This is a genomic window from Hamadaea flava (assembly GCF_024172085.1).
Lineage (GTDB): Bacteria > Actinomycetota > Actinomycetes > Mycobacteriales > Micromonosporaceae > Hamadaea > Hamadaea flava.
In genome coordinates, this window is record NZ_JAMZDZ010000001.1 from 5,254,651 (window position 1) to 5,311,737 (window position 57,087).

Annotated in this window: 53 protein-coding genes, 3 pseudogenes and 1 riboswitch (2 of these 57 cut by a window edge); of the genes and pseudogenes, 36 read left to right on the forward strand and 20 right to left on the reverse strand. The window is 70.4% G+C overall.

Features of this window, described 5'->3' with window-relative positions:
• Positions 1–809 carry the end of a cellulose binding domain-containing protein gene (locus HDA40_RS24790; RefSeq protein WP_253759888.1) on the forward strand. The gene continues 1,516 nt to the left of window position 1, outside the view, so only the last 809 of its 2,325 coding nucleotides appear in the window; its start codon lies beyond the left edge, outside the window; it ends in the stop codon at positions 807–809.
• On the opposite strand, the gene HDA40_RS24795 is transcribed toward HDA40_RS24790, so the two are convergent.
• From HDA40_RS24795 to HDA40_RS24805, 3 genes are read right to left on the reverse strand one after another with little or no spacing between them, the layout of a single operon-like run.
• The gene (locus tag HDA40_RS24795; RefSeq protein WP_253759890.1) at positions 806–2,329 is read right to left on the reverse strand and encodes a glycosyltransferase family 39 protein; all 1,524 of its coding nucleotides are present in this window, start codon (positions 2,327–2,329) and stop codon (positions 806–808) included. The two genes, HDA40_RS24790 and HDA40_RS24795, sit on opposite strands and share 4 nt — an antisense overlap.
• 25 nt (positions 2,330–2,354) lie before the next feature.
• Positions 2,355–3,038: a response regulator gene (locus HDA40_RS24800; RefSeq protein WP_253759892.1), complete on the reverse strand. Its 684-nt coding sequence runs from the start codon at positions 3,036–3,038 to the stop codon at positions 2,355–2,357.
• A 38-nt stretch (positions 3,039–3,076) separates the two neighbouring features.
• On the reverse strand, positions 3,077–4,183 hold the full coding sequence (locus HDA40_RS24805; RefSeq protein ID WP_253759894.1) for a sensor histidine kinase: 1,107 nt from the start codon (positions 4,181–4,183) through the stop codon (positions 3,077–3,079).
• A gap of 178 nt (positions 4,184–4,361) precedes the next feature.
• On the opposite strand from HDA40_RS24805, the gene phoU reads away from it, so the two are divergent.
• The gene (gene phoU, locus HDA40_RS24810) at positions 4,362–5,048 is read left to right on the forward strand and encodes a phosphate signaling complex protein PhoU (protein ID WP_253759896.1); all 687 of its coding nucleotides are present in this window, start codon (positions 4,362–4,364) and stop codon (positions 5,046–5,048) included.
• A gap of 25 nt (positions 5,049–5,073) precedes the next feature.
• Here the strand turns inward: phoU and HDA40_RS24815 are convergent, their stop codons facing one another.
• Positions 5,074–5,994, reverse strand: a complete 921-nt coding sequence (locus HDA40_RS24815; protein ID WP_253759898.1) for a proline dehydrogenase family protein — start codon at positions 5,992–5,994, stop codon at positions 5,074–5,076.
• Between the two features lie 120 nt (positions 5,995–6,114).
• Between HDA40_RS24815 and HDA40_RS24820 the strand changes: the two genes are divergently transcribed.
• The 10 genes from HDA40_RS24820 (at position 6,115) to HDA40_RS24865 (ending at position 15,805) form a co-directional block, all read left to right on the forward strand.
• On the forward strand, positions 6,115–6,702 hold the full coding sequence (locus tag HDA40_RS24820) for a CGNR zinc finger domain-containing protein (protein ID WP_253759899.1): 588 nt from the start codon (positions 6,115–6,117) through the stop codon (positions 6,700–6,702).
• 178 nt (positions 6,703–6,880) lie between these two features.
• Positions 6,881–8,665, forward strand: a complete 1,785-nt coding sequence (locus tag HDA40_RS24825) for a gluzincin family metallopeptidase (protein ID WP_253759901.1) — start codon at positions 6,881–6,883, stop codon at positions 8,663–8,665.
• 51 nt (positions 8,666–8,716) lie between these two features.
• Positions 8,717–10,039: an efflux RND transporter periplasmic adaptor subunit gene (locus tag HDA40_RS24830; RefSeq protein WP_253759904.1), complete on the forward strand. Its 1,323-nt coding sequence runs from the start codon at positions 8,717–8,719 to the stop codon at positions 10,037–10,039.
• Positions 10,036–10,743: an ABC transporter ATP-binding protein gene (locus HDA40_RS24835; protein WP_372502945.1), complete on the forward strand. Its 708-nt coding sequence runs from the start codon at positions 10,036–10,038 to the stop codon at positions 10,741–10,743. Before HDA40_RS24830 ends, HDA40_RS24835 begins: the two co-directional genes overlap by 4 nt.
• Entirely contained in the window at positions 10,740–11,924 is a 1,185-nt protein-coding gene (locus tag HDA40_RS24840; protein WP_253759906.1) for an ABC transporter permease, read from the forward strand. Before HDA40_RS24835 ends, HDA40_RS24840 begins: the two co-directional genes overlap by 4 nt.
• A gap of 249 nt (positions 11,925–12,173) precedes the next feature.
• Entirely contained in the window at positions 12,174–12,389 is a 216-nt protein-coding gene (locus HDA40_RS24845; protein ID WP_253759908.1) for a helix-turn-helix domain-containing protein, read from the forward strand.
• Positions 12,390–12,556: 167 nt separating this feature from the next.
• Positions 12,557–12,658, forward strand: coding sequence for a 30S ribosomal protein bS22 (locus HDA40_RS24850; RefSeq protein ID WP_007465623.1), 102 nt, complete (start codon positions 12,557–12,559; stop codon positions 12,656–12,658).
• Positions 12,659–12,749: 91 nt separating this feature from the next.
• Positions 12,750–13,802 carry an NAD-dependent epimerase/dehydratase family protein gene (locus tag HDA40_RS24855; RefSeq protein ID WP_253759910.1) on the forward strand — a complete coding sequence of 351 codons (1,053 nt, stop codon included), beginning with the start codon at positions 12,750–12,752 and terminating at the stop codon, positions 13,800–13,802.
• Positions 13,803–14,675 (forward strand): lysophospholipid acyltransferase family protein, encoded by an 873-nt coding sequence (locus HDA40_RS24860; protein WP_253759912.1) that lies wholly within the window; start codon positions 13,803–13,805, stop codon positions 14,673–14,675.
• Between the two features lie 17 nt (positions 14,676–14,692).
• Positions 14,693–15,805, forward strand: a complete 1,113-nt coding sequence (locus HDA40_RS24865; protein ID WP_253759913.1) for a hypothetical protein — start codon at positions 14,693–14,695, stop codon at positions 15,803–15,805.
• A gap of 9 nt (positions 15,806–15,814) precedes the next feature.
• Here HDA40_RS24865 and HDA40_RS24870 read toward each other — a convergent pair whose 3' ends face one another.
• The 3 genes and pseudogenes from HDA40_RS24870 to HDA40_RS24880 form a co-directional block, all read right to left on the reverse strand.
• A complete protein-coding gene (locus HDA40_RS24870; RefSeq protein ID WP_372502946.1) occupies positions 15,815–16,633 on the reverse strand; it encodes an HAD family hydrolase in 819 nt (272 codons plus the stop codon).
• A 316-nt stretch (positions 16,634–16,949) separates the two neighbouring features.
• Positions 16,950–17,768: pseudogene (locus tag HDA40_RS24875) on the reverse strand (DUF5667 domain-containing protein); the annotation flags it as partial.
• A 145-nt stretch (positions 17,769–17,913) separates the two neighbouring features.
• Positions 17,914–18,882 carry an ECF subfamily RNA polymerase sigma factor, BldN family gene (locus HDA40_RS24880; protein WP_253759915.1) on the reverse strand — a complete coding sequence of 323 codons (969 nt, stop codon included), beginning with the start codon at positions 18,880–18,882 and terminating at the stop codon, positions 17,914–17,916.
• Between the two features lie 516 nt (positions 18,883–19,398).
• Between HDA40_RS24880 and HDA40_RS24885 the strand changes: the two genes are divergently transcribed.
• On the forward strand, positions 19,399–21,015 hold the full coding sequence (locus HDA40_RS24885; RefSeq protein WP_253759917.1) for an AMP-binding protein: 1,617 nt from the start codon (positions 19,399–19,401) through the stop codon (positions 21,013–21,015).
• On the forward strand, positions 21,008–21,247 hold the full coding sequence (locus tag HDA40_RS24890; RefSeq protein ID WP_253759919.1) for a glutaredoxin family protein: 240 nt from the start codon (positions 21,008–21,010) through the stop codon (positions 21,245–21,247). The genes HDA40_RS24885 and HDA40_RS24890 overlap by 8 nt, the downstream gene beginning before the upstream one ends.
• A gap of 138 nt (positions 21,248–21,385) precedes the next feature.
• Here the strand turns inward: HDA40_RS24890 and HDA40_RS24895 are convergent, their stop codons facing one another.
• Positions 21,386–22,018: an HAD family hydrolase gene (locus HDA40_RS24895; protein ID WP_372502947.1), complete on the reverse strand. Its 633-nt coding sequence runs from the start codon at positions 22,016–22,018 to the stop codon at positions 21,386–21,388.
• A gap of 438 nt (positions 22,019–22,456) precedes the next feature.
• Here HDA40_RS24895 and HDA40_RS24900 point away from each other — a divergent pair, with 438 nt between their 5' ends.
• The 5 genes and pseudogenes from HDA40_RS24900 to hemB all read left to right on the forward strand — a co-directional run bounded on the left by HDA40_RS24900 (position 22,457) and on the right by hemB (position 28,178).
• Complete coding sequence (locus HDA40_RS24900; protein ID WP_253759921.1) at positions 22,457–23,209, forward strand: redox-sensing transcriptional repressor Rex; 753 nt, start codon at positions 22,457–22,459, stop codon at positions 23,207–23,209.
• A pseudogene (locus HDA40_RS24905) lies at positions 23,206–24,447 on the forward strand (glutamyl-tRNA reductase); the annotation flags it as partial. The gene HDA40_RS24900 and the pseudogene HDA40_RS24905, both read left to right, overlap by 4 nt.
• Before the next feature lie 194 nt (positions 24,448–24,641).
• Complete coding sequence (hemC, locus tag HDA40_RS24910) at positions 24,642–25,607, forward strand: hydroxymethylbilane synthase (RefSeq protein ID WP_308197757.1); 966 nt, start codon at positions 24,642–24,644, stop codon at positions 25,605–25,607.
• On the forward strand, positions 25,604–27,184 hold the full coding sequence (locus HDA40_RS24915; protein WP_253759925.1) for a bifunctional uroporphyrinogen-III C-methyltransferase/uroporphyrinogen-III synthase: 1,581 nt from the start codon (positions 25,604–25,606) through the stop codon (positions 27,182–27,184). The genes hemC and HDA40_RS24915 overlap by 4 nt, the downstream gene beginning before the upstream one ends.
• Before the next feature lie 19 nt (positions 27,185–27,203).
• Complete coding sequence (gene hemB, locus HDA40_RS24920) at positions 27,204–28,178, forward strand: porphobilinogen synthase (RefSeq protein WP_253759927.1); 975 nt, start codon at positions 27,204–27,206, stop codon at positions 28,176–28,178.
• A 243-nt stretch (positions 28,179–28,421) separates the two neighbouring features.
• Here hemB and HDA40_RS24925 read toward each other — a convergent pair whose 3' ends face one another.
• Positions 28,422–29,444 (reverse strand): GNAT family N-acetyltransferase, encoded by a 1,023-nt coding sequence (locus tag HDA40_RS24925; protein WP_253759929.1) that lies wholly within the window; start codon positions 29,442–29,444, stop codon positions 28,422–28,424.
• Between the two features lie 76 nt (positions 29,445–29,520).
• Entirely contained in the window at positions 29,521–30,522 is a 1,002-nt protein-coding gene (locus HDA40_RS42200) for a lytic murein transglycosylase (protein WP_253759931.1), read from the reverse strand.
• Between the two features lie 235 nt (positions 30,523–30,757).
• Here HDA40_RS42200 and HDA40_RS24935 point away from each other — a divergent pair, with 235 nt between their 5' ends.
• A complete protein-coding gene (locus HDA40_RS24935; RefSeq protein ID WP_253759933.1) occupies positions 30,758–33,466 on the forward strand; it encodes an ATP-binding protein in 2,709 nt (902 codons plus the stop codon).
• Positions 33,467–33,484: 18 nt separating this feature from the next.
• Here HDA40_RS24935 and HDA40_RS24940 read toward each other — a convergent pair whose 3' ends face one another.
• Positions 33,485–34,033, reverse strand: a complete 549-nt coding sequence (locus HDA40_RS24940) for a phospholipase (RefSeq protein ID WP_253759935.1) — start codon at positions 34,031–34,033, stop codon at positions 33,485–33,487.
• Positions 34,034–34,296: 263 nt separating this feature from the next.
• Between HDA40_RS24940 and HDA40_RS24945 the strand changes: the two genes are divergently transcribed.
• Positions 34,297–35,220: a GNAT family N-acetyltransferase gene (locus HDA40_RS24945; RefSeq protein ID WP_253759937.1), complete on the forward strand. Its 924-nt coding sequence runs from the start codon at positions 34,297–34,299 to the stop codon at positions 35,218–35,220.
• An 81-nt stretch (positions 35,221–35,301) separates the two neighbouring features.
• On the opposite strand, the gene HDA40_RS24950 is transcribed toward HDA40_RS24945, so the two are convergent.
• Together HDA40_RS24950 and HDA40_RS24955 are read right to left on the reverse strand one after the other, a co-directional pair.
• Positions 35,302–36,330: a 2-oxoacid:ferredoxin oxidoreductase subunit beta gene (locus tag HDA40_RS24950; RefSeq protein WP_253759939.1), complete on the reverse strand. Its 1,029-nt coding sequence runs from the start codon at positions 36,328–36,330 to the stop codon at positions 35,302–35,304.
• The gene (locus HDA40_RS24955) at positions 36,323–38,167 is read right to left on the reverse strand and encodes a 2-oxoacid:acceptor oxidoreductase subunit alpha (protein WP_253759941.1); all 1,845 of its coding nucleotides are present in this window, start codon (positions 38,165–38,167) and stop codon (positions 36,323–36,325) included. The genes HDA40_RS24950 and HDA40_RS24955 overlap by 8 nt, the downstream gene beginning before the upstream one ends.
• 122 nt (positions 38,168–38,289) lie before the next feature.
• Here HDA40_RS24955 and HDA40_RS24960 point away from each other — a divergent pair, with 122 nt between their 5' ends.
• The 4 genes from HDA40_RS24960 (at position 38,290) to HDA40_RS24975 (ending at position 41,215) form a co-directional block, all read left to right on the forward strand.
• Positions 38,290–38,661: an NADH-quinone oxidoreductase subunit A gene (locus HDA40_RS24960; protein ID WP_253759943.1), complete on the forward strand. Its 372-nt coding sequence runs from the start codon at positions 38,290–38,292 to the stop codon at positions 38,659–38,661.
• A 61-nt stretch (positions 38,662–38,722) separates the two neighbouring features.
• Entirely contained in the window at positions 38,723–39,517 is a 795-nt protein-coding gene (locus HDA40_RS42580; RefSeq protein ID WP_372502949.1) for a DivIVA domain-containing protein, read from the forward strand.
• Complete coding sequence (locus HDA40_RS24970; protein ID WP_253759945.1) at positions 39,514–40,002, forward strand: SRPBCC family protein; 489 nt, start codon at positions 39,514–39,516, stop codon at positions 40,000–40,002. The genes HDA40_RS42580 and HDA40_RS24970 overlap by 4 nt, the downstream gene beginning before the upstream one ends.
• A gap of 70 nt (positions 40,003–40,072) precedes the next feature.
• A complete protein-coding gene (locus HDA40_RS24975) occupies positions 40,073–41,215 on the forward strand; it encodes an Mrp/NBP35 family ATP-binding protein (protein WP_253759948.1) in 1,143 nt (380 codons plus the stop codon).
• A gap of 309 nt (positions 41,216–41,524) precedes the next feature.
• Here HDA40_RS24975 and HDA40_RS24980 read toward each other — a convergent pair whose 3' ends face one another.
• A complete protein-coding gene (locus tag HDA40_RS24980; RefSeq protein ID WP_253759950.1) occupies positions 41,525–41,980 on the reverse strand; it encodes a twin-arginine translocase TatA/TatE family subunit in 456 nt (151 codons plus the stop codon).
• Positions 41,981–42,068: 88 nt separating this feature from the next.
• A complete protein-coding gene (locus HDA40_RS24985; protein ID WP_253759952.1) occupies positions 42,069–43,433 on the reverse strand; it encodes a S1C family serine protease in 1,365 nt (454 codons plus the stop codon).
• A 202-nt stretch (positions 43,434–43,635) separates the two neighbouring features.
• Here HDA40_RS24985 and HDA40_RS24990 point away from each other — a divergent pair, with 202 nt between their 5' ends.
• Positions 43,636–44,202, forward strand: a complete 567-nt coding sequence (locus HDA40_RS24990) for an O-methyltransferase (protein WP_253763796.1) — start codon at positions 43,636–43,638, stop codon at positions 44,200–44,202.
• 143 nt (positions 44,203–44,345) lie between these two features.
• Here the strand turns inward: HDA40_RS24990 and HDA40_RS24995 are convergent, their stop codons facing one another.
• The gene (locus tag HDA40_RS24995; protein WP_253759954.1) at positions 44,346–45,758 is read right to left on the reverse strand and encodes a leucyl aminopeptidase family protein; all 1,413 of its coding nucleotides are present in this window, start codon (positions 45,756–45,758) and stop codon (positions 44,346–44,348) included.
• Positions 45,759–45,894: 136 nt separating this feature from the next.
• Complete coding sequence (locus tag HDA40_RS25000) at positions 45,895–46,062, reverse strand: DUF3117 domain-containing protein (protein ID WP_084556858.1); 168 nt, start codon at positions 46,060–46,062, stop codon at positions 45,895–45,897.
• Positions 46,063–46,265: 203 nt separating this feature from the next.
• Between HDA40_RS25000 and HDA40_RS25005 the strand changes: the two genes are divergently transcribed.
• From HDA40_RS25005 to HDA40_RS25015, 3 genes and pseudogenes are all read left to right on the forward strand, one after another.
• Entirely contained in the window at positions 46,266–47,063 is a 798-nt protein-coding gene (locus tag HDA40_RS25005) for a PaaX family transcriptional regulator (RefSeq protein WP_253759956.1), read from the forward strand.
• The gene (locus tag HDA40_RS25010) at positions 47,060–47,854 is read left to right on the forward strand and encodes an enoyl-CoA hydratase/isomerase family protein (RefSeq protein ID WP_253763797.1); all 795 of its coding nucleotides are present in this window, start codon (positions 47,060–47,062) and stop codon (positions 47,852–47,854) included. Before HDA40_RS25005 ends, HDA40_RS25010 begins: the two co-directional genes overlap by 4 nt.
• A 17-nt stretch (positions 47,855–47,871) precedes the next feature.
• Positions 47,872–48,057 (forward strand): annotated as a pseudogene (locus tag HDA40_RS25015) (hypothetical protein); the annotation flags it as partial.
• A gap of 128 nt (positions 48,058–48,185) precedes the next feature.
• Here HDA40_RS25015 and HDA40_RS25020 read toward each other — a convergent pair.
• Entirely contained in the window at positions 48,186–48,752 is a 567-nt protein-coding gene (locus tag HDA40_RS25020) for a DUF1003 domain-containing protein (RefSeq protein WP_253759958.1), read from the reverse strand.
• Positions 48,745–49,977, reverse strand: coding sequence for a magnesium transporter MgtE N-terminal domain-containing protein (locus HDA40_RS25025; RefSeq protein WP_253759967.1), 1,233 nt, complete (start codon positions 49,975–49,977; stop codon positions 48,745–48,747). The genes HDA40_RS25020 and HDA40_RS25025 overlap by 8 nt, the downstream gene beginning before the upstream one ends.
• Positions 49,978–50,086: 109 nt before the next feature.
• Between HDA40_RS25025 and HDA40_RS25030 the strand changes: the two genes are divergently transcribed.
• On the forward strand, positions 50,087–51,787 hold the full coding sequence (locus HDA40_RS25030) for an ABC-F family ATP-binding cassette domain-containing protein (RefSeq protein ID WP_253759969.1): 1,701 nt from the start codon (positions 50,087–50,089) through the stop codon (positions 51,785–51,787).
• A gap of 80 nt (positions 51,788–51,867) precedes the next feature.
• Here HDA40_RS25030 and HDA40_RS25035 read toward each other — a convergent pair whose 3' ends face one another.
• On the reverse strand, positions 51,868–53,178 hold the full coding sequence (locus HDA40_RS25035; protein WP_253759971.1) for a glycoside hydrolase family 18 protein: 1,311 nt from the start codon (positions 53,176–53,178) through the stop codon (positions 51,868–51,870).
• 137 nt (positions 53,179–53,315) lie between these two features.
• A riboswitch (TPP riboswitch) is annotated at positions 53,316–53,424 on the forward strand.
• Here HDA40_RS25035 and HDA40_RS25040 point away from each other — a divergent pair.
• The 6 genes from HDA40_RS25040 to thiC all read left to right on the forward strand — a co-directional run.
• A complete protein-coding gene (locus HDA40_RS25040; protein WP_253759973.1) occupies positions 53,416–54,117 on the forward strand; it encodes a thiamine phosphate synthase in 702 nt (233 codons plus the stop codon). (Overlaps the previous riboswitch by 9 nt.)
• Positions 54,114–55,091 carry a glycine oxidase ThiO gene (gene thiO, locus HDA40_RS25045; protein ID WP_253759975.1) on the forward strand — a complete coding sequence of 326 codons (978 nt, stop codon included), beginning with the start codon at positions 54,114–54,116 and terminating at the stop codon, positions 55,089–55,091. The genes HDA40_RS25040 and thiO overlap by 4 nt, the downstream gene beginning before the upstream one ends.
• The gene (gene thiS / locus HDA40_RS25050) at positions 55,088–55,279 is read left to right on the forward strand and encodes a sulfur carrier protein ThiS (RefSeq protein WP_253759977.1); all 192 of its coding nucleotides are present in this window, start codon (positions 55,088–55,090) and stop codon (positions 55,277–55,279) included. Before thiO ends, thiS begins: the two co-directional genes overlap by 4 nt.
• Positions 55,276–56,049, forward strand: a complete 774-nt coding sequence (locus HDA40_RS25055) for a thiazole synthase (protein WP_275978302.1) — start codon at positions 55,276–55,278, stop codon at positions 56,047–56,049. The genes thiS and HDA40_RS25055 overlap by 4 nt, the downstream gene beginning before the upstream one ends.
• A gap of 49 nt (positions 56,050–56,098) precedes the next feature.
• Complete coding sequence (thiD, locus tag HDA40_RS25060) at positions 56,099–56,890, forward strand: bifunctional hydroxymethylpyrimidine kinase/phosphomethylpyrimidine kinase (RefSeq protein WP_253759982.1); 792 nt, start codon at positions 56,099–56,101, stop codon at positions 56,888–56,890.
• A gap of 36 nt (positions 56,891–56,926) precedes the next feature.
• Positions 56,927–57,087, forward strand: partial view of a phosphomethylpyrimidine synthase ThiC gene (gene thiC, locus HDA40_RS25065; RefSeq protein WP_253759984.1) — the beginning only. The gene runs 1,420 nt beyond the window's last position; the window shows 161 of its 1,581 coding nt (coding positions 1–161); the start codon lies at positions 56,927–56,929; its stop codon lies off the right edge, out of view.

The following is a 57,087-nucleotide window of genomic DNA, read 5'->3' on the forward strand; positions in this document are numbered from 1 at the left end:
GGGAACGCAACAACCTGATCGAGCTGAACACCGTGACCGTCCCCTACGCCCACCGATCGGCCAACTGCCGGGCGAACTGCGGCGAGGAAGGCGGCGGCGGTCCCGACGACTCGAACTGGTTCCCGATCTGGTGGGCGGCCGGGCAGAAGGCGGTCAAGTGGTCGGGTTCGTCCGGACCGCGCAACGTCTTCTTCAACAACACCATGACCAAGCAGCTCGGCTCGGACACCGCGCCCTACACGGCGTACTACGCCGATCACACCCGGATCTACCAATTCGGGTGGTCCGGATCCGCGTGGCAGCACCTGGACGTGGGTGGCACGCCGATCACCGACTGGGCCGGCCACGAGCAGGCCGACTACACCAACGGCCACGGCGTCGACGCATCGCGTACCGATGCGGGCCCGTCGTTGTTCCTGCTCTCCCTCACTGGTACGCCCAGCGCATCACCGTCGCCGTCCAGTGCGTCCCCGTCTGCGTCGTCCGCCTCGCCGTCGCCGTCGCCGTCCGGGGTGGTGGGGCTGCGCTGCACGTTCGCCCAGACCTCGGTCTGGAGCAGCGGTTACGGCGGGCAGGTGACGGTCTACAACGACGGGACGGCGACCGTGCCGGCGTGGACGGCCGAGTTCGACCTGCCGACCGGGACGAGCATCAGTTCGATGTGGCGCGCGACGTACGCCAAGACCGGAAACCACTACGTCGTGACACCGTTGTCCTACGCGGCGGACATCGCACCCGGCGGCTCGGAGTACTTCGGCTTCAACGTCGGCGGCCTCGGTACGCCGACCGGCCTGACCTGCCGCACCTAGCGGCGATTCGGCAGTCCCCCGGCCGGCAGGTAGAGGTGGTAGTTGGCCGCCGTCTCCACCGGCCGGTCGGGGAAGGCCGCGGCCAGCGTCGTGTCCAGCGGCGACCCGATCGGGGCGAGGTAGGTGACCACCCGTGCCGCGCCGACCTCGTCCCAGAACGGGTGGTAGCGGTTGAGCCCCTCGGTCAGGTCGTCCCCGACGACGGCGCAGATCCGCTCCTCACCGGTCTGGTAGGAGATCCAGTTGCAGGTCCAGTAGTCGGCGTACACGCGGGTCTGGTCGTGCGCGGCGAGCGCGGCGATCACCTTCGGCTGGTTCGCCGCCGCGTCTGCGTACACCGGCACGTGGACGGCCAGCGTGACCGTGGCGTACAGGGCCATCGCCACTCCGGCGGCCAGCGGGACGCCGGCGGCGAGCCGTTGCCAGTTCGGCCGGGCGATAGCGGCGATGCCCCGCCAGAGCGGCTCCAGCCAGGCCGGCGTCGAGATCAGCAGGCAGCTCAGGTAGCGCGCGCTCTCGATCGGGGAGTCGCCGGCCGACGAGTTCCGGGCGTAGGAGACGACGGTGATCAGCGCCGCGACCGCCAGGGCCAGCCGCATCCCGCTTTCCGGCGTACGCGGAGACCGGTAGGCGAGCACGGCGGCGATGACGAGGAGGGCGGCGTACGCCGGACCCCACCACAGCTGCCAGCCGGCGCAGTGGCTCGGCGCGCACAGCCCGGTGCCCAGCGGTACGCCGATCAGTCCGCCGCCGTACAGCCGTTCACTCGCCGACGGATCGGTGCCGGTGGTCTGGAGGTGCCAGAACACGGCCAGGAAGCTCTTCGAGAACGTGTTGTGCAGGTCGTGCCAGATCAACGGGAACGCGCCGAGCAGCAGCCCGCCGGCCAGCGTCCAGCCCGCCCGGGTGGCCAGGTGCCGCCGGGCGAAGACGAGCAGCAGCACGGCCGCCGCGGCGAGGTAGGGCAACGGCAGCAGGTGGTTCCAGACGATCAGCCCGGCGAGGAGGCCGATGCCGCCGGTCAGCCAAGGCCGCGGCTTCTCGCTCCGGCTCACCGCCAGCACGCCCAGCAGCAGCGCGACCAGCATGGGCGAGGTCTCGGGATAGCCGCCCCCGGCGATGAGCTGGTTCTTCACGATCCGGTCGGAGCCCAGCGCCAGCAGGCCGACCGTCGCCGTCGCCAGCCACGGCGAGTAGACGCGGCGCACCAAGGCGTACATGAGGGGGAGGAAGAGCGCGAACAGCGCGAGCGTGGGCAGTCTCAGCGCGAGCGTGGTCGGGCCGAGCAGGCCGACGAACGGCGCCGCCAGGTACGCCTCGATCGTGCCCATGTAGTGCTGGCCGTAGAAGTAGACCGGGAAGTCCTCGCCACGCCAGATGTGCAGAGCGGCGAGGCCGATGGTGGCCTCGTCGCTGTTGGTGAGGGGTGCGTCACGCGCGGTCAGCCAAACCCGGAAGCCGACGCCGAGCAGGCCGAGCACGAACGCCACGAGGGCGGGACGTCTCCAGACCGGGGGCACCGAGGGAGCTTACCGGGCGGCCGGATCACGGCTCGAACTTGTAGCCCAGCCCGCGGACGGTGACGAGGTACCGGGGTGTCGACGGCTCCGGCTCGATCTTGGAGCGCAGCCGCTTGACGTGCACGTCCAGGGTCTTGGTGTCGCCGACGTAGTCCGCGCCCCAGACGCGGTCGATGAGCTGGCCCCGGGTCAGCACCCGGCCCGCGTTGCGCAGCAGCAGTTCGAGCAGCTCGAATTCCTTCAGCGGCAGCGGGACGGTGTCCCCGCCGACGGTGACGACGTGCCGTTCGACGTCCATGCGGACGGGCCCGGCGCTCAACGTCGCGCCGACCGCGTCGACCGGCTCCTGCGAGCGGCGACGCAGCACCGCACGGATGCGGGCGACCAGCTCCCGCGGGGAGTACGGCTTGGTCACGTAGTCGTCCGCGCCCAGTTCCAGCCCGACGACCTTGTCGATCTCGCTGTCGCGCGCGGTGACCATGATGATCGGAACGCCCGAGCGGGCCCGCAGCTGGCGGCAGACCTCGGTCCCGGACATCTCCGGGAGCATCAGGTCGAGCAGGACGATGTCGGCGCCGGAGCGGTCGAACTCGGTGAGCGCCGCGGTGCCGGTGGCCGCCACCGACACCTCGAAGCCCTCCTTGCGAAGCATGTAGGAGATGGCGTCCGAGAACGCCTCCTCATCCTCCACCACGAGTACTCGTGCCACGTGTTTCTCTCTTTCTCGGTGCTCAGTGAGTCTCATGCTCAGAACGGTTCGGACAGGCTGAGGCCGAACTCGTCCTCGGGCGGCCGGACCGGCAGCCGCAAGGTGAACGTCGAACCGCCGCCGACGCGGCTGGAGACGTCGACGCGACCGCCGTGATTGGTCGCGATGTGCTTGACGATCGCGAGGCCCAGGCCGGTGCCGCCGGCCTCCCGGGACCGCGCCTTGTCGGAGCGGTAGAACCGTTCGAAGACCCGGTCGACCTCGTCGGGGGCGATGCCGATGCCCTCGTCGGCGACCTCGATCTCGATCTTCTCCTCGTCGCCCTGCACCGTCACGGACACGGTCTTGCCCTCGTCGGAGTACGCGACGGCGTTCTCGATCAGGTTGCCCAGCGCGGTCGCGAGCTGGCTGTCGCTGCCGTACGCCTTCAGATCGAGCCGGCCGCGTACGGCGATGTCGATCGACTTGGCCTGGGCGGCCGTCCGCGACCGGTCGACCGCCTCGGCGACGACCCAGTCGATCTGGACCGGCTCGGGGTCCGGCAGCGGTTCGGCGCCCTGCAGCCGGGTCAGTTCGAGCAGCTCGGTGACGAGGGTGCCGAGGCGGACCGACTCCCGCTGCATCCGCAGGGCGAAGCGCCGGGTGGAGTCGACGTCGAGCTCGCCGTCGGTGGCGTCCAGGATCGCCTCGGCGAGCAGCTGCAACGCCCCGATCGGAGTCTTCAGCTCGTGGCTGACGTTGGCCACGAAGTCCCGGCGTACGCGGGCGACCCGGTGCGCATCGGTGACGTCGAACGCCTCGACCGCGACGAGCCCGCCGCCGAGGGCGACCGCGCGGAGGCTGACCCCCATCGGTTCGACGTCGCTGCCCTCGGCTCCCCGGGGCAGGTCCAGCTCCACCTCACGGCGTACGCCGGTCCGCCGCACCTGGCCGGCGAGCGTACGGACGATGGGGTGGGCTACCGGGGTGCCCGGCTGGGCGCCCGCACGGAGCAGGCCCATCGCTCGGGCGGCCGGATTGGCCAAGGCGATCTGGTCGGAGTTGTCGAGGACGACGACGCCGACGCGCAGCGAGTCCAGGCTCTTGCGACCGAGCCCGGCGAGCGCGTCCACCTCTGGGGCGGCTGGCGAGCGGCGGAGGAACACGCTGGAACGATAGCCGGTTGTTTACCAGACTGAACAGAAAAAGCCGGGCAAAACGACCAGGTCAGGAGTCAAAGTTCACCTATGCGCGGTTCGGCGTTCACCGTTGTTCATCTGACGGTCGCCCGGCGCACCTAGCGTGGCCCCCGACCGACCAACAACCGACCCACAGGGACCTTAAATGCGAGAGTCGTTCGGCGCCGCCCTGCACGAGGTGGGCAACCTGCTCGTCTCCATGGCCGAGGCGGCCCGCACCCAGATGCGCCAGGCGACGTACGCGCTGCTCACCGCGGACAAGGAGGCGGCCGATCGCGTCGTCGCCCGGGACGCGGAGATCAACGAGCTGTACCGCCAGGTCGAGGAGCGGGTCCTGCGCCTGCTCGCCCAGCAGCAGCCGGTCGCCCGCGACCTGCGCATGGTGATCACCGCCCAGCACGTCGCGACCGACCTGGAGCGCATGGGCGACCTCGCCGACCACGTCGCGAAGACCGCGCTGCGTCGGCACCCGGCCGCCGCCGTCCCGGCCGAACTGGCCACCGTGATCGCCGAGATGGCCGAGGTCGCCGACCGCATCGCCGGCAAGATCACGCTGGTGCTGGCCCGCTACGACACCAAGCGCGCGGCCGAGCTGGAGAACGACGACGACGTGATGGACGCGCTGGAGCGCGACCTGTTCGCCGTCATCCTCGGCTCGTCCTGGCAGCACGGGGTGGAGGCGGCGATCGACGCGGCGCTGCTCGGCCGGTTCTACGAGCGGTACGCCGACCACGCGGTGAACGCGGGGCGCCACGTGATCTACCTGGTGACCGGCGAGATCGCCGACGGGCAGGCCTCGGACGAGGACCCGGAGCTGCCCGAGTCGCTCTGAGGCTCGGCTGCTTCGTGAAGCTCGGCTACTTCTTGCTGGCGAGCGCCCGCGCGAAGAACATCATGTTCGCCGGGCGCTCGGCCAGCCGCCGCATGAGGTAGCCGTACCACTCGGTGCCGTAGGGAACGTAAACGCGTACGTGGTAACCCTCCCGGACGAGCCGGCGCTGTTCTTCCGGGCGTACGCCGTAAAGAAGCTGGAACTCGAACTCGTCCGGACCCCGGTCGAACCACCGGGCCCGGTCCTCGCCGATGGCGATCAGCCGCGGGTCGTGGGTGGCCAGCATCGGGTAACCCTGCCCGGCCATGAGCACGTTCATGCAGCGTACGTAGGACTTGTCGACGTCCAGCGCGGACTGATAGGCCACGTGCTCCGGCTCGGAGTACGCACCCTTGCAGAGCCGGACGCGGGAGCCCGCGGTGGCCAGCTCACGGCAGTCCTGCTCGGTACGCCGCAGGTACGACTGGAGCACCGCGCCGGTGCTCGGATAGTCCTTGCGCAGGCTGTTCAGGATGGTCAGCGTCGAGTCGGCGGTGGTGTGGTCCTCCATATCCAGGGTGACCGTCGTGCCCGCCTCGGCCGCGGCCGCGCAGATCGCGCGCGCGTTCGTCTCGGCGAGATCCTCGTCGAACGCCTGCCCGAGGGCGGAGAGCTTCACGCTGACCTCGGCGACTCCGGTCAGCTCCGCCTCGCGCAGCGCGGCGAGCAGCGTCAGGTATTCGTCCCGGGTAACGCTCGCCTGCTCCGGCGTCAGCGTGTCCTCGCCGAGGTAGTCCAGCGTGGTCCGGAGCCCGGAGCCGGCCAGCTCCCCGGTCACCCGCAGGGCGTCGGGCGTACCGGTGCCGGCGACGAACCGCCTGACCACGTCCCGGCTCACCGGGGCGGAGCCGACGAACTTTTCGACCTTGCCGGATCGCGACGCTGCGAGAATGACCGACCTGAGCATGTCAGCAGCGTATCTCCGATTCGGCGATGAGGTCGGATGTGAGGTACGTCCCGTCCGTCGGAAACGGTTCCGGTAAACCTCGGCACACCACTTCCGTCAAGATTGCTCTACCTTTGTCGGGTGGACTTCGATGCGTACGCCAAGACCGCCGTTGACCTGGTCAATGTCCGGCTTGACACCCTCGACGACCTTCGTGCCCTTTTTGCGGACGACCGGGAGTGGATGCGGGAGTCGGTCGCCGATAAGGAGATGGCGGTCTTCCGGCGGGCTCAACGGAAGCTCCGCGACGTCTTCGAGGCCGGCGCGGCCGGCCGCGACGGCGACGCCGTGGCCGAGCTGAACGTGCTCCTGGAGACCTTCCCGGTCCAGCCGCGGATCTCGGGTCACGACGCCGGGGACTGGCACATGCACGTCACCAGCCGCGGCGCCTCCGCCTCCGCCGAGTACCTGGCCGGTGCGGCCTGGGGGCTGGGCGTCTGGCTCTGCGAGTTCGGCAGCGCCCGGTTCGGGGTCTGCGCCGACGAGCGGTGCGGCAACGTCTACCTCGACACCTCTTCCAACAACTGTCGCCGGTTCTGCTCGGAGCGCTGCGCGACGCGGTCGCACGTGGCCGCGCATCGGGCGCGGAAGAAGGCCGCCGTCGACGAGGTGGCGGCGCTGCCGAGCGCCGCCGTCGCGCCGAAGGCTCCCGTCCCGGTCGGACGCTAAGCCGCTCGCTCTCGCTCGCGCGCTGACCTTCCTGATCATTGCGTCGGCCATGCTGTTTCCGGGGACATTTCGCCTCGTGAAACCGCGTGGCCGGCGCAACGATCAGGCTTGAGTGGTCGCCTGGATCGGCCGAAAGGACGATCCGCGCTCGGCTGGTCGTCCAGTAGCGTTGCGGCCCGTGCACCCCGGGGACCCCTCGCAGCCTGATCCGCGGCCCGCCGACTCGCAGCCCGCCGACTCGCAGCCGCCGACGCAACCGATCCCGCCGCAGCAGCCCTACCCCGGGGTGAATCAGTCCTATCCGGGCACGCCCGGCCCAGCCCCGTCCGGCCCGGTCCCGCCAGTGTGGAATCCGCAGATTCCCCAACAGCGGCAGGCCGGACAGCTCGGGGCGCCGGTGTACCCGCCGTCGGGTTACCCGACGTATCCGCCCGCGCCCGGGAATCCCGCTGCGCCCGCGTATCCGCCGGCGCCTGGGTATCCGCCCGCGCCGGGATATCAGCCCGTACCGGGGTATCCGCCAACGCCGCCGCACGGTGCACCGCCGGGCCTGCCACCGGCCTACCCGCCGGGGTACTCGACGCCGCCGGGCTATCCGACGCAGCCCTGGCCGGGTGCGTACGCCCCGCCGCCGCCTCCGCCCAAGCGGCCGTGGTTCGGCCGGGTGGCCGTCCTGGCCGTCATCGTGGTGCTGATCGCCTGCGCCATCCCGGTCGTCGGCGTGGTGGCGTACGTCGCGACGCGATCGACGGCGGATCCGCTGGTGCAGCCGACCGCGTCCACCGGGGTCACCTCGAAGGCCTCGCCGAAGGTGTCCCGGTCGCCGGCGCGCCGCCCGAATCCCGGCGACTCCCAGGCCGTCTTCCAGAACTGGGCGCAGGACCGTGTGCAGGCGGCGCTGGACCAGCAGTCGGACGCGCTGTTGCGGGGCGACCTCACCGGTTACGTGAAGGTGGTCGACCCGGCTAAGTCGACTCTCGTCGCCCGGCTCCGCAAGCAGTACGCCTCGCTGCGCAACATGAAGATCGGCGCCTGGGGCAACGACCTGCTGACCATCACCGCCAGCGGTGGCAAGGAGTTCGAGACCACCTGGCGCGTACGCGTCGACGGGCATCCCTGCTTCGGAGCCGTCACCTGCGACAACGACGACTTCTCGATGCTCACCACGTGGCGGCTGGCCGATCCGGACACGGCGCTGATGACTTCGCTGGAGCCGGAGGACAGCGCGAACTCGCCCCGTCCGTGGGAGGCCAGCGATCTCATCGCGAAGGTCGGCGACCGGACCGTGGTGGCCACCACGAAGGCGTACGCGTCGCTGCTGGACAACGTCTGGACGCAGGCCGAGGCGGCGGCGAAGGTCGCCGACCGGCTGGCGTACCAGGGCAAGCCGCCGACCAAGTACGTGATCTTCTACGCCGGTCCGAGCGAGTGGAAGACCTGGTACGACTGGGATCCGCCGGAGTGGTCCGGCGGCGTGACCATCGAGGTCGGCGACGCCTCCAACATCGTGCTGAACGGCAAGGACCTCCAGGGCTGGTTCATCGACAACCTGCTCCGGCACGAGATGACCCACGCCGCGACGCTGCCCGGCGGCAGCCGTTCCCGGGCCTGGTGGCTGATCGAGGGCATCGCCGAGTACGCCGACATGGACGGTGCGTCGGTCAGCCGCTACAGCGCGATCGAGGAGACGAAGAAGTTCGTCGAGGGCTCCTGGGACGGCAAGGTGGCGGTGAGCGCACCGGGCGACAGCGACGGGGACGCGAAAGCGGCCGCCGCTTACGGGGTCGCCTTCCTGGCCGTGCGCCACCTCGCCGAAAAGTATGGCGAACAGCGGATGCGCGAGTTCTTCGACGCCGTGGTGCACGACCACAAGACGGAAGCCGAGGCAGCTCCGGCGATCTTCGGCGAGTCCTGGACCACAGTGGAGGCCGGCTGCGTGGAGTTCATCCGTTCCTCGGTGTGACCACCGTTCGCCCTGCTGTGAAACATGCTCGAGTTGACTACCATCACGCGAGTGCGGCGACCGATGGTGTTGGCAGGAGCGGTGACCGTCCTCGTGGCGTTGAGTGCCGCGTCCTGCGGCAACGACGACGAGGGCATCGCGACGGCGGAGGTGGGCCGGGCCGACGTCGTCGAGATCGTCGACGCGCCCGCCTCGGTGGTGGCGCGGGCGGCCGCGACGCTGACCTCGCCAGCCGAGGGCACGCTGGCCCGGCTCGCGGTCACGGCCGGTGATCAGGTCGCCAAGGGTCAGGTCGTGGCGGTCGTCGACTCGCCGACGGCCCAGCAACGGCTGCGGGACGCGAAGAAGGCGCTGGATCTGGCGAAGCGGTCGACGGGCGGCGGCGGGGTCCGGGTGGACCTCAGCGGTTCGGCCAAGCACCTCGACGAGGCCGCCGCCAAGGCGTTCGACCAGGCGCGGGCGGCGGTGGCGTACATCGCCGACCCGGCGCTGAAGAAGGCGCTGCTCGCTCAGGTCGACGCGGCCGAGCAGCAGTACGCCGCCGCGTCGAAGGCGGTGACCTCGGCGGTACGCGGTGTGCAGCGCGGTCTCCAGTCGATCGGCAGCGCCATGAGCGCCCTGGGCGCCGCCCAGAAACTTCAGGCGCAGCAGGCGTACGACCTGGCCAAGGCCACCGTGGACGCGCTGACCCTGCGGGCGCCGATCGCGGGTGTCGTCCAGCTCGGCGGCGCGAGCGCCCCGGCGACGAGCGGAATCGACCTGTCCTCCCTGTTGGGGGCGGCGGGCGGCGGTCAGACTCCGTCGACCGGCGGCGCCGCATCGATCCCGGGCGTGTCGCAGACCGTCCCCGAGGGCGGCCTGGTGACGGCGGGCACTGCGATCCTCACCGTCGTCGACGTCAGTGAACTCGGTCTGGTGGCCGAGGTGGACGAGACCGACATCCTGCTCGTCAAACCTGGGCTGGACGCCGAGGTCGAACTCGACGCCGCGACCGACGTCCGCTACCCGTCCCGGGTGGCCAGCATCGACGTGCTGCCGACGGCCAACGCGCGCGGTGGCGTGGCGTACCGGGTGCGGTTGACGCTCACCCCGCCGTCCGGCGCCCCGACGCCGCGGCCGGGCATGAACGCGGTCGCCCACCTGCGCGTACGCCAGGCGAACTCGGCCGTCGCGGTGCCGGCGGCCGCTGTCTTCACCGCCGAGGGCCAAGTCCTGACCTGGGTACGCGGCCCGGACGGCAAAGCCGAGCGGCGACCGGTGAGCGTCGGCGTCTCCGGCGAGGACCTGGTGCAGATCACCGACGGACTCCAGCCCGGCGACCGCGTGGTCGTCCGGGGTACGGACAAGGTTCATCCCGGAGACGAACTGCCGTGACAGCCGCCGACGTGACCCCGGCCGTCGCGGCGGTGAACATCGAGCGGACCTACGACCTGGGTGGAGTCACCGTTCCGGCGTTGCGGGGCGTCTCCTTCACCGTCGAGCGCGCCGCGTATGTGGCCATCGTCGGCCCCTCCGGCTCCGGCAAGTCGACACTGATGCATCTGCTCGGCGGGCTGGATCGGCCCACGGCGGGCACCTTGCGGATCGACGGCCGCGACGTCGCCGCACTGACGCCCGCGGAGCTCGCTCAGCTCCGCAACGAGACCATCGGCTTCGTCTTCCAGTCGTTCCACCTCCTTGCGCGTACCACCGCTTTGGACAATGTCGCGTTGCCGCTCGTCTATCGCGGCCTGAACGCCCGCGAGCGCCGGGCGCGGGCCCGCGAGATGCTGGCGCGCGTCGGCCTGGAGCACCGCGTGGATCATCGCCCGAACCAGCTGTCGGGCGGCGAGCAGCAGCGGGTGGCGATCGCGCGGGCACTCGTGACCGAGCCGACCGTGCTGCTGGCCGACGAACCGACCGGCAACCTCGACACCACGACCGGACTGGCCGTGATGGAGCTGCTGGAGCGGCTGAACGCCGAGTCGAGCGCGGCCCTGGTCCTGGTCACCCACGACCGGGAGGTGGCCGCGCGGGCCAAGCGCCGGATCCACATGCGGGACGGCGTCATCGAGGCGGACGAGGGCGGGGCGGCGTGAGGCTGGCGGAGGCGTGGCGGGTCGCGCTGGACGCGTTGCGGGCCAACCGGCTGCGCAGCGGCCTGACCATGCTGGGCATGGTGATCGGGGTCGCCGCGGTCGTGGTGCTGGTCGCGCTCGGCACCGGAACGAAGAACGAGGTCGAGTCGCAGGTCGAAGGGCTCGGCGCGAACCTGATGTTCGTGGTGCCCGGCAAAGTGGACTTCAACTCCGCGCCGACCGCGTCGCCGCTGGACACGGGCGATCTCAACGCGGTCATCCGGACGGTCGGCGACCGGGATCGGGTGACGGTGTCGCTCACCTCCGGCGAAACCGTGCGAGCCGGGCGCAACTCCACCTTCACCTCGGTGCTCGGCGTCATGGAGACCACTCCGAAGGTGTTCGTACGCACCCTGCACAGCGGGACGTACCTGGCGCGTACCGATGTCGACACCGGGCGGCGGGTCGCCGTGCTGGGCGCGAAGACGGCCCGTCTGCTGTTCGGCGACCGGGACGCGGTCGGCCGGCAGATCACGATCGCGGGCGTACGCTTCCGCGTCATCGGGGTCTTCGCACCGCTCGGGCAGAGCCTCGGTGTCGACCGGGACACCGAGGTGCACATCCCGATCAGCACGGCGCAGCGGCTGTTCGGGACGAACCGGATCGACGCCTTCGCGATCAAGGCGCCGGACGCGGAGTCGGTCGGCCCACTCGGCGACCGGGTCCTCGCCGAACTGCGCAAACGTCACCCGGACACCGAGTTCAGCGCCGTCACCCAGGATCAGATCCTCGGCGTACTGGCCGACATCCTCGGGGTGCTGACGACCGTGCTCGCCGCGATCGCCGGGATCTCTCTACTCGTCGGCGGGGTCGGCGTCTCCAACATCATGCTGGTGTCGGTCCGGGAACGGACCAAGGAGATCGGGCTGCGGAAGGCGGTCGGTGCGAAACCTCGTGACATCGGCGTGCAGTTCCTGCTGGAAGCGGTGCTGCTGACCACCATCGGCGGCGTACTCGGGATGGCGCTGGGCGTCGGCGCCTCGCTGATCACGGCGGCTCTCTCGCCGGTGCCCGCGACGGTCACGTGGTGGTCACTCGCGCTCGCGTTCGGCGTATCGGCCGGCGTCGGGATCATCTTCGGCGTCGTGCCCGCGCAGCGGGCCGGGCGGCTCGACCCGGTGGTCGCTCTACGCACTGAATAAGCTTTCGCGCACGGAATAAGCCTTCGCGCGCCGGATGACCGTTTCGCGCTGTCTGGTTTAAGCCCCCGGATCACGGATCTGCGTCGAATCTTGGCCCAAGATTCGACCGGGATACCTGATCCAATGCCTAGCAGTGGCCTAGCGGCGCCGTGGTGGCGACAGGGGGTGTTCGGGCGATTACTGAAAGCTGTCGCGTTAGCCACATGAGCCCCGCTAACGTTCTACTTACACGCTGGATGGGGGAAAGGCATGAATTCGCGCGGGACGCCACACGACAACGAGCTGGCGGAGGTGCGCTTCCTCACGGTCGCCGAGGTCGCGACGCTGATGCGGGTGTCGAAGATGACCGTCTATCGGCTGGTCCACTCCGGTGACCTGACCGCGGTCCGGGTCGGGCGCTCCTTCCGGGTGCCCGAGCACGCGGTCCACGAATACTTGAGGGGCGCGTTCTCCCAAGCCGCATGAGGATGAGACCGCCCGGTTTCACGAACACACATGCGTGCGGTTACCCTGGACAGCGGCTCCGGCCCCGTTCGCGCATTCGCGGACCGAGGGCGGAGCGAGATGTCCAACTTCCGCCGTGGCGCATACGCGCCGGGCGAAACCGAAGCGTGTGATGAGAGGGCTGCCGTATGGGCTCCGTGGTCAAGAAGCGCCGCAAGCGCATGGCTAAGAAGAAGCACCGCAAGCTGCTGCGCAAGACCCGCGTCCAGCGTCGCCGTCTCGGCAAGTGACCCGCGCCGGTTCGCCGGCGTCTTGAAGCGGGTGCCTGAGCCCGGTGCGTTGCCGACCAGCAGCGGCCGGGCTCGGCTTAGGTGGGGGAGCATGGCGACGAGACCCACGAGACCCGAGGTGGTCCTGGTCACCGGCGTGAGCCGGTTCCTCGGCGCGCGAATCGCGGCTACCCTCGCCACGCGTACCGGGGTCGGCCGGGTGATCGGGCTCGACTCGTTCGCGCCTCAGGGCGAAGTCGAACATCTGCTCGCGGACAGCTCCGTCGAGGTCGTCCAGGCGGATCTGCGTGCCTCCGGCGAGGTCATCGCCGACCAGGGCGTCGAAGCCGTGGTGCACCTCGCCGTCATCTCCTCGCCCGACCAGGCGCGGGGCGGTCGCGCAGCGATGAAAGAGCAGAACGTCATCGGCACGATGCAGCTGCTCGCCGCCTGCCAGCAGGCCGAATCGCTGCGCCGGTTGGTCGTGCGGTCGTCGACCGCCGCGTACGGCGCGTCCTTCCGCGACCCCGCGGTCTTCACCGAGGACACCGAGCCACGCGAGGTGCCGCGTGGCGGCTACGCCCGCGACATCCTCGACATCGAGAGCTACGTACGCGGGTTCCGTCGCCGTCGGCCCGACGTCACCGCGACGGTCCTGCGCTTCGCTCCGTTCATCGGGGCCACCGCCGAGACCGCGCTGCTGCGCTACCTCGCCCGGCCCACCGTGCCGACCGTGCTCGGGCGCGATCCCCGGATGCAGTTCGTCCACGTCGACGACGCCCTGGAGATCATCGAGCGCTCGGTGCTGGAAAGCCACCCGGGCACCTTCAACGTGGCCGGTCCCGGCGTCATCACGCTGTCGCAGGCCATCCGCCGGGCAGGCCGGATCGCGCTGCCGATCGTCGAGCAGGCCCTCGCGGTCAGCGCCGCGACCGGCCGCGGGCTCATCAGCAACGACCAGATCGACCTGTTCGTGCACGGCCGCGTCGTCGACACCACGCGCCTGGTCCGCGAGTTCGGGTTCACGCCGCGTTCCACTCCCGACGCCTTCGCGGACTTCGTCCGCACGCACCGGGCCGGCGCGCTGGTCACCCCCGAACGGCTGGCGGCGGCCGAGGAATCCTTCCTCGACATGATCCAACGGGTACGCCAGGAGGTGCGGTGAATGACCTCTCCTGAGAATCTGCCCGAGCAGGAAGACGTCTGGGATCGGCGGGTCGCCTCCGGGCTGTCCTTCCTGCGCCGCCGGCTGTCCGGGGCGTACGAGGTCGACGAGTTCGGCTTCGACGCGGAGCTGACCGAGGGTGTCTTCCACCCGATGCTGCGCCTGTTGCAGCGGGACTGGTTCCGGACCGAGATCATCGGCGCGAAGCACATCCCGGTCGACAGCGGCGCGCTGCTCGTCGGCAACCACTCCGGCACCGTGGCGATGGACGCGCTGATGCTGTCGATCGCCTGCCACGACGAGTCGGAGGGCAACCGCCACCTGCGGCTGCTCGGCGCGGACTTCGTCTTCAAGCTGCCCGGCCTGAGCGAGCTGGCCCGCAAGTCGGGCGCGACGCTGGCCTGTACGCCGGACGCCGAGCGCCTGCTCTCGGGCGGCGAACTCGTCGGCGTCTTCCCCGAGGGGTTCAAGGGCGTCGGCAAGCCCTTCCGCGACCGTTACAAGCTGCAGCGGTTCGGCCGGGGCGGCTTCGTGTCCGCCGCGCTGCGTACCGGGGTGCCGATCATTCCCGTCGCGATCGTGGGCGCGGAGGAGATCTACCCCCTGATCGGCAACATCAAGCCGCTGGCCCGGGTGCTGGGCGCGCCCTACTTCCCGGTGACGCCGACGTTCCCATGGCTCGGTCCGCTGGGTCTCGTGCCGCTGCCGAGCAAGTGGCTGATCGAGTTCGGCCAGCCGATCCCGACCGAGGATCTCGTCGACCAGGCCGACGATCCCATGGTCGTCTTCAACCTGGCCGACCAGGTTCGGGAGACCATCCAGGAGATGATCCACGGGCTGCTGGAGCGGCGGCCGGATCCGTTCGCCCAGTAAGCAGTAGCTTGTCTCAAGTGCCCCATGGTCAGCACCGCCGGCGGTCGACGCTGCGGATCGGCGGAGCGGCGGGTCTCGTCGTCGCTCTGGTCGCCGCCGTCCGTCTACTCACCCTCCCAGCACCACACGCGCCGGGTACGGACTGGACGCTGACCGAGTCCTTCCCGTCGGCCGCCGTGGTGGACGTGCCCGGCTACGTCGACGGCGACTGGGCGTACGAGCCGATGTTGTTCCTCGACGAGCAGACCTCCCTGGGCACGGCCACCCCGTCCGACGACCGGCAGAGCGCCCTGGTGATCCTCGGGCCGGACGGCCGGATCAGCACGGTACGCACGCTCGGCGCGGACGAGGCGCCGCAGTTCGGCGGCTTCGCTTCGGGCGACGACCGGGTCGCCTGGCTGGAGCAGACCGCCGGGGACGACGGGCAGGGCGACGCCGCGATCTGGATCGCGGGCCGGGACGGCTCGAACGCCCGCGTCCTCACGCGCGACCTGGGCGACTTCGCCTTCTTCAACTCGCAGTACGATCTGCACATCCGGGACGGCCGGGTCCACTGGGTGGCGGCAGTGCCCGGCGATGTCCTGGCCTCGGAGATCCGCTCGATTCCGGTGTCCGGCGGCGACGTCTCGGTACGCCGCATCGACGGTGGCTGGCAGTCGGTCGGCGGCGACTGGCTGGTCAGCGCGATGACCGCCGGTGGGGGAGCGACCGCTCTGGTCAACTGGAAGACGGGGCGCCGCACCGCCATCCCGAACCAGCCGTCGGAGCTGGTCAGCTGCAGTTCGGTGCTGTGTCGCGTACTGGTGCTCGGCGGGGACGGCGGCGCGACCCGGATCGACGTCATGCGTACCGACGGCGGTGATCGGCAGCGGGCGGCGTCAGGCTCGGTGACCGCCGCGCTCGTCGACGTCGGCCTGCTCGACCGCTGGGAGGTCTACTCGCGACAGGGCTCCGGCACGTCCGTGCTGGCTCGCCAACAGGTCCTGCTGTACGACGTCCACGAACGCAGGACGATCAACCTTGCCGACGGGGTGGGTCAGATCATGGGCCGCGGCGGCTTCGTCTGGTGGGGCAGCGGCACTGGCGACGACGTGACCTGGCACGTCCTGGATCTCCACTCGCTCCGCTGACCTGTCGGGTCAGTCGCGGCGGGCGCGGATCGCCAAGCCGGCCGCGACCGCACCGGCGAGGACGCCGGCCGCCAGCGTCGCCGGAACCGCTACCTTCGCCGCCTTGCGGCCGGTGCGGAAGTCGCGGATCTGCCACGAGCGCGCCCGGGCGTGCCGGCGCAACGCGCCATCCGGGTTGACCGCGGTGGGGTGCCCGACCGAGCTGAGCATCGGCAGGTCGTTCACCGAGTCCGAGTACGCGTAGCAGTCGGCGAGGTCGAAGCCCTCGGCGGCGGCCATCGCCCGGACGGCGGTCTCCTTCGCCGGCCCGTGCAGCATCTCGCCGACCAGCCGTCCGGTGTAGACGCCGTCGCGGATCTCCGCCACCGTGCCGAGCGCCCCGGTCAGCCCGAGGCGCCGGGAGATCACCTCACCCAGCTCGACCGGGGCGGCGGTGACCAGCCAGACCCGGTCGCCGTCGGCGATGTGCTGCTCGGCGATGGCTCGGGTGCCTGCCCAGATCCGCTCCGCCATCAGCTCGTCGAAGATCTCCTCGCTGAGCCGCCGGACGTCCTCGACCCGCCAGCCCTCGATGAAGGCCAGCGCCGCCTGCCGCGCCTCGGCGATGTCTCCGGCGTGCTCGGCCGCCAGCAGCCGGAACTTCACCTGGCTCCAGCCGAACCTGAGCAGATCGGTGGTGGTGAAGTACTTCCGGGCGGCGAGACCGCGCGCGAAGTAGTACAGCGATGCGCCCTGCATGAGGGTGTTGTCCAGATCGAAGAAGGCAGCCGCCTTGACGTGCTCGCGTGGCTCCGTCACGACCGCTTCGCCTCCTGTTTCCGGCAACACGCTTCCGAGCGTAGCGGGTGGATGCGATCGGGGGCGCCACCCTGCGGTGACGCCCCCGAATCTCGAAGGTGAATCCCGAACGGCCGTTCGGTGATCAGTTCCCGAGTAGATCGCCCAGGATTCGGCCGAGTTCGCCGAGCAATCCCTCGTCGCCCTCGGTGCTCGCCGACGGCTGCGGCGTCGCCGAGGCGGACGGAGCGATCTGTGCCGGCGTCGTCGCCTCACCGCTCGTCCCCACGGTCGGCGTCGTCGCCGGTCGCGGGGTGACGGTCGTGGTGCTCCGCGGCAGGCTTGTCTCGGGCTGCTGACCGGCGGGGGCCGGGCACGGCGACGTTGCCGGACCCAGCGCGTCCGCTGTCGACGCCTTCGCCCCACAGGCAAGCGCGGCGCGCAGCGAGTGCGAGCGATCCGAGATGGCGTCCAGCAGAGTCGTCGACGCGTCGGCCCGCTGCCGGGACGGCCCGTCGACCAGCGCCGTGAGCTGGCCCATCAAGGATTTCTGGTCGGCCGCGAACCGGTCGACGGTGTCGAGGGCGGCGGTGCCACCCTGCCCCATCGCCGACGTGGTCAGCAGGCGTACGCCCTCGATCGTGTCCTTGTCCATGTCGCCCAGGGCGGCGGCGAAGCCGTCCCCGTTGGACCGGACGGCACTGGCCTCGGTCAGTCGCGTACGGGCGAACTCCAGGTAGAGCTGCCCCCGGGACAGATCGGAGCTGGCCAGCGCCAGCTGCGCCCGCTCGGTCGATCGCTTGACCTGGTAGAGCGCGTCGCCGGGATTGGCGTCGCCGCTGGCCATGGAGATGCCGGAGACGGCGAGCGTGCCGGTCGCCACGCCCGCGACGATCGCGATGCGCGTACGCGACCGGGCCGGCTTCACCAGAATGGGTTCCGGCTCGGTCGCGGTGACCCCGATGCCCTCGCGTTCGGCGGTCGCCATCAGCTGGGCACGCAGGTCGCTCCGGAAGTCCGGCGACGGGCCGGGCACATGCGTGCCCCGTAGCTGGTCGCCGAGCGTCACGAACTCCGCGAGCTGCGCGTCTAGACGGGAGTGGGAATGGTGACGTCGGCCGCCGTTGGCCTCGTCCAGGAGTCGGGCGAAGCGCTCGGCGCGCCGCCGGTCGAAGACTGCGTTCATAGCGGGCACCCCCCTTCGCTGGTCGCGGCGGACTGCCGGAGTGTGTCCACGAGCTCCGGTCGTACTCGGTCAAACGGCCGCGGGGGGTCTTCGGTTACGGAGAGCCGGGGCGTGACTCGGCTCACTACGGGGGTGGTGAGCGGGGTCACGGCTGGAAGCCCTCCGGAAGCAGTCGGGCGAGCGCGCGGACGGCTCGGTACTGGAGTGCTTTGATGGCGCCTTCGTTCTTGCCCATCGCCTGAGCGGTCTCCGCGACGGAGAACCCCTGGAGGAAGCGGAGCACGATGCACTCCTGCTGTTCCGGGTTGAGCTGTTTGACCGCGGTCAGCAATGCGACATTGGTGATGTGGTCGACGACGGCCGCTTCCGGGCTGCCCTCCGGGCCCCGGTCCTCGCGGTCGGCGTCCAGGACGTCGCCGGTGGTGACCTCGAGGCGGTAGCGGCCGGACTTGAAGTGGTCGGCGACCAGGTTGCGGGCGATGGTGACCAGCCAGGCGCCGAGATCACGGCCCTGCCAGGTGAAGCTGCCGATGCGCTTGAGCGCCCGCAGGAAGGTGTCGCTCGTCAGGTCCTCGGCCAGCGGCCGGTTGCCCACCCGGAAGTAGATGAACCGGAAGACGGTGTCGACGTACCGGTCGTAGATCAGGCCGAACGCCGCAGCCTCGCCCGCCTGCGCCCGCTCGACGAGCGCCCACACCTCGGCGGCGGCGTCGCTCGGATCGGGCCGGCTCGGGTAGACGGGCGGCTGCCCGGTCCCCGGCGGGTCCACGCGCTGGGTGTCCTGGTCCGGGAGCACCGGAAGCAGCGTCGTCTCCGATTCGGGCACGGTGACCGCGCCGCCCTGGGCGGGTGCCACCGGGCGCCCGTTGACCCGGCCGCCGATCGGTTTCGTGGCGGGGGTCTTGGCGGCCGGATTGTGGTGGCCGCTGTCGTTGCCGGTCTTGGTCCGGGTACGCGGACGGACGGTAGCGCCTTCGCCGCGCGAGGTGACGCTCAGTAGCGGATTCAGAAGTAGTTCGTTGAGTGAAGTGCGAAGGGCGTCCAGACCCTCGGTAAGTGCCTGCCGCGCGGCGGACACTTCGTGGCTTACGCCGTAGTACGCACTGCTTGTCATGCCGTCACCTCCGAGCGCCCGTGTGCGGAGCCGCAGGGGCAGGCGGCGGCAGACGGGGCATCTCTCACCATAAGCCGACAAACACCCATTAAGCACGGGTGCGGCGCAATAACGGGCACAGCGGCCTCCTCTGGTTGAGGGGTGTCGGATCATGCCAAAACGGGTGAGCCGACCCTCGGAATGATAGGGCCAAACCCACCCTGGTGTGCGTGTTCACGAAAACTGTCCGGCCATCGGGGGGAGTATTTCCGCTGCTTTCGCACGGACGTCGCACATCGTGTGCGGTTTTTACTTCGTCGATTACACGGCGTGTCCCGCGAGACACGCCGTGGTCACGTTCCCAGATACTTAGAGCTGCAAGAAGATTCAGATAAATCGCAGATCGGGGGCGATCGTCGGGCTCGGCGTTTCACCCCGCCGGGTGACCGTGCGGTGACTAGACGGGGATCTGATCTCTACAACGAACGAGATTCGCGGGGGTGCCGCGAAATTTCGTCGTGTGGAAGACTCCCGAACGTGCAGGATGCGATCGCCGCCGATGTCGCCGAGTACGCCACCCTCGCGGGCTATGTCCAGCGCGCCGCTCGCCGGAGCCCGGAGCAGCCGGCGTTGCGGCACAACGGGCGTACGCTGACCTGGTCCGAATTGGACTCGCAAGTGGACTCGGTCGCGGGCGGACTGCGCAATCTCGGCGCGCCGGACAGCGGCGGGCACCCGGCCCGGGTCGCGATCGCGCTGCCGAACATTCCCGAGTTCGCGGTGTCCTTCTTCGGCGCGCTGCGGGCCGGTCTCGTCGCCGTCCCGGTCAACCCCGGCTACACGCCCCGGGAACTCCGTCATGTGCTGGCCGACTCCGGTGCCAGTGTGCTCATCGCGACCGACACGGTCGCGGCGGCCGTCGCCGGCATCGGCAGCGAACTCGAGTCGCTGCGCTGGGCGTACACGTGCAGTGGAAATGAGGACGCGGGCCGGGCGCTGGCCCGCGCGCTCGCCCGGGACTCGGCCCCGAACCCGCGCCAACCCGCGGCGAGTGACCTGGCGGTGCTGCTCTACACCTCGGGCACCGAGGGCGCGCCGAAGGGCGCGATGCTGACCCACCGGGCGCTGATCGCCAACCACGTGCAGCTCGCCGCGGTCGAGCCGCCGGTGCTGGACAGTTCGGACGTGGCCCTGCTCGGGCTGCCGATGTTCCACGCCTACGGGCTGAACTCCGGTCTCGGCGCGGTGGCTTACCACGGCGCGTGCGGCGTGCTCACCGACCGCTTCGACGCCGAGGAGTCGCTGCGGCTGATCGCCGAGGAGGGCGTCAGCGTGGTGGTCGGCGTGCCGTCGATGTACACGCTGTGGGCGGCGAGCCTGACCTCGGCCGCACCGATGTCCTCGGTCCGTGTCGCGGTGTGCGGTGCGGCACCGCTGGAAGCCGTCACCGCGCGCAAGTTCGCGGCGATCACCGGAGTCGACGTGCACATCGGATACGGGCTGACCGAGACCGCGCCGGTGGTCTCCTCGACCTTGGCCGCCCCGGCGCTGAAAGTCGGCTCGATCGGCCGGCCGCTGCCCGGCGTCGAACTGCGTCTCGTCTCCTCCACCGGCGATGACGTCTGGCGGGCGGGCAGCGCTTCGCTGGAGGACGACGGCGACGGTCAGGGCCTCGAACACGAGTCGCCGGACAGCCCTGGCAGTGACCCCGGCGAGATCGTGGTCCGCGGGGACAACCTCTTCTCCGGCTACTGGCCCGACGGACGCGGTGGCCCCGACGCCGACGGCTGGTGGGCGACCGGCGACGTCGCGTACGCCGACGGGGACGGCGACCTGTTCCTCGTGGACCGCATCGGCGAGCTGATCATCGTCAACGGCTTCAACGTCTACCCGTACGAGGTCGAGCTGGTGCTCGGCATGCACCCAGGCGTTGCCGAGGCAGCCGTCCTCGGCGCGCACGATCCGGTCCGTGGCCAGACCGTGCGGGCGTTCGTCGTACGCGCGGCGGGCAGCACGGTCACCGACGAGGAACTGGTCCGCCACTGCGAACGCAACCTGGCCCGGTTCAAGTGCCCCACGCAGATCTCGTTCGTCCCGGAACTGCCGCACTCGGCGATCGGCAAGGTCCGCAAAGTAGTCTTGCGGGATGCCTGAGCAGCCCCGCGTCACCCTGTACACCCGGCCCGGCTGTCACCTCTGCGCCGACGCCGTCGCCGCGCTGGGCGAGCTGGGCGTACCGTTCACCGAAGTGGACATCACCGGCGATCGGGAGCTGGAAGCCGAGTACGGAGACCGGATTCCGGTGGTCATGCTGGACGGCAAGGAACACGGGTACTGGCGGGTCGAAGGCGCTCGCCTGCTCCGCGACCTCGCCACCCCCGCCTGACCGTTTCCGCGCCTGGCTTTCCGCGTGATCATGAACTAGTGGTCGTGATCGACCGGTGTGTCGTGTCCGCGCCGCCCTGATCGACTCCGCAAGCGCCTGATCAACTCGGCACCCGTGCGGGGCTGCGGGCACAAGACGTCAGCGGGACGCGAGGGAGATCGCCTCGGTCAGCGACCTCGCCACGGGTACGCCGACCTCCCGCAGCTTCGCCGGATCGGTGAAGCCGCCGCCGTAGAGAACACAGTGGGCTCCGACCGAGGCGGCCGCGTGTGCGTCGTCCACCGAGTCGCCGATGAGCACCGTCTCGGCGTCTTCGATGCCGAGCGCCTCCAGGTGGGCCGCGAGGTGGCCGGACTTGAACCCGCCGCCGATCGGATCGCGCAGGCCGTCGACCCGGGCGAAGTGCGGCGTCAGGCCGAAGCGGTCGACGGTCGGCACGAGTTCGTGGTGGAACCACATGCTCAGCAGGGACTGCGTACCGGCCCATGTCGCGATCGCGTCACGGGCGTCGGCGGCCAGCTCCACCGTCAGGAGCCCGATCCGGTACTCGTCGTGGAAGATCGTGTCCATCCGGGCGAACTCCTCCGCCGCGACGGTCCGGCCCAGCAGGGAGCCGTAGTAGTCGATGATCGGGCGGCGGAAGTCGCGCCGGTGTTCGTCCTCGGTGACCGGCTGCCCGCCGGAGGAGGTCAGTGCCACGTTGGTGGCCGCGACGACCAGGCCCAAGTCGTTGAGGAGGGTGCCGTTCCAGTCCCAGACGAGGTGCTTCACGTCGCACAGCGTAGTGGCGACGGGAGGCGCGGGGCGCTCGGCGTAACGCTCGTCACGGTGGGCGTATGGGGCTTCCGGGACGCGACTTTCGTCACTGCGCGTGACATCGAGAGGATGCGGCACCGCAGGATGGAGGGGCGGCGCGGCGCGGGCTGAAATATCCCTGCTTGCGAAATAATCGCACTCGCAGCGCCCACCTGCCGCATGCGCGATCTCGAGAATGGAGGGCATGTGTGCCGCGGGGGCATCTCTCGGGATCATCCATGTCGCGGGTGGGCGCTGGCTGCGTCGCCTCACCCGGGCGATCTATCAAGATCGCGATTTGTGCACGTCTTCACAAGCGCCTACTCTGTTACCGCGACGGCCCCCGATAGCACAGCCGATCGGCGTGCGTGTGGTGGGGTCCTGGGAAAGCAAGCCGAGTCGGCACGGAGTCACATGAGCCAGCAGCGTTCCGGCGGAGAAGCCGGACTGAGTACCCGTAACGGTGCGGGTCCGGACTTTCCGGATCTACCGGACGCTACGGTCGCTCGGCTGCCGGAGTACCTGCGGTCTTTGCACCAAATGCTCGAGGCCGGCCAGGACACCACCTCCAGTGAGGGACTGGCCGCGGCGGCCGGCGTGAACTCGGCCAAGCTGCGCAAGGACCTCTCCCACCTGGGTTCTTACGGCACCCGCGGCGTCGGCTACGACATCACCCGCCTCGTCGAGCAGATCGAGCACGTCCTGGGGCTCACGATCCACCGGGGCGTCGCGCTGGTCGGTCTGGGTAACCTCGGGCACGCGCTCGCCGGGTACGCCGGATTCGCCAGCCGGGGCTTCGAGATAGTCGCCCTCTTCGACGCCGATCCCGCCCGCGTCGGTGAGATGGTCCACGGACTCGCCGTGCGGCACATCGACCAACTTGCCGTTACGGTGACTCAGGAGCGGATCGCGATCGGAGTCATCGCCACCCCGGCGCGGGCCGCTCAGAGCGTCGCGGACCAGCTTGTGGCGGCCGGAGTCACCAGCATCCTGAACTTCGCCCCGTGTGTGCTCTCGGTGCCGGAGGGCGTCGACGTGCGCAAGGTCGACCTCGCGGTCGAGCTGCAGATCCTGTCGTTCCACGAGCATCGCAAGGCCAACGGCAACGGACAGGCCAATGGCGTTGCGCGCGGATCCGCGGCCCGGCCTGGGGAGGTGGCAGCGTGAACCTGATCGTCGTCGGCGCGTCCCATCGCAGTGCGAGCGTGCCGCTGCTGGAGCGGCTGAGCGTACCGCCCGCCGAGCAGCACCGGCTGTTGCGCGGGCTCGTCGCCGGACCGCACGTCGCCGAGGTCGCCCTCGTCTCGACGTGCAACCGCGTCGAGGTGTACGCGGCCGTCCCCGCCTTCCACCCCGGACTCAGCCAGGTCGTCGCCGCCCTGGCCGAGCAGTCCGGCGTGAGCGCGGACGAACTCGCCGGAAGTCTCTACGTCCACCACGGTGCGGACGCGGTCTCGCATGTCTATCGCGTCGCCGCCGGACTGGACTCCATGGTCGTCGGCGAGGCCCAGATCCTCGGTCAGCTGCGCGATTCATACGCCACCGCCACCGAAGCCGAGGCGGTCGGCAGGCTGTTGCACGAACTGCTTCAGCAGGCGCTGCGCGTCGGCAAGCGGGCGCACGCCGAGACCGGCATCGACCAGGCTCCGCGCAGCATGGTGACCGCGGCGCTGGCTCAGGCCGGCACGCTCACCGGCGCCCGGGCGCTCGTCATCGGGGCGGGCGCGATGGGTTCGCTCGCCGTTTCGGCGCTGACGCGGGCCTCGGTCGACAAGGTGACCGTGGTCAATCGCGGCCAGGAGCGCGCCGAGCGCCTCGCCGAGCTGTACGCCGTGGAGGCGGCCCCGTTCGATCAGCTGCCGCGGCTGCTGGCCGAGGCCGACATCGTGGTGACCGCGACCGCCTCGATCGGGCACGTCCTGACGGCGTCCATGGTCGCCGAGGCGGACGCCACGCCGATCATCGTCGACCTGGCCGTGCCGCGCGACGTCGAACCGGCCGTGAAGCAGCTGCCCGGGGTGACCGTGATCGACATCGAGCACCTCGCCGAAGCCGGTGGGGCGCACGGGCACGCGGCGCACATCGTCGAAGAGGCCGAGGCGATCGTCGCCGCCGAGGTCGAGGCGTTCCTCACCTGGCTGCGCGGTTCGCAGGTGGCCCCGACGGTGGCCGCTCTCCGGGCGCGCGCCGACGAACTCGTCGAGGCCGAGATGAGCCGCCTGGCGCGGCGCTCCGACCTGACCGCCGAGCAGCGCGCCGAGGTCGCCCACGCGATGCACCGCATCGTCCAGCGGCTGCTGCACGAGCCGACCGTACGCGTCCGCCAGCTCGCTGCCGGTCCGGGCGGAGAGGCGTACCCGAAGCTGTTGCGGGACCTGTTCGGTCTGTCGGTGCCGGCGGGAAGCCTGGGCGAGCCGTCGGGCGCGCAGTTCGGCGAGGCCGCGCCGACCGGCACCGCGATGCCCAAGGGGGAGAACGTCGCGGTGATCTTCGAGGCCGTACCGCCCGCGGACCCGCAGGAAGCGGGTCTGCCCGAGGCCGTCGAGCAAGAAGCCGGGCGGTGGCTGGGAGCCACGAGCCGGCAAGAGGATGGTGCGAAGTGAAGCTTCGTCTGGGGACCCGGGGTTCCGCCCTGGCGAAGGCCCAGTCGCAGATGATCGCCGACGCGGTGACCGCGGCGACCGGCCGGACCGTGGAACTCGTGGAGATCGTCACGCCGGGCGACCGGTCGGCGGCGCCGGTGCAGCGCCTCGGCGTCGGGGTGTTCGTCTCCGCGCTGCGGGACGCCTTGCAGGCCAAGGAGATCGACTTCGCCGTCCACTCCTACAAGGACCTGCCGACCGCGCCGGTGGACGACCTGATCATCGCGGCTGTACCGGAGCGGGCGGACCCACGGGACGTCCTGGTCGCCCGGGACGGGCTGACCCTGGCCGAGCTGCCGCCCAGCTCGGTCGTCGGCACCGGCGCCCTGCGGCGGATCGCCCAGCTCCAGGCGCTCGGACTGGGCTTGCGGACGACCCCGATCCGGGGCAACGTGGATTCTCGGTTGCGACGTGTCGCGAGCGGTGAACTGGACGCGATCGTGCTGGCCAAGGCTGGTCTCGATCGCCTCGGCCGGTCCGCCGAGGCGACCGAGGCGCTCGACCCGATGCTGATGCTGCCCGCTCCCGCTCAGGGCGCGCTGGCGGTGGAGTGCCGGGCCGACGACAACGACCTGGTGGAGGCGCTGAGCGCGCTCGACCACCCGGCCACGCGGGCGGCCGTCGCCGCCGAGCGTGGTCTGCTCGCCCAGCTCGAGGCCGGCTGCTCCGCGCCGATCGCGGGCTTGGCGGAAATAAGTGAAGACGAGATCTACCTGCGCGGCGCGGTCTTCAGCGAAGACGGCCGTCACGCCATCCGGCTGTCGCGCACGGGCACCATCGCCGACGCCGATCAGATCGGCCGGCTTCTCGCCGCGGACCTGCTCGCGGCGGGCGCAGATCGCCTCTTCTCCGTCGGCGGCGGCGTGCCGTCGGGGGATGGGGAGACGGATGAGAATGATGCTGTACCTGGGAGTGCACAATGACCCGCACCCGTAAACCGGCCGGCCACATCGCCTTCGTCGGAGCCGGACCGGGCGATCCCGGCCTGGTCACCCGCCGGGCCTACGACGCCTTGGCCGACGCCGACCACGTCGTCTACGACCGGGGCGTGCCCGACACGCTCCTCACCGCGCTGCGGGAGGTGGTCCCGGCCGAGGCCGAGTGGTCGCCTGCCGAGGGCGCGCCCGGCGACGTCGCGAAGGTGCTCCTCAACGAGGCCAAATCCGGCCGCAACGCGGTCCACCTCGTCTCCGGCGACCCGTTCGGCCACGAGTCCGTGGTCCGCGAAGTCCAGGCGGTCGCCCGGACCGCCGTCCGCTTCGCCGTCGTCCCGGGGGTGAGCCAGGCCGCGGGCGTCGCGACCTACTCCGGGGTCCCGCTCGCCGGGGTGCGCACGACCGCGGACATCGAAGACATCGCCGAGGTCGACTTCCCGGCCCTCGCGGCGGGCCTGCGCCGTGGGTCGATCGCGCTCAGCGTCGACGCCGGCGATCTCGCGTCGGTACGCGACGGGCTGCTGGCGAGTGGCGTCGAAGGGTCGACGCCGGTCGCGATCACCGGCGACGGAACCGGCGAGACGCAGTACACGACGGTATCGACCGTCGACAGCTTCGTCGCCGCCGCGCTCGGCTTCAGCGGCCGGGCGGTGCTCTCCGTCGGCTCCGGCGTCCAGCTGCGGGACAAGCTCGGCTGGTGGGAGAACCGTCCGCTCTACGGCTGGCGTGTCCTCGTACCGCGGACCAAGGAGCAGGCCGGCGCGATGAGCGAGCGGCTGCGGGCGTACGGGGCGATCCCGTGCGAGGTGCCGACCATCGCGGTCGAGCCGCCGCGTACGCCGGCGCAGATGGAACGCGCCATCAAGGGCCTGGTCGACGGCCGGTACGCCTGGACGATCTTCACCAGTGTGAACGCCGTCAAGGCGGTCTGGGAGAAGTTCGCCGAGCACGGGCTGGACGCGCGCCACTTCGGCGGCGTGAAGATCGCCTGCATCGGCGAGGCCACCGCGGAAGCCGTCCGGTCCTTCGGCATCCAGCCGGAGCTGATCCCTGGCACCGAGCAGACCTCGGAAGGCCTGCTCGCCGAGTTCGCCCCGCACGACGAGATGCTCGACCCGGTGGGCCGCATCCTGCTGCCGCGGGCCGACATCGCGACGGAGACCCTGGTCGCCGGGCTGACCGAGATGGGCTGGGAGGTCGACGACGTGACGGCGTACCGGACCGTCCGGGCCGCGCCGCCGCCGGAGGAGATCCGCAACGCCATCAAGCAGGGCGGGTTCGACGCGGTCCTGTTCACCTCGTCGTCGACCGTCCGGAACCTGGTCGGCATCGCGGGCAAGCCGCATCAGCGGACCGTCGTCGCGGTGATCGGGCCGAAGACGCACGACACGGCGATCGAGTTCGGTCTCCGGGTCGACGTCCAGCCCGAGCACGCCTCGGTGCCGGACCTCGTCGAGGCGCTCGCCTCGTACGCGGTCGAGCTGCGCGAGAAGCTCGCCACCATGCCGGCCAAGAGCCGTCGCGGTTCCAAGGTCCAGGGGCCGACGGCACTGCGCTTCCGCTGATCCTCGCGAGGAGGAGATCATGGGTTTTCCGGAGATCCGGCCGCGCCGGCTGCGGACCACTCCCGCCATGCGGCGGCTGGTCAGTGAGACGCGGCTGCATCCGGCCGAGTTGATCCTGCCGATGTTCGTCAAGGAGGGCTTGACCGAACCTCGGCCGATCGCCTCGATGCCCGGGGTCGTGCAGCACTCCCGGGAGTCCCTGCGGAAGGCCGCCGCCGAGGCGGTCGAGGCGGGCGTCGGCGGCATCATGCTGTTCGGCATCCCGCTGGCCAAGGACCCTACCGGGTCGGGTGGGATCGACCCGGGCGGCATCCTCAACGTCGCCGTCCGCGACGTCGTCTCCGAGGTCGGCTCGTCGACGGTGGTCATGAGCGACCTGTGCCTCGACGAGTTCACCTCGCACGGGCACTGCGGCGTGCTGGCGGCGGACGGATCGGTCGACAACGACGCCACCCTGGACGCGTACGCGCAGATGGCGGTCGCGCAGGCGGCGGCCGGCGTACACGTGGTGGGGCCGTCGGGGATGATGGACGGCCAGGTCGGCGTGGTACGCCGGGCGCTGGACGAGGCCGGGTACGCCGACGTCGCGATCCTCGCGTACGCCGTCAAGTACGCGTCCGCGTTCTTCGGCCCGTTCCGCGACGCGGTGGAGTCGTCGCTGGAGGGCGATCGGCGTACCTATCAGCAGGACCCGGCGAACCTGCGGGAGTCGCTGCGCGAGGTGGAGCTGGACGTCGCCGAGGGTGCCGACATGGTGATGGTGAAGCCGGCGTTGCCCTACCTCGACGTCGTGTCCGCTGTCCGGCAGCGCGTCGACGTGCCCGTGGCGGCCTACCAGGTCAGCGGCGAGTACGCCATGGTCGAGGCGGCCGCGGCGAACGGCTGGCTGGACCGGGACCGGGTCATGCTGGAGACGCTGCACTCGATCAAACGAGCCGGTGCCTCCATGATCCTGACCTATTGGGCCGTGGACGCGGCCCGCCGCCTGCACTGATCCACCGCGGCGTGCGCCTCGCACCGGTCCGCCTCGCATCGCGGCGTCCGCCTCGCGAGATGAGCACTGGATCAGGGTTCTGTGTCGAATCTTGGGTCAAGATTCGACCGGGAACCCTGATCCGCCGCAGATTCCGGCGGCCGCAGATTCCGGCGGCGGCGGTCGGCGACGGGGTCGGGCGGTGCGGGCCCGGCGGCGAGGTCCGTGGCGGGGTCCGGTGGCGGGGATCGGGCGGGTGATCGGTCAGGCGATGCCGAGGGCGCGAGCCAGGTCGGGCACGTCGGCCTCGAATTCGAGCCAGTCGCGGTCCGCGCCGAAGCCTAGCTCGGCGTTGACCTTGAGCAGCGGTTCGTTGACCGCCGCGTTCCAGGTCTGCACCTGCCGCAGCGACGGCACCGCCGAGCGGAGCTCGAACAGCATCCGGGCCTTGATCGCGCGGCCGACGCCGTAGCCCCGGTGCTCCGGCACCACCACGGTGTCGTATTGATCGGCCCGCGTCGGACGCTGCTCGGGCACCACGACCTCGGTGAGCCCGGCGACCACGCCGGTGCTCTCGTGCACGGCCACGACGATGTAGGGGCGCAGCCCGCGCGCGTGGAGGCAGGACAGGCTCGCCCGCAACCGGTCCGGCTCGTAGGAGCTGGGCCGCAGGTCGAGATCGCCGAGATCGACGTCCTGCACCTCGGCCTTGGCCGTCGCGTACGCCTCGATCAGCTCGTCGGGCGGCGAGTCCGGGTAGAACCGGATGGAGTAGCCGGTGGCGACGCCGTTGGCCAGCTCGCCCAGGGCGTACCAGTCGACGGTGTCGAGGTCGAGCACGCTGCGCTGCTCGGTGAAGGCCCTGCGGAAGCCTAGGCCGGCGTAGAACTCGACGCCTGGCGTGCCCCCCGGCACCTCGACGCCGATCGCCTGGAAGCCCTCGGAATGGGCGCGGCTGACCACCGCGTGCAGAAGTGTCCGGCCGAGTCCCCGCTTGCGCATTTCGGGGTGCACGATGCACTCGACCACGCCGATGTCGCCGAGCAGCAGAATGCTCGCGAAGCCCAGCAGCGGGACGCCCCGGGCGAGATCGCCTTCCTCTTTCTCGGCGATCCAGGTGATCTTGCGCTCGCCCGGCATGGTGACCGAGAGATATTCGCGCATCAGTACATCGCGCCACGGCGGATCATCGGGGAGGTCGACGCTCATCACGGCATTGAGCGTCTCTACCACGGTGGATATCTCGGTGGCCGTCGCGACTCGGGGATCCCACTCGCGAAGCTTCACCTGTTCAGCTTGCACGCTGCAAGGTGCCTTGGGAAGGCCCAAGTTTTCTCCACAGTGCATGCTCGACTACTCAATGTCATGCCCGGCTCTTCTGGCCGTACGTGTTCGCAGCGTCGAAAACCTGCTGCGCCTTGGCCGAGAGATCGGGGAACGTCTTTATCGCGGCGTTCCAATTCGCTGCTTGCGAGAGGTCCTTATTGGCCTCGCAAAGTTTCGTGGCGGCCGCCAATGCCGCATCGTCGATGTCGTTCGGATCGACGAGCCCATCACTGTCCGCATCCACGGCATACGCGCGCCACGCGGTCGGCACGAATTGCAGGGGTCCGACGGCGTGATCCCAAGCGCGGTCGTTGTCCAGCGCGCCAGCGTCGGTGTCGGCGACCTTCGCCCGGCCCGCCTTGCCGTCCAGCGCCGGACCGACGATCGGGGGCAGTACGCGCCCGTCCGGACCCAGCGTGGAGGCGCCCACCCGGCCGTGGTTCGTCTCGATCTTCCCGATCGCGGCGATCGTCGACCATCGCAGGTTGCAGCTCGGCTTCCGGCTCGTCAGCACGTACTCGGCGTACGCGTACGCGCGCAGTGCCACCGGCGGGATCTCCACCTTGACGGCCAGCTTGTCCGCCCACTCGGTGAGCCCGGAGTTCGGCGGCAGCGGCGAGGTCGTGGTGGTCGGGAAGGGGCTGAAGCTGGCCTCGCCGGTGCCGCTCGGCGCGGCCGAGGTGGGCGTGGTGGACGCCGAGCTGTCCTGCGCCACCGGTACGCCGCCGGTGGGGGCGAGCCAGACGGCCACCAGCACGACTCCGGTGACGATGGCGGTGACGAACAGGCCGCCCGCGACGAGCCGGCCCTGCGGCCGCCGGGCTGCCCCGATCGCCGTACGCCCGCCGGCGGCGACCTTGCGCCCGGCCGCCGTGACCGCCGGCCGGAGCTTCGGCACGGACTGCTGGGCGGACTGCTGGGTGGACTCGTCGGCGACGTGCTTCCCGGCGTGCTTCCCGACCTGGTCCCCGGCCGGTTCCCCGGAGACGGGCGCGGCCGGAGGGGTCTCGGGTTCGCGGGTGGGTTCAGGGGTCGTCACGCCGTCGAGTATGGCCTATGCGGCCAGATCTGGCCGTTCGGCCCACATCCGGCCGCCCTGGTCCTCGTTTTGTGAGATGCACGCCGCCGCCATCCCACCGACGCGTCGCCTTCGCCTCCACCGCACTCGAACTGGGTAGGACCTTGGATGGATCAGTTGCCGTCCGTTCCGGCGATGGCGCGATGACCTCGGCGTCGGACAGCATGAACCGACTTCCAGGGGGGCGGAGGTTTTCGTGTCGGCAGATCGGCGTCTGCCCAGCGGTTTGGTGACCTTCCTGTTCACGGACATCGAAGGTTCCACCCGACTGGCTCAGATGCTCGGAAACGGCTATCGTCCGGTGCTCGCCGAGCACCGGCGATTGCTGCGGTCCGCTCTCCGGCAGGCCGACGGCGTCGAGCTGTTCACCGAGGGCGACTCCTACTTCTTCGTGTTCACCGATCCCGCGGCGGCCGTGCTGGCCTGTGCCGAGGGTCAGCGAGCGCTGGCGGCGTACGCCTGGCCGAGCGAGCAGGCCATGCCGCGTGTCCGGATGGGACTGCACACCGGCTTCGCCCAAGCTCATGCCGGCGAGTACGCGAGCGCCGAGGTGCACCGGGCGGCCCGCGTCGCCAATGCCGCCCACGGCGGGCAGATCCTGTTGTCGGAGGCGACCGCCACGCGTACGCGGCAGCTGCCCGACCAGACCTGGCTGCTCGACCTCGGCCTGCACAAGCTGCGTGGCTTCGACGGCCAGGAACGGCTGTTCCAGTTGGTGGCACCGGGATTGGCCCGGCATTTCCCGCGACTGCGGACTTCTGAGGCGCCCGCGCACAACCTGCCGTCGGCGATCACGCCGTTCGTCGGGCGAGCCGGCGAACGGGCCGAACTGTCCGATCTCGCCGCTCGCCAGCGGCTCGTGACCGTCGTCGGATCGGGTGGCGCCGGCAAGACGCGGCTCGCCGTCGAGGTCGCCGGTGAGCTGGTCGGACAGTTCCCCGACGGGGTGTGGCTGCTCGACCTGGCCACCATCAGCGACCCGGGTCTGGTCGCCTTCACCCTGATGAACACGCTCGGGCTGCGCCCCGAACCGGGCAAGCCGGTGCTGGACACCCTCGTCGAATACGCCGCCGGCCGCCGCATGCTGCTGGTGCTCGACACGTGCGAGGCGCAGCTCGCCGGCGTACGCGCGGTCCTGGCTCAGCTGCTGACGGCGGGCCGGGGCGTGCACGTCCTCGCGACCAGCCGGGAGCCGCTGAGCGTACCGGGCGAGGTGGTGTGGCGGATTCCGCCGCTCGGCCTCGAACCCGGACCGGGTGCCGAACGTGCCGACTCCGTCGCGCTGCTCATCGAGCGCACGACCGCGGCACGCGGCGGACGCGTACCGGCCGAGCCGGAGATCCGGTCGCTGGGCCGGGTCGCCACTCGCCTCGACGGGCTGCCGCTGGCGCTCGAACTGGCGGCGGCGCGGTTGCGTGTGCTGTCGGCGGGCGAGCTGGCCGACCGGCTGGAGAACGAACTGGACGGCAAAGCGCCCGACCCGCTGGGCGCGATCGACGGCACCGCGCTGGCGCTGGGCGAGCCGAGCGGCCGGCACGCGACGTTGCAGGCCACTGTGGAGTGGTCCTACCGCACGCTGCCGCCCGCCGCCGCCTCGCTGCTCCGGGGCTTGTCCGTCTTCGCCGGCCCGGTCGATCTCCAGACCGTGGAGTGGTGGGTGGACGGTGATCCGCTGGACACCTTGGCCACGTTGGTCGACAAGTCTTTGCTGCAGGTCGGCCGGGACACCGGCCGGTCGGAGTACCGGATGCTCGATCCGATCCGGGCGTTCGCGGCGCGCTGCCTGACCGCGGAGGGCGAGGAGCGGGCCGTTCGCGACCGCCACCTCCGCTGGGCGCTGCACCGGCTGGAGCGGGCCCAACAGGGCGCCGACGGTCGTCCCGTGACGCTGTCGATGTACTCCCTCGATCCGCTGGCCGGCGAACTGCGGGCAGCCCTGCGCTGGTGCGTCACCGGTGGCAGCGCCCGGCTCGGGCTGCGTATCGCGAGTGGACTGGACCAGTGGTGGCGCGAACGCGGACTGGCGCGGGAAGGCCGGCTCTGGCATTTCCGGCTGTACTCCCGGCTCGCCGAGACGGGTGAGCACGTGCCCGACCGCGAACTGGCCCTCGTGTACTACTCGCATTCGATGCACGCCTGCGCCGACGGCGAGACCAGCGAGGAGATCCGGTTCGCCCAGCGCGCCGAGGTCGCCGCCCGCCGCAGCGGGGACGCCGGGACGGTCGCCCGGGTGCTGGCCGGTCAGCCCGGCCCGCTGGTCTCCCTGGGCAAGGCGACCGAGGCGGAGCAGCTCTGCCGCGACCTGCTGGCCTGGGCCGGGCCGCGCGAGGTCACCGCCGACGCCCTGTTCGCCATCTACAACCTCGCCGAACTGCTGTGGCTGCGCGAGGCGTACGCCGAAGCCGCGGAACTGCTCGCGACGGCCCGCCCGGTCGAGGCGCTGCGTCCGGCCGAACGCGGACGCCGCACTGTGGACCTGCTCCTGGGTATGGCGGCGTTGGGCCGCCGGGACCTGGTCGCGGCGCACGATCACCTGTCCATCGCACTGCGATCCCGGATGTCCTACGGCTTCCATTCGCGGGCCTGCGTGGCGGTGAGCGCGATGGCGGCGCGATGCGTACTCGGTGGTGAGAATGAGATCGCCGCGACCCTCTTCGGAGCCGCAGCGGCCGCGAAGGCCCGGTTGTGTCGAGGACCGGGGATCTTCGGCGCCTATTGGACCACGCAGCAGGCGGCCTGCCGGGCGGCCCTGGGCGATGCGGCGTTCGACGCGGCTTGGGCGCGCGGTTTCACGATGAGCCTGGAGGACGCGTCCTCGCTGGCGCTGGACATCGAAGCGCCGCGCCGCGTCGATCACGAGCTGACGGTTCTGCTCGACGGGGTGTCGCAGCCCGAAAGCTCCTGATCGACGCGGCGCGCCGGGTTACGCCTGAGCGCGCGACGAGGCCTTCGCGAGGGCGTCGGCCTTCATCTTGGCCGCCTTGTTCAGGTCGGACTGGGACACCGCGGCGAGCGAGCCGAAGTTCTTCACGGCCTCGTAGTACGTCCAGGCCAGGCTGTAGCAGGCCGGGCGGACCACCCAGTTGTAGGTGGCGCACTTGCGCTTGAGGTCGTTGTAGAAGGCGAGGTCCACCCGGTCCTTGACGGTCGAGGTGAAGATGCCCAGCCGCTTGTGGTTGCGGTAGCCGAAGTCGTGCCGGGCGCACGACAGCTTGAAGTCGAACCCGAGCGGGTTGTCCGGGGAGCTGGAGCAGAGGTCGGTCGACCAGTCGAGGTCGTAGTCCGTCCAGGCGGCCTGGTTGTTCCGCGCGGACAGCCACGAGCTGTAGCTGGACGCCGAGTTCTGGGTGAAGTTGGTGACGACGGCGACCTTCTGCTCGAAGGTGGCCGCCGCCGCAGGCGCGGCGACGCTGAGGACGAACAGGACGCTGAGCAGGGGAGTGGCCCACCGGGCCAGGCGGGAACGGGACATCACGGCACCTCGGGGGTATTAGGTGGGTGGTGCGCATTGGTGCTTAGCAATGTAAGCCCGGCCGGGGGTCCGGTCTAGATCCCTTGACGGTGACGCCATGGTCATTTAATCTCGGCAGCCGTAGCCCGTCGCGGGTCGTTCACCCAGCGACGCAGAGCACAGAGAGGAGGTCGCGATGCGTACCGTCATCTTGGCGCGTCGGGCCCCGAAGGGCACCGCATTCTGATCGCGGTCTCCGGCGCGCCTCCCATAGTGGAGGAAACTTGCTCATCCGTACCTCGGTCGAGGCCGACCTCGACCAGCTCCTCACCCTGCTCGCCGACCAGTCCGTCAACACGGCACACCCCGAGCGCTACACCCAGTTCCTGACCGACGGCCAGTACCGTCACGAGTTCACCTGGGTCGCGGAATCCGGCGACCGCCTGATCGCGGCCGCCGTCTGGTGGGGCCCCGGCGCGTCCCGCCCGATCGCTCTCGACGGCTTGTACGCGCTGCCAGACCGGACGGATTCCGTCGCCCTGTGGACGGAGTTGATCCGGCAGGTCACCTCGACCGCGTCCGCCGCTGAGGAGCCACCGTCCTATCACGTCTTCCTGCCCCCGGGCTGGCGTGCCGACGCTGAGATCCAGGCGGCGCTCGAACCCCGGATCGCGGCGGCGAAGGCAGCGGGCATGAAGGACGAACTGGAGCGCCTGCGGTTCGAGTGGCTGTCCGACACCCCGGTGCCGGAGCGGTCGACCCGGCTGACCTTCCGCACCGAGCCCGACGACCAGGCATTCCTGGACGTCTTCGAGCGGGTCGCGGCGGGCAGCCTCGACGGCGCCACCCATGACTCGATCGCGCGCGCCGGACTCGCCGGGTACGCCCAGGAGACCCTGGACACGTACCAGGGGATGCCGGGCGAACGGTCGTGGTGGAAGCTCGCCTACGACAGCGACGGTGACCTGGTGGGATTCGCCATTCCGTCGCGCAACAACGCCGGACCGGTCGTCGGGTACCTCGGCGTCGTGCCGGAGCACCGCGGCCACGGGTACGCCGCGGACGTGCTCGCCGAGATCACCGCCGACCTGGCCGACCTCGGCGCGGAGCGGATCGCGGCCGACACCGACTTCGGCAACGTGCCGATGGCGAACACCTTCCGGCGGTTGGGCTACTCGAACTTCGCCGTACGCCTCGTCCTGTCCTGACGGGCGTTTTGCTGCAGATCACGGTTACGCAGGCTTCCCGAGGCGGGTTTGGCCTGCGTAACCGTGATCTGCAGCTAACGGTCAGATGGTCCAGGTGTCGCCGGCGTTGAGCAGCGCCGAGAGTTGGTCCTCGGGCGTACCCTCGGCCTTCGCCTGCGCGGCCGCGACCTGCCCGACGACGACCTCGTCGTAGGTCGGGCGGTCGACCGAGCGGAAGACGCCGATCGGGGTGTGCCGCAGGTCCAACCCGGGCAGCCGGGACAGCGCGAACGCGTACGCCGGCTCGGCCACCGTGGCGTCGTGCACCACGATCTCCGTCTCGTCCACTTCGGACGTACGCCGGACTTCGAGGCCGAAGGCGCCGGGCGGGTGCACAACGCACCACTCCCGATCCTTGCCGAACGTGATCGGCTGACCGTGCACCAGCGGCATCACGAAGTCGTCGCGCGTATCCGGCGACTTGAGCACGTCGAAAGCGCCATCGTTGAAGATGTTGCAGTTCTGGTAGATCTCGACGAACGCGGACCCGTTGTGCTCGGCCGCGGCGCGCAACACCGACTGCAGGTGCTTCCGGTCGGAGTCGATCGTCCGCGCGACGAACGTCGCCTCCGCCCCGAGCGCGAGCGAGATCGGGTTGAACGGCGCGTCGGCCGAACCGAACGGCGTCGACTTCGTGATCTTGCCGACCTCGGAGGTGGGCGAGTACTGCCCCTTCGTCAGGCCGTAGATCCGGTTGTTGAACAGCAGGATCTTCAGGTTGACGTTGCGGCGCAACGCGTGGATCAGGTGGTTGCCGCCGATCGAGAGCGCGTCGCCGTCACCCGTCACGACCCAGACGCTCAGGTCCGGGCGCGACACCGACAGGCCGGTCGCGATCGCCGGGGCCCGCCCGTGGATCGAGTGCATGCCATAGGTGTTCAGGTAGTACGGGAAGCGCGACGAGCAGCCGATGCCGGAGACGAACACGGTCCGCTCCCGCGGGATGCCCAGCTCCGGCAGGAAGCCCTGCATGGCCGCGAGGATGGCGTAGTCACCGCACCCCGGGCACCAGCGCACCTCCTGGTCGGACTTGAAGTCCTTGGCGGTCAACTGCACCGGGACGCTAGACATTCTTGACGACCTCCTCCAGCATCGAGGCCAGCTCGGCGGACGTGAACGGCAGCCCGCGGACCTGGTTGTACGCGACCACGTCGATCAGGTAACGACCCCGGATCACCTGAGCCAGCTGGCCCAGGTTCATCTCGGGGATGACGACCCGGTCGTACGCCTTGAGCACCTCGCCGAGGTTGCCCGGCATCGGGTTGAGGTGCCGCAGGTGCGCCTGCGCGACGGCCAGCCCGCGTTGCCGGAGATCCCGGCAGGCGGCGCCGATCGGGCCGAACGTCGAACCCCAGCCGAGCACGAGCACCTTCGCCTGACCGGAGGGGTCCTCCACGGTCAGGTCCGGCACCTCGATCGCCTCGATCCGGGCGGCTCGCGTACGCACCATGAAGTCGTGGTTCTCCGGGTCGTAGGAGATGTCCCCGGTGATGTCGCGCTTCTCCAGGCCGCCGATGCGGTGCTCCAGGCCCGGCGTACCGGGGATGGCCCACGGGCGGGCGAGCGTCTGCGGGTCGCGGAGGTAGGGCAGGAACTTGCCGTCCTCGCCGTTCGGCCGGCTGGCGAACTCCACCTGCAGGTCGGGCAGGCTCGCGACGTCCGGCAGCAGCCACGGCTCGGAACCGTTGGCGATGTAGCCGTCGGACAGCAGCAGCACCGGAGTCCGATAGGTCAGCGCGATCCGGCACGCCTCCAGCGCCGCGTCGAAGCAGTCGGCGGGAGAGCGCGGCGCGATCACGGCCACCGGCGCCTCGCCGTGCCGCCCGTGGAGCGCCATGTTGAGGTCGGCCTGCTCGGTCTTGGTCGGCATGCCGGTCGACGGCCCGGCCCGCTGCACGTCGATGACGACCAGCGGCAGCTCCAGCATCAGACCCAGGGAGATCGTCTCGCTCTTGAGGGCGACGCCAGGACCACTCGTCGAGGTGACGCCCAGCGCACCGCCGTAGGACGCGCCGAGCGCGATGCCGGCCGCCGCGATCTCGTCCTCGGCCTGCACCGTGGTCACGCCGAACTTCTTGTGCTTGCTCAGCTCGTGCAAGATGTCCGAGGCCGGCGTGATCGGGTACGCCCCCAGCACCACCGGCAGCTTCGCGCGTACGCCGGCGGCGACGATGCCCAACGCGAGAGCGGTGTTGCCGGTGATGTTCCGGTACCGCCCGGCGTGCATCTTCGCGGGCTTGACCTCGTAGCGGACCGCGAACGCCTCGGTGGTCTCGCCGAACGACCAGCCCGCCTCGAACGCGGCGATGTTCGCGGCGACCAGCTCCGGCCGGGAGGCGAACTTCTTGCGCAGGAACGTCAGCGTCGACTCGTGCGGCCGGGAGTAGAGCCAGCTGAGCATGCCGAGGGCGAACATGTTCTTGGCCCGCTCGGCGTCCTTCTTGCTGATCGGATGATCCGCGAGGGCGCCGACCGTCATGCTGGTGAGTGCGACCGGATGCACGTGGTACGACGCCAGCGACCCGTCGTCGATCGGCGACGCGTCGTAGCCGACCTTCTGCAGGTTGCGCTTGGTGAACTCGTCGGTGTTGACGATGATCGTCGCGCCCCGGGGCAGATCGCCCAGGTTGGCCTTCAACGCCGCCGGGTTCATCGCGACCAGCACGTTCGGCGCGTCACCCGGGGTGAGGATGTCGAAGTCGGCGAAGTGCACCTGGAAGCTGGAGACACCGGGCAGCGTGCCGGCGGGCGCCCGGATCTCCGCGGGGAAGTTGGGCAACGTCGAGATGTCGTTGCCGAGCTGCGCGGTTTCCGAGGTGAATCTGTCGCCGGTCAACTGCATGCCGTCGCCCGAGTCACCGGCGAACCGGATCACGACGCGATCAAGCTGCTGCGTCTCCTTGGCCACCTGCGTCCTCCTACCGGACGGGTCGTCTCGTTACGGTGAAAGAGTACGTCGGTTACCACGCTGTCACTTCATGGGCCGGTCCGCCAGGCCCACCCTGTGGACACTGGCGTTATGCTGCGCACGTGGATGGCTACCTCGGCTCGTACGCGACCCTGGGACTGCTGGTCGCGGTGGCGGTCGTCTTCTTCGTGGTCGCCTTCGGGGCGAATCGGCTGCTTCGCCCGGCAAACCCGGCGAACGGTGCCGGAAAGTTCGACACGTACGAATGCGGACTCGACCCGGTCGGCGGCGGCTGGGCGCAGGTGCACATCCGCTATTACCTGTACGCGTACCTCTACCTGCTGTTCGCGGTCGAAGCCGTCTTCCTGTTCCCCTGGGCCGTGGTCTATCTGCGGCAAGGACTCACCACGGTGCTCGAGATGGCCATCTTCGTGGCGGTGCTTGCACTCGGTCTGCTGTACGCGTGGCGCAAGCGTGTTCTGGTATGGGAGTGACACCTGAGAATTCGGGTGGCAGGGTCGCTTTCTGCCCCGGGTTCGTGCCACGATCGCAGGCATGGCTCAAGTCCTGCTTCTGCTTGTCGTCGCACTCACCGTGGGCGCCGTCGTCTTCGGCGTGATGGTGCTGGTCAGCGGGGGTGACCCCGGAATGGCCGGAGTGGAGCCGGACGGACGCGGGCGGCCACTGCCCGGCAGCCGCCCGCTCGTCGAGCAAGATGTCACGAAGGTGACATTCGATGTGGCGCTCCGCGGATACCGGATGGATCAGGTCGACCGCGCGCTCAAGCGGGTGGCGTACGACATCGGTTATAAGGACGAGCTGATCAATGTCCTGGCGGCGGAGGTCGAGGCGCTGCGCGACGGCCGGGTCGAGGACGCCGACGCCTTGCGGGCCGCGCGCCTGGCCGCGTCGAGCGAGCCGGAGCCCTACCCGGAGCCCGAGCTGATCGACGGCACGGTGACCGAGAGCGGCCCGTCGGTCGACGAGCCCGCGGACCAGCCGGCCGATGAGGCCGGCAAGGCGGGCAAGACCGACAAGGCCGAGGAAGCCCAGCAGACGCAGCCGGAGATCGACTTCGACGAGGTGCCCGACGGCCCGTTCGCGCCCTGGCCGGCGGCGTCCGACGAGAAGCCTTCGGCGGAGGCCGAGCCCGACCCGAGCGCAGAGGACTCCGCAGCAGCCGCGACCTCGGCTTCATCTTCGACCTCGGCTTCATCTTCGGCCTCGGACAAGGCGAAGGGCGACGAGGCCGACCACCCGACCGACGCGCCGGTGGCCGAGGAGAAGAACGACGACAAGCCGGCCGACTCGGACTCCGACGCCGCCGATCGGGTGGTGACCCGAGGGTGACCTCGGAGGTTCAGCCGCCGACGCCCGGCGAACCGGGCACCGGTGAAGTCACCGCGACCGTCATCGTCGATGCTCCGGCCGAACGAGTCTTCGCCGCGTTCCTCGCCTGGGAACGGCAAGGCGACTGGATCCCGTTCACCACCGTCCGCGTCGTCGAGGGCGACGGCGGCGAAGGCAGCCTGATCCAGGCGATCACTCAGGCCGGACCGGCGGTGATCAAGGACGAGATGCGGGTGGAGAAGGTCGACCCGCCCTACGAGCTGCGAGTCATGCACTGCGGCAAGATCCTGCGCGGACCAGGCGTCCTGCGCTGCACCCCGATGGCCGGCGACCGTACGCAAGTCGTCTGGCACGAGTGGTTCCAGCTCCCCGGCGGAGTCGTCGGCAAGGCAGTGTGGCCGCTGCTCTGGCCCGGATCCAAGTTCGGCTTCAAACGGGCGCTCCGCAAGTTCGCCCGCCTCGTCGAAGCCGGCTCCCTCCCCTGAGCCAGGTGATCTGTCACACCGCGTGGTGGCACGCTCGGTAGGCGCGGTCCCCAGACGTAGCATGGGACCCATGTCCGCGCCTGCCACGACGCTCGCCGATGCGATCAATGCTGCTCTGGCCACCGTCAACGACCCCGAGATCCGCCGCCCGATCACCGATCTGGGCATGGTGGAGTCCGTAGCCGTCGACGGTTCGACCGCGTCGATCGGCATTCTGCTCACCGTGGCGGGTTGCCCGCTGCGCGACAAGCTGCGCGAAGACATCACCGCGGCGGTGACGGGGGTTCCCGGCATCGATTCGGTGCAGATCGCGTTCGGCGTGATGTCGACCGAGCAGCGGCAGAATCTGCAGAAGTCGCTGCGCGGACCGGGCGCGGCCGAGCCGGTGATCCCGTTCGCGCAGCCCGGCTCCCGGACCCGTGTGTACGCCGTCGCCTCCGGCAAGGGCGGCGTCGGCAAGTCCAGCGTGACGGTGAACCTGGCTGCGGCGCTGGCCGCCAAGGGGCTGAGCGTCGGCGTGATCGACGCTGACATCTACGGCCATTCCGTGCCGCGCATGCTCGGTGCCGACGGCCGCCCGACGCAGGTCGAGGACATGATCATGCCGCCGCAGGCGCACGGCGTGAAGGTCATCTCGATCGGCATGTTCACGGCCGGCAACGCCGCCGTCGTCTGGCGGGGGCCGATGCTGCACCGGGCGTTGCAGCAGTTCCTGGCCGACGTCTACTGGGGCGACCTGGACATCCTGCTGCTCGACCTGCCGCCGGGCACCGGTGACGTCGCGATCTCGCTGGCTCAGTTGCTGCCGAACGCCGAGATCCTCGTCGTGACCACGCCGCAGCAGGCCGCCGCCGAGGTCGCGGAGCGGGCCGGGGCGATCGCGCTCCAGACGCATCAGCGTGTCGTCGGCGTCGTCGAGAACATGTCTTACCTGGAGCTGCCGACCGGCGAACGGATGGAGCTGTTCGGCGCGGGCGGCGGTCAGACGGTGGCCGACTCGCTCACCCAGCTCATCGGGGCGGCCGTGCCGCTGCTGGGCCAGATCCCGCTCGACACCCGGGTCCGGGAGGGCGGAGACGAGGGCAACCCGGTCGTGCTGGCCGCTCCGGACGCGCCGGCCGCAGCTGCTCTGCAGGCCGTGGCTGACCGCCTCTCCGTACGCAAGGAGTCCCTGCTCGGCAAGCCGCTCGGACTGAGCCCGGCGCGCCGCTGACCCATTCCGCCAGCGTGTTTCCGCTGGCGGAATTCCGCTGACGGAGACGAGCCCCGGTTTCGGCCGGGGCTGTCTCGGGTTCGCGGGTTCGCCGCCTTGCGCGGGCCTTCCCAGTTGATCAGGGAGTTCTGGGGTCGATCAGGGTCTGGCGGACACGACACGCCGGTCGATCACGCACATAAGTTCATGATCGCGCCGAGAGTTGGCAGGCGAGGCGGTCGCGCCGCGAGCCTGACGGGGCAGGGCGGGCGAGGCGGGGCGTCGCGCCGAGCGGCCCAGGGCCGCGAACGGAAAGCGCCGGCCAGGGCGTCAGGTGGCGTCGGCGAAGCGGTTGGGAGCGGAACCGCCGCCCTCACCCGGGCCGGAGCCCGAGCCAGAGCCGGACGCGGAGGAGCCGGCCGAGTCGCCGGACTGGATCGGCGTACGGTGATCGAGGCTCGACGCGGTGGACTTGATTTCGTCCCCGATGCCCTGAACGTCCCGCTTCACGTCGTTGAGCAGGCCCTCCAGCGGCTTGCGAAGGTTGGCCTCCTCCTCCTCGCTCAGGATGTGCTTGCGGAGGAAGGTCTTCGGGTTCAGGTCCTCGAGGCTGATGTCGGTGCCGAGTTCCTTGCTGAGGTCGCCGGTCGCGTTGCGGGCCATGTTCCGCAGGTTGCGCAGCATGCGTACGCCGTCAGCGATGACGTTCGGCAGCTTCTCGCCGAAGACGATCAACGCGAGCAGGAGGATGACCAGGACCTCCCACGCATCCAGGTTCTCGAACACCCTCGTCGCCTCTCTCGCGGCCGCATGTGCCACCGCGGCCGGGGGCACCGCGCCCTAGGGTAGTCACCCCGAAGCGCTATCGGCGAGCCTACTTCGCGTCGGCGGCGAGCGTAACCGTCACGTCTTTGCGTTCAGATCCACGCTGGTAGCGTACGGTGACCGCCGATCCGGGTGGATATTTGCGGACGAGTGCGATCAATTCCACCGGTTCGCCCACGACGTGCCCGTCCAGGGAGATGATCACGTCGCCGTCCTTCAGCCCGGCATCGGAGGCCGGTCCGGCCGGGTCGACCTGCGCCACGCGTACGCCCCGGAAGGCGTCGTCGAGCCGTGCCCCGATGACGGTGCGCCGGGCCTTGCCGGTGGCGATGATCTCCTCCGCGATGCGCTTGGCCTGGTTGATCGGGATGGCGAAGGCCAGTCCGATGTTCCCGGCCGAGTCGTCGCTGCTCGCCATGGACTTGATCACGGAGTTGATGCCGACGACCTGGCCGGCCCCGTCGAGCAGCGGACCGCCGGAGTTGCCGTGGTTGATCGCGGCATCGGTCTGGATGGCGGCGTAATACCTGGTCAGCGTCGGGTCGCCGGCGGCGAGCAGTCGGTCGACCGCGCTGACGATGCCGGAGGTGACGGTGCCCGGCAGGGCCAGCGGCGAACCGACCGCGAGCACCGGGTCACCGACCTGCACGGTTGTCGAGTCGCCGATCTCAAGCGGCTCCAGGCTGCTCTTCGGCACGCGGAGGACCGCGACGTCCGACTCCGGGTCGGAGCCGAGCAGCCGCGCGGCGGTGGAACTGCCGTCGTTGAGCACGACCGACAGGCTCGATCCGCCCGAGACGACGTGGTCGTTGGTGATCACATAAGTCCCGTCACCCACGGCGAATCCCGAGCCCAGCGCGGTTCCACCGGGGATCTGTGCGCGTACCGTCACGACGCTCGGCAGCACCCGGGCCGCGATCGCCGCGAACGACTGCGGCGGGCGCTGGGCCAGTGCCGCGACGGGCCGGTTCGAGCTGCTCAAGGCCGCGGTCGGGCGCCGGGCCGCGGTCGCGAACCCCACGCCGAGCGCGCCGCCCATCACGCCGGCCACGAGCGCGGCCGCGACCACCAAAGCCGCAATCCAGGCGGTACGCCGAGTGAACCAGCCGCCGTCGGTGACGTGGTCGGTGGAAGGTGCATCGGGGTGCCCGGGAACGGTCAAGGTCACGGGGGCGGACGGATCCCGCCACGGATCGGAGTCGGCGTTGCTCCACCAGTGGCCGGCGGCCGGTTCGGCCGGGCGTACCGGGGGAGTCGTCCACGTCGCGCTCGTCTGAGGGTCGGACCAAGCCTGGTCCGCCCACATTCCGTCATCGTTGCGGCCCTCGGTCGGCGACCCCGGATCGGCGCTGGCAGCGGCGCGTGCGGCGGGGTCGTCATCGTCGGGCTGGCGCCAGTTCCAGCCGTCGGTCACGAGTCTCAGAATGTCATGGATGAGTAGTTCATGATGATTTTTCGCGAGATCCAGATCCGGCTTGTCCTGATCGCTGACTGCACTCCTGGCGGCTCGGCCGAGAGCCTCCCCGGCTTGCCTCGAGGAGCCTGATCAACGATCTCCCACTACTATCCACAGGGGAAATCGGGAGGACGAATTGTCAAGGCAGCTCGGGCCGTCGATGGCGGGCGGGCGCGGCGCTGACGGCTATCTCGCCGAGGACGTCGTCCTGCAGACCGCTCGGACGCTCGCCCACGAGCTGGGTCTGGCCCCGATCGCCGCCTCCACCGGCGCGGCGTTGCGGCTGTTCGCCGCGATGGTCAACGCACGGGCCGTCATCGAGATCGGCACCGGCACCGGGGTGAGTGGACTGTGGCTGCTGCGCGGCATGCGACCGGACGGCGTGCTGACCACAATCGACACCGACGCCGAGCATCAGCGCTTCGCCCGGCGGGTCTTCCTCGAAGCCGGGTACGCCTCCTCCCGCAGCCGCGTCATCGCGGGCCGGGCGCTGGACGTCCTGCCCCGGTTGACCGACGGCGGGTACGACCTCATGGTCATCGACGGCGATCCGGCCGAGCACGACGCCGGGGTGATCGGGGCGGCCCGGCTGCTGCGCCCGGGCGGTGTGGTGGCCGTCGTGGGCTGCGGTTTCGAGCTGGCCGAGACGGTCCGGGACCGCTCCGACACGTGGCTGCCGGCCCTGCTGCCGACGCCGGACGGCCTCCTGGCCGCCGTACGCCGCTGAGTCGATCATCAAGCCCGGGAGTTGATCAGGGTCGGGCGAAACGACACCACCACCCGCCCACCCACACGACTCCAGCCTGATCACGACCGATAGTTCATGATCGCGCGGAGACAACGGGGGGCGTGGCGCGCGGAGACAACGGGTCAGAGGGACTGGAGGAAGCGCAGCAGGGTGCGTACGCCCCAGCCGGTGGCACCCTTGGCGAGTTCGCGCTCCGGCTCGTCGGCCCAGGACGGCGAGGACATGTCGATGTGCGCCCAGCGGCCGCGCTGCTTGCCGGCGAACTCCCGGAGGAAGAGCCCGGCCGTGATGGTCCCGGCGCCGCCGTCGGAGTGGTTGTAGAGGTCGGCGATCTCGCTGGTCACCATCGAGACGTAGTCGCCGTGGAGCGGCAGTCGCCAGAGTCCTTCGCCCGCGCGTCCGGCCGCGGCGAGCAGCGCGTCCGCGAGGTCGTCGTCGTCGGCCATGAGGGCGCCGATGCGGCGGCCGAGGGCGACCCGGTTGGCGCCGGTCAGGGTCGCCACGTCGATGAGATAGTCGGGCGAGTACTGCTCGACGGCGTACGCGAGGGCGTCGGCGAGGACGATGCGGCCTTCGGCGTCGGTGCTGCGGACCTCGGTGGTCAGCCCACCGTAGTGCTCGATCACGTCGCCGGGCCGCCAGGCGGATCCGGAGACCATGTTCTCCGCCAACGGAGTCAGCGCCGTCACGCGTACCGGTAGCTGAAGATCGGCTGCCGCGAGGACCGCGCCGGCGACGGCGGCCGCCCCGCCCATGTCCTTGCGCATGAGCAGCATGGCCTCGGCCGGCTTGATGTCGATGCCGCCGGTGTCGAAGGTGATGCCCTTGCCCACGAGGACGATGTGGTGCGTCGCGCTGTCCGGCGCGTAGTCGAGCTGGAGCATGCGTGGACCGCGCGTGGACCCGCCGCCGACCGCGAGGATGCCGTTGAAGCCCTCGTCGCGCAGCCGGTCGACGTCCCAGATCTCGACGCCGACGCCGGCCTGGGCGGCGGCCGCGCTGACCTGGTCCACGAACCACGCCGGGTCCTTGGTCGACGACGGCGTGTTGGTCAGCGTCCGGGCGAACGAGGTGCGCTCGACGACGGCCAGGCCCTGCCGGAGCGCCTCGGCCGCGGCGGCCGGGTCCTCGACGAGCAGGGTCACCTCAGCCAGCGGCGGCCGCTTGGCCGGGTTGGCGTGGTATGCGGCCAGCCCGGTGCCCTCGACGAAACCCCTGGTAGCGGCGATCTGATCGGCCGCCGAGGTGAGGTCCACTGTGATGGACGTCGCTTTGGTCGCCGACCGGACGATTTCGGCCCCCGCCGCTCGCCAGCCCGCCTCGTCGCCGGTTCCGATCCCCGCGAAGAAAACGGTCGAGGGTGTCGACAGCGGACGAACGAGTCGTTCGACCCGGCCGGCCTCGCCGGTGTGCTCGGCCTGGGTCAGGAACGCTTCGGCCTCCGGAATGTCCCAGCGCCGATCGGCGGCCGGAACGGGGAGAGCGACGACCGTCGCTTCTTCAGGGGGCGCCGCGGCGAGCCGGAAGTCGAGCATGGAGCCCACCCTAGTCGAGAACGCGAACGCGCTGCCGCATCGGTCGGCCAACCGTCGCAGCAGCGCGTTCTGTATTCGTTTGTCGAGTCGATCCGCCGGTGGGCCAGGCCCGAAGACGCGCCGGGAAGGCGGCGCCTCAGCCCACGGCCTCCTTCAGGGCCTCGCCGAGGCGAGTGGCCTCGTCTGGGGTCATTTCGACCACCAGGCGTCCGCCGCCCTCCAGCGGCACCCGCATGACGATGCCCCGGCCCTCTTTGGTGACCTCCAGCGGACCGTCGCCCGTCCGCGGCTTCATCGCCGCCATCTTTGTCTCCCCTCAGACTTCCCACCAGGGGCAGCGGGTCTCCCCGCCGCGCGTCAGCAGTCCAGGAACGCACCGGATGGGTGGACCGGTGCGTGGTCCCGACCAATGATTTTCCCTGATGGCTGCCACGAAGCCCAAACCGGGCCGCCATCGATGTGACAATTGCTAGCCAAAAGGGCCACAAAGTGTAACAATTTGCGGCTATGCAGGCCCGGTCGGCGCTCTTCGATCTCTACGGCGACCACCTCCGATCCCGGGGTGGTCGCGCGCCGGTGGCCGCCCTCGTCCGGTTGCTGGCTCCGGTCGGGATCGCCGCGCCCGCGGTGCGTACCGCTGTCTCCCGTATGGTGCGCCAAGGCTGGCTCGCCGCGACACGCACCCCCGCCGGTCCCGGCTATCAGCTGACCGCGCGGGCCGAGCGCCGCCTCGACGCGGCGGCCGCGCGCATCTACCGGACCAGCCGCGCCGGCTGGGACGGCCGGTTCGACCTGATCACCGTCGCCCTGCCCGCGGATCGGCGGCCCCGGGAGCGGCTACTGTCCGCATTGTCCTTCCTCGGGTACGCGCGCCTCGGCGACGGGGCCTGGGTGGCTGCTCGTCCGTCCCCCGAGATCGAAGCGCTGCTCCAGGACGCCGAGGTGACCTTCGAGCGGTTCTCGGCGAGCCATTCCGGCGGTGTGCCCGGCGCGATGGCGCTCGTCCGCCGAGCCTGGGACCTCGCCGAGATCGCCGCCGAGTACGAGACGTTCGTCGACGACCTCCGTCCGGTCGTCACCGCCGTCAGCGCCCGGACACCGGACGAGCAGGCGTACGCCGCCCGGTTCCAGCTGGTGCACGCCTGGCGTGGTTTCCTGTTCTCCGATCCGCAGCTGCCCTTGGCCCTGTTGCCCGACGGCTGGGCGGGGACGACGGCGGCCGCCTTCTTCGACCGCCACGCCGCCCGGCTGCGGCCTGCGGCCGACCGCTACGTGACCACCTGCCTGAGTGATGGGAGACCCTGATGGATCCGCTGCTCGTCGACCGCGCCGCCGGTGTCGTGACGTTGACGATGAACCGCCCGGACGCGATGAACGCGCTGGACGTGCCGTTGAAGGAGGCCCTCCGGGACACCCTCGCGTCGCTGGCCACGGACGCGTCGGTACGCGCGGTGGTGCTGACCGGCGCAGGGACCCGGGCGTTCTGCGTCGGCCAGGATCTACGCGAGCATGTCGGTTTTTTGCGAAACGGCGATGAGACTCCCCTGAGGACGGTCGCCGAGCACTACAACCCGATCGCGCTCACCCTCGCCACCCTGCCGGTGCCCGTGATCGCCGCCGTACGCGGTGCGGCCGCCGGAGCGGGCGCGTCGTTGGCGCTGCTCTCGGACTTCCGGATCGGCGGCCCGTCGACGAGCCTGCTGATGGCCTTCGCCAAGGTCGGCCTGGCCGGCGACACCGGGGCGTCCTGGATACTGCCGCGGCTGGTCGGCCACGCGAAGGCGGTCGAGCTGCTCATGCTCGCCAAGCCGGTACGCGCCGGCGTCGCCCTCGAACTCGGGTTGCTGACGCGACTTGTCGACGACGACGAAGCCGTCCTCCCGGCTGCCCAGGAGTTGGCCGCCCAGCTCGCCGAGGGGCCGACTCGGGCGTACGCGGCGATCAAGCGGGAACTGGTCGAGGGCGCGGCCGGATCGCTCGCCCAGGCGCTGGCGGTCGAGGCGGAGGCGCAGGCCGATTGCGGTTCTACCGCTGATCATCGCGAGGGAACCTTCGCCTTCGTCGAGAAGCGGCCGCCTGCCTATAGTGGGGCGTGAGCAAGAAGTCCTGGCTGGTGAACGTGGCGCTGCCGATCGAGGCCGACTCGGCGGCGGAGGCGGTCGGCGAATACTGGCGTTACGTGGGCGAACTCGGCTCCGCCGAGCTGCCGGCTTACGTGTCGCCGGTCGGTGACGAACTTGCCATGATCCCCTTCGTCGCCGGCGAGGTCGTCAATCTCGACCCGGAAGAGGACGACTGACGGTCTGGACGGGCCTTGCTGGACGTGCAATCATCGATATGAGGTAACTCTTCGGCCGCGCGCCATGCCCCTTGAGGCGCGCGGCTTTTCCCTGCTCAGAGCCCATATGGGTGCGGGACTGGCCGATGCTAGGAGCGGTCGGTGTCCCACTCGTCGTCGAAGCCCTCGCGGCGGGTCGACCGCAGCTCCTTCTGATGGTGCTTGCGCTCCAGCTGAGTCCGGCGATGCGCCGCCTCGTCCAGCTCCTCGGCCAGCCGCGACAGCTCCGAGCGGAGGAAGTCCCGGGTCGCCACCTCGCCGACCGCGATCCGCAGCGCCGCGATCTCCCGAGCCAGGTACTCCGTGTCGGCCTTCTGCGCCGCCGCCCGCTGCCGGTCCTGTTCTAGCGACACCCGGTCGCGGTCGGCCTGGCGATTCTGCGCGAGCAGGATGAGCGGCGCGGCGTACGAGGCCTGGAGGGACAGGATCAGGGTCAGGAAGGTGAACGTGTAGGGGTCGAACCGCAGGCCGGCCGGGGCCAGCGTGTTCCACAGGATCCACAGCGCGATCACCACGGTCATCCAGACCAGGAACTGCGCCGTGCCCATGAACCGGGCGATCGCCTCCGACCAGCGGCCGAACGCCTCCGGGTCGAAGCGCGGAATGTGCACTCGGCCCGGTTCGCGCGGCTGGTCCAGCCGCCGCCGCTCAGCCATGACGCTCTCGCCAGTCTTCCGGCAGCAGGTGGTCGAGCAGGTCGTCGACGGTGACCGCGCCGAGCAGCCGGTCACCGGCGTCCACGACAGGCATCGCGACCAGGTTGTACGTCGCCATCCGCCGGGTGATGTCGGCCAGCGTCGACTCCGGCTCCAGCGGGTCGATGTCGTTGTCGACGATGCCGCCCAGCATGGCGGCCGGCGGCTCCCGGAGCAGCCGCTGGAAGTGCACCATCCCCAGGTAGCGGCCGGTCGGCGTGGCCATCGGCGCCCGGGCGACGAAGACCTGCGCCGCGACGGCCGGGGAGACCTGCGGCTCGCGTACGCGGGCCAGGGCCTCCGCCACGGTCGCGTCCGGGGTGAGGACCACCGGCTCGGAGGTCATCACGGAACCGGCGGTGCCCTCGGCGTAGATCATGAGGGCGCGCACGGACGCCGACTCGTCCGGCTCCATGAGGTCCAACAGCACCTGCTGCTCGACCTGGGGCAGCTCGGCCAGCAGGTCGGCGGCGTCGTCCGGGTCCATCTCCTCCAGCACGTCGGCGGCGCGTTCCCGGTCGAGCAGCGCGATGATCTCGACCTGGTCCTGTTCGGGGAGCTCGGCGATGACGTCGGCGAGGCGCTCGTCGTCCAGCGCCTTGGCGACCTCGTTCCGCCGGGGATCGGGCATCTCCTGCAAGGCGTGGGCGAGGTCGGCCGGGCGCATCTTCTCCAGCACCGCCAGCAGCGACTCCGTGCCCTGCTCGGCCACCGGGGTCAGCAGCCCCTGCACCTCGTCCCACTCCACCTGATGGATCTGACCGCGCCGGCTCAACCGGCCGGTCACCTCGCGTACGGCGAGCCGGGTGAGCTTCCACTCGCCGGTCCGGTCCGGTTCCATCGCGACGTCGAGGACGGTCGCCGGCTTGTCCCGGTCCGCGATGGTGACCCGGCGGTCCAGCAGCTCCTCCAGGACCAGCATCTCGCCAGGCCGCTTCTCGAACCGGCGCAGGTTGAGGGTGCCGGTGTTGAGCATGACGCTCTCGTTGTCGATCGAGGTCACCCGCCCGATGGGCAGGAAGATCCGCCGGCGCATGGGCATCTCGGCGACGATGCCGACGACCCGGGGCGGCTGTGAGGTGACCCGGGCCACGGCGTCGCGTACCCGACCCACCAGGTCGCCGTTCGGATCGAAGACGGCGAGGCCGGCGAGCCGGGCGACGTAAACCCTGGTCGTCGTGGCCACCTCAACAGCCTAATCGGACTCCCGGCGCGTTACGCACAAGATCCCCGCCCCGGACCCATGAGGAAATGCACGTGCGGGTGAAGGCCCTGATCAGGCAGGATTGCCCGCCGTGGGATACGTGGATGTGGCCGGTGTCGCGCACACCCTGCCGGACGGCCGGGTGCTGTTCTCCGACGTCTCGTTCCGGGTCGGCGAGGGCGCCAAGGTGGCCCTGGTCGGGCCGAACGGTGCCGGCAAGACGACGCTGCTGCGGATGGTGGCGGGCGACCTGCCGGTGAAGACCGGTGTGGTCAGCCGATTCGGCGGGCTGGGCATCATGCGGCAGTTCATCGGCATGCTCGGCCACGGCCGCGCGGCCGGTGGCGCGCTCGGCGACGACACCGTCCTCGCCGAGCTGGCCCTCTCGCTCGCCCCGCCCCTCGTCCGCGACGCGGGCGAACGCCTGGCGAAAGCGGAACGGGAGCTGGCGTCCGCCGAGTCGCGGGGCCGCTTCAGTCGCTCCGCCGAGCAGGCCCAACTCCGGTACGCCGACGCGCTGACCGCCTGGGGCGAGTCGGGCGGGTACGAGTTCGAGGTGCTCGCCGACACGGTCAGCACCCTCGTGCTGGACCTTCCGTGGGACCGCACCCGGGACCGCCCGGTGCGTACGCTCAGCGGCGGCCAGCAGAAGCGGTTCGCCCTCGAACTGCTGCTCCGAGGGCCGGAGGAGGTCCTGCTGCTCGACGAGCCGGACAACTTCCTCGACGTGCCGGCCAAGCGCTGGTTGGAGAAGCGGCTCCGGGAGTCGGAGAAGTCCGTGCTCTACGTCTCGCACGACCGGGAGCTGCTGAATCAGACCGCCGACCGGGTCGTGGCCGTCGAGGGCAACTCCGCCTGGGTGCATCCCGGCGGCTTCGCGAGCTGGCACGACGCGCGGTACGCCCGGCACGAGAAGATGGAGGAGGACCGCCGTCGCTGGGACGAGGAGCACGAGAAGCTCCGCCAGCTGATGCTGATGTACAAGCAGAAGGCGGCGTACAACTCGGACATGGCCTCGCGCTATCAGTCGGCGATGACCCGGCTGCGCAAGTTCGAGGAGGCCGGCGCCCCGCCGCTGCCCCCGAAGGACCAGGAGATCAAGATGCGGCTCTCCGGGGGCCGCACCGGCAAGCGCGCGGTCATCTGCGAGCAGCTGGAGCTGGAGAACCTGACCTTCCCGTTCGATCTGGAACTCTGGTACGGCGACCGGCTCGCCGTGCTGGGCGCGAACGGCACCGGCAAGTCCCACTTCCTGCGGCTGCTGGCCCGGGGCGGGACCGAAGGCGTCACGACGAGCGTTGACGGCGGTACGCACGCCCCGGTCGCCCACGGCGGCGTGGCTCGGCTCGGTGCACGTGTCCTACCCGGGCACTTCTCGCAGACGCACGATCGACCGGAGTTGTTCGGGCGTACCCTCGTGGACATCTTGTGGCGCGGTGACGAGCATCGCCAGGGAATGGACCGGCACGCGGCCATGCGGGCCTTGGACCGGTACGAGCTGGCTAAGCAGGGCGACCAGAAGTTCGACACGCTGTCGGGCGGGCAGCAGGCCCGATTCCTGGTGCTGCTGCTGGAGCTGTCCGGGGCGACGCTGCTGTTGCTCGACGAGCCGACCGACAACCTCGACCTCGCCAGCGCGGAGGCGTTGCAGGAGGGTCTGGCGAAGTTCGAGGGGACGGTGATCGCCGTGACGCACGACCGGTGGTTCGCGAAGTCCTTCGACCGGTTCGTCGTCTTCCAGGGTGACAACGAGGTCGTCGAAACCCCCACCCCTATCTGGGACGTCCGATAGCGGTGATCATCGCGCCAGCCATGCTGTAACGACGGACATTCTGCCGCCTGAAACAGCATGGCCGGCGCAATGATCACGCGTTAGGAGAGGCCGGTGTGGATGGCACTGGTCAGGTCGGCCGAGGCGGTGTCGCCGTCGAGCGACCACGCCATCGTCCCGCCGAGCCCGTTCGCCTTGACGTACGCCGTCTTCTGCGCGATCGAGCGAGTGTCGTCATAGGACCAGAAGCTGGTGCCGCTGAGCTTCCAGACCGCCCCGGCGACCGGGTCGTAGTAGGTCGGGCCGCTCTTGATGATGATCTTCTTGTAGTCCTCGATGCCGTTCTCGTACGTGCCGCGCGCGGGTCCGGTCGAGGTCTGATAGAGCCCATTGTTCGCAGTGGAGACGCCGGCCCAGCCGCGCCCGTAGTAGGGGATGCCGAGGACGAGCTTGGCGGCCGGGGCGCCCTGCGCGCGGTAGTGCTGGATCGCCTGGTCGGCCGAGTAGCGCTGCGGCGCCGGGTCGGCTGCGGGGGAGTAGAGCTGACTCTGGTGGTTCGACGTCGACTCGTACGCCCCGTGCAGGTCGTAGCCCTGTACCGTGCCGAAGTCCAGGTAACCGAAGACGGCGGGGTCGATGCCGGCGTCGATCTTCGCCGGGTCGGCCGGGAGGAACGCGGTCAGCGAGAAGGTCCGCCCGATCTGCGCCCCGTACGCGTCGAGCTGGGCCCGGAACTCGGCCAGCAGCGCCACGAAGTTCGCCTTGTCCGCCGGCCGGATGGTGTTGCCGGGGTTGCCTTCCGAGGCGGGCCATTCCCAGTCGACGTCGAAGCCGTCGAAGACCCCGTACGCCGATCCCGGTCCACCTTGGACGGAGCTGCCGATGAGCGGCAGGTTGCCCTTGAGGAACATGTCGACGCAGCTGGCCACCATGGCCTGCCGCGACGCCGGGGTGAGGGCGGCGTCCGACAGGTACTTCGACCAGGACCAGCCGCCGATGGACATCTGGACCTTCAGGCCGGGGTGCAACGCCTTCAGCTTGCGCAGCTGGTTGAAGTTCCCCGCGAGCGGAGTGTTGTACGCGTCGGCCACGCCGTCGACGGAGTCGCCCGCCTTGTAGCGCTTCTGGTAGTCGGCCCACGCATCGCCCACGCCCGCCGCGTTCGCTTCGAAGCACTTGCCGTCGGCCCCGACGTTGGCGAAGGCGTAGTTGATGTGGGTGAGCTTGTCGGCCATGCCGGAGGTGTGGACGTTCTTCACCTGGAAGTCGCGCTTGTAGATGCCCCACTGGGTGAAGTAGCCGACCTGCACGTAACCGGGTGCCGAAAGGTCGGCCGACGAGGCGGTGGCGACGGCGGGAACGCTGGTGAACAGGACAGACGCGGCGAGGGTGAGCGCGAGGGCAGCCCGCACGAGATACCTCCATGTGTCGAAGCGTGAGCTGAAGGTATATTCGGAAACTTTGTTAACCAACGGACGAAGAGCTGAGCCACTTGTCACGCCTGTGACGGTCGGCTTGCCTTTCGCCACCGAGCGTGCTTACTCTGCGCGGGACAACCCACGGGAGTCCGGTGCACCGGGCTGAGAGGGGGCTTGGTAGCCCCGACCGTAGAACCTGATCCGGATCATGCCGGCGCAGGGAGGAGTGCAATGCGGGCCACCCGTCCCATCCCTCGGCTCCACGTGGTGACCGACTCGGTCGACATCGCGCGTGCGGCCCTTTCCGGTGGCGCGCCACTGATCCAGGTCCGCGTGGAGGACTCGGTCAGCGATCGTGCCCTCTACGACCTCGCGAGCAGGATCGCGCCGTTGTGCGCGGAGCGCGGCGCGATCTGCGTCGTGAACGACCGGCCGCACATCGCGGTCGCCCTGCGTACCGCGGCTGTCCATGTCGGAGCCGACGACCTGCCGGTGCACGCGACGCGTACGGTCCTCGGCGGCAGCGGCCTGATCGGGGCGAGTGCGCGTACTCCCGAACGCGCCCGGCAGGTCATCGCGGAAGGCGCGGACTACCTCGGCTGCGGCCAGGTCAATCCCAGCTTCACCAAGGACGTCGCGACCAACGTGATCGGCCTCGGCGGGCTGATCGCCGTGGTCGGCGCGGCGGTGGGCGTACCGGTCATCGCGATCGGCGGGCTCACCCTGGCGGACGTCCCGTCGGTGCTCGCGGCGGGCGCGTACGGCATCGCGGTGATCGGGGCGGTCCGCGACGCGGCCGACCCCGCGTCCGCCACCTCCGCCTTGCTCGCGGCGGTCACCGCCGATCGGCGGCAGATCAGGGATCAGGGCCGAATCACCGGTCAAGATTCGACCGGGAACCCTGATCCAGCGACTGAGGGGACCCGGCGATGAGGGTCGCGGTGGTGGGCGCCGGTCCGATCGGGCTCGCGTGCGCGTGGCGGCTCGCCCAGCGTGGGCACGCGGTCACCGTCCACAGCGACGGCACGCTGGGCGCCTGGCACGCGGCCGCGGGCATGCTCGCCCCGGTCGCCGAGGCCGCGTTCGGCGAGCACCGCCTCACCGAACTCCTGGTCGCCTCGGTCCGCGCCTGGCCGGCCTTCGCGGCCGAGCTGGGCGACGTCGGCTTCGCCCGGTCCGGCTCGCTGCTGGTCGGCGTCACCCCCGCCGACCAGGCCGAGATCGCTCGCTATCGCTCCTACCAGGACAGTCTTGGGCTTCCCGTCGACGCCCTGTCCGCGGTCGAGGTGCGGCAGCGGGAGCCCGCTCTCCAGCCAGGGGTACGCGCAGGGGCGTACACGGAGATCGATGCTCAGGTGGACCCGCGCCGGTTGGTCGAGCGCCTGACCTCGGCCGTCGGAGCGGCCGGAGTCGCCACGGCTGGGCAAGTGCGGGACCTGTCGGAGGTGGACGCCGACGTGACCGTGGTCGCGGCCGGCTGCGGCACCGCAGCCCTCACCGGCCTGCCCATCCACCCCGTACGCGGGGAGACCCTGCGCCTGCGGGGCGGCCCGAAGCTGACCCACCTGATTCGCGGATACGTCCACGGCCGCCACGTCTACCTGGTGCCTAGGCCGGACGGCGAGCTGGTCGTCGGGGCGACCTCGACGGAGGACACCGATCCCCGGCCGAGCGCCGGGGGCGTGCACGAGCTGCTGAGCGACGCGATCGCCCTGGTGCCCGGCGTACGCGAGGCGGTGTTCACCGAGGTCACGGTCGGCTTCCGGCCGGCGACGCCGGACAACCTGCCGATCGTCGACGTCGTGCGACCCGGTTTGGTGGTCGCCGCGGGGCACTACCGCAACGGGATCGCGCTGACACCGTGGACGGCCGAGCGTGTCGTGACCTTGGTGGAGGCGGCCCGGTGATCACGGTCAACGGAACCGAGCGAGAGCTGCCCGGCAGTGTCGCCGAGCTGGTCGCCGTGGTCACGCCGGAGCAAAGAGGGGTGGCCGTCGCGGTCAACGGCGAGGTGGTGCCGCGCGGGGAATGGGCAGCGTACCCCCTCGCCGACGGTGACTCGATGGAGATCCTGAGCGCGGCGCAGGGAGGATGACCATGGACGACCCTCTCTTCCTCGACGGCGGCGAGTACGCCAGTCGCCTCATCCTCGGCACCGGCGGCGCGACCAGCCTCGACGTGCTCGAACGGGCGATCACGGCCAGCGGCGCCGAGATCGTGACCGTGGCGCTCCGCCGCGTCGGTACGCATACCCAGGGCCTGGTCGCCTTGCTCGACCGGCTCGGGCTGCGCATCCTGCCGAACACGGCCGGTTGCTACACGGCGGCCGACGCTGTGCGTACGGCGCGGATGGCCCGCGAGGCGTTCGGCACGAACTGGATCAAGCTCGAAGTCATCGGCGACGAGCGCACCCTCCTGCCGGACGCGATCGAACTGCTCGCCGCGACGGGAACCCTGGCCGACGAAGGGTTCGCCGTCTTCGCTTACACCGGGGACGATCCGATTCTGGCGCGAAGGCTGGCGGACGCAGGTGCGACCGCGGTCATGCCGGCCGGATCGCCGATCGGCTCCGGGCTCGGCATCGGCAACCCCTACCACATCGCGCTGATCCGCGAGTTCGTCGAGGTGCCGGTGATCCTCGACGCCGGGATCGGCACCGCCAGCGACGCCGCGCTCGCGCTGGAACTGGGCTGCGACGCGGTCCTGGTGGCCAGCGCGATCACCAGGGCGGCGGACCCGGTTGCGATGGCGGCGGCCATGCGGCACGCCGTCCTCGGCGGCCGGCTCGCCGCCCGCGCCGGTCGCATTCCACGTCGCCGCGAGGCGTGGCCATCGACCGCGAATATCGGTATAGCCGAATGGTGACTCACTCTTTGTCCGACAACGGATCATCCGAGCAGGCGACGGTGAACGCATGAAGACCCCACCAGTCGCCCTCACCGTCGCCGGCTCCGATCCGGGCGGGGGCGCGGGCATCCAAGCCGACCTCAAGGTCTTCGCCGCCCACGGGTGCTACGGGACGAGCGTCATCACCGCGTTGACCGCGCAGAACACGCTCGGCGTCCAGGACCTCTACCTCATCCCGAGCCCCGTCGTGGGTACGCAGCTCGCCGCGGTCCTCGACGACATGCCGGTGGCGGCGGCCAAGGTCGGCATGCTCGCCTCCGCCCAGGCCGCGGCCGAGGTGGCGGCCCGGGCCCGCAACGGGGCGTTCCCCCATCTGGTCATCGATCCCGTGCTGCGTGCCTCGACCGGCCGGAGCCTGGGCGTACGCGCGGCGATCGAACGGCTCCTCCCGTACGCGACGGTGCTGACGCCGAACCGGGAGGAGGCGTCCGCCCTGGTCGGCTGGGAGGTCACCACCGCGGCCGACATGGCGGGCGCGGCCTCGCAGCTCGCCTCGGGGCGAGGCGACGTCACCATCGTGATCACCGGCGGGGACATGCCCGGCGACGACTCCGTCGACGTCGTGTGGACGCAGCACGGTGCGAAGTCGCTGCGTGCCCGGCGGGTGCCGACCCCCAACAACCACGGCACCGGATGTACCTTCTCCGCCGCGATCACCGCGTTGCTGGCGCACGGCGCCGAAGTGGAGAACGCCATCCGGCTGGCCAAGGAGTACGTCGCCCGCGCGCTCACCGGCGCGGTCGATTGGCGGCTCGGCGCCGGAGCCGGGCCGCTCGATCACTTCGAATGGCGGCGCTGACCGGATCGCCGTCTCGCTACGGAATGGAGGCTTCCGTTGCCCAGTGAAACCCGAAATCTCGCGGTATTACGGGAGAAGGCATATGAGGCTGCACTTCAGGTGCCCTTCACCCGGTTGACCCTTACCGACGGCTCCACCATCCAGCTCTACGACACCTCGGGGCCCAGCCGCGCTGTGCGTACACAATGGATAGCGGA

Excerpts from the sequence above, each read along its gene's own strand:
- phoU (WP_253759896.1), top strand. The coding sequence starts at position 4,362 with ATGCGAGAGTCGTTCGGCGCCGCCCTGCACGAGGTGGGCAACCTGCTC.
- HDA40_RS24815 (WP_253759898.1), bottom strand. The coding sequence starts at position 5,994 with ATGCTCAGGTCGGTCATTCTCGCAGCGTCGCGATCCGGCAAGGTCGAA.
- HDA40_RS24845 (WP_253759908.1), top strand. The coding sequence starts at position 12,174 with ATGAATTCGCGCGGGACGCCACACGACAACGAGCTGGCGGAGGTGCGC.
- HDA40_RS24850 (WP_007465623.1), top strand. The coding sequence starts at position 12,557 with ATGGGCTCCGTGGTCAAGAAGCGCCGCAAGCGCATGGCTAAGAAGAAG.
- HDA40_RS24855 (WP_253759910.1), top strand. The coding sequence starts at position 12,750 with ATGGCGACGAGACCCACGAGACCCGAGGTGGTCCTGGTCACCGGCGTG.
- HDA40_RS24860 (WP_253759912.1), top strand. The coding sequence starts at position 13,803 with ATGACCTCTCCTGAGAATCTGCCCGAGCAGGAAGACGTCTGGGATCGG.
- HDA40_RS24880 (WP_253759915.1), bottom strand. The coding sequence starts at position 18,882 with ATGACAAGCAGTGCGTACTACGGCGTAAGCCACGAAGTGTCCGCCGCG.
- HDA40_RS24890 (WP_253759919.1), top strand. The coding sequence starts at position 21,008 with ATGCCTGAGCAGCCCCGCGTCACCCTGTACACCCGGCCCGGCTGTCAC.
- HDA40_RS24900 (WP_253759921.1), top strand. The coding sequence starts at position 22,457 with ATGAGCCAGCAGCGTTCCGGCGGAGAAGCCGGACTGAGTACCCGTAAC.
- HDA40_RS24915 (WP_253759925.1), top strand. The coding sequence starts at position 25,604 with ATGACCCGCACCCGTAAACCGGCCGGCCACATCGCCTTCGTCGGAGCC.
- hemB (WP_253759927.1), top strand. The coding sequence starts at position 27,204 with ATGGGTTTTCCGGAGATCCGGCCGCGCCGGCTGCGGACCACTCCCGCC.
- HDA40_RS24940 (WP_253759935.1), bottom strand. The coding sequence starts at position 34,033 with ATGTCCCGTTCCCGCCTGGCCCGGTGGGCCACTCCCCTGCTCAGCGTC.
- HDA40_RS24950 (WP_253759939.1), bottom strand. The coding sequence starts at position 36,330 with ATGTCTAGCGTCCCGGTGCAGTTGACCGCCAAGGACTTCAAGTCCGAC.
- HDA40_RS42580 (WP_372502949.1), top strand. The coding sequence starts at position 38,723 with ATGGCTCAAGTCCTGCTTCTGCTTGTCGTCGCACTCACCGTGGGCGCC.
- HDA40_RS24975 (WP_253759948.1), top strand. The coding sequence starts at position 40,073 with ATGTCCGCGCCTGCCACGACGCTCGCCGATGCGATCAATGCTGCTCTG.
- HDA40_RS24990 (WP_253763796.1), top strand. The coding sequence starts at position 43,636 with ATGGCGGGCGGGCGCGGCGCTGACGGCTATCTCGCCGAGGACGTCGTC.
- HDA40_RS24995 (WP_253759954.1), bottom strand. The coding sequence starts at position 45,758 with ATGCTCGACTTCCGGCTCGCCGCGGCGCCCCCTGAAGAAGCGACGGTC.
- HDA40_RS25000 (WP_084556858.1), bottom strand. The coding sequence starts at position 46,062 with ATGGCGGCGATGAAGCCGCGGACGGGCGACGGTCCGCTGGAGGTCACC.
- HDA40_RS25005 (WP_253759956.1), top strand. The coding sequence starts at position 46,266 with ATGCAGGCCCGGTCGGCGCTCTTCGATCTCTACGGCGACCACCTCCGA.
- HDA40_RS25020 (WP_253759958.1), bottom strand. The coding sequence starts at position 48,752 with ATGGCTGAGCGGCGGCGGCTGGACCAGCCGCGCGAACCGGGCCGAGTG.
- HDA40_RS25040 (WP_253759973.1), top strand. The coding sequence starts at position 53,416 with ATGCGGGCCACCCGTCCCATCCCTCGGCTCCACGTGGTGACCGACTCG.
- thiO (WP_253759975.1), top strand. The coding sequence starts at position 54,114 with ATGAGGGTCGCGGTGGTGGGCGCCGGTCCGATCGGGCTCGCGTGCGCG.
- HDA40_RS25055 (WP_275978302.1), top strand. The coding sequence starts at position 55,276 with ATGACCATGGACGACCCTCTCTTCCTCGACGGCGGCGAGTACGCCAGT.
- thiD (WP_253759982.1), top strand. The coding sequence starts at position 56,099 with ATGAAGACCCCACCAGTCGCCCTCACCGTCGCCGGCTCCGATCCGGGC.